The sequence below is a fragment of the Paraburkholderia sp. RL18-101-BIB-B genome, assembly GCF_046026985.1.
Classification (GTDB): Bacteria; Pseudomonadota; Gammaproteobacteria; order Burkholderiales; family Burkholderiaceae; genus Paraburkholderia.
On the sequence record NZ_JARESV010000008.1, the window covers coordinates 115,343 to 171,066 of the forward strand.

The 55,724-nt window shown below is 62.5% G+C and carries 56 protein-coding genes, 1 tRNA gene and 1 pseudogene (2 of these 58 running past the window's edge); 31 read left to right on the forward strand and 27 right to left on the reverse strand.

The genetic code is table 11. The features are described from left to right. The 12 genes from kdsD to P0D73_RS14940 all read left to right on the forward strand — a co-directional run. Positions 1-481: the 3' portion of an arabinose 5-phosphate isomerase KdsD gene (gene kdsD, locus P0D73_RS14885; protein ID WP_132376113.1), read on the forward strand. It extends 503 nt beyond the left edge of the window; 481 of the gene's 984 nt are visible here — the last part of the coding sequence; its start codon lies off the left edge, out of view; its stop codon occupies positions 479-481. Beyond that, entirely contained in the window at positions 481-1,041 is a 561-nt protein-coding gene (locus tag P0D73_RS14890; RefSeq protein WP_132376114.1) for a KdsC family phosphatase, read from the forward strand. The genes kdsD and P0D73_RS14890 overlap by 1 nt, the downstream gene beginning before the upstream one ends. Next, on the forward strand, positions 1,038-1,646 hold the full coding sequence (lptC, locus tag P0D73_RS14895) for an LPS export ABC transporter periplasmic protein LptC (RefSeq protein WP_012431662.1): 609 nt from the start codon (positions 1,038-1,040) through the stop codon (positions 1,644-1,646). The genes P0D73_RS14890 and lptC overlap by 4 nt, the downstream gene beginning before the upstream one ends. A gap of 20 nt (positions 1,647-1,666) precedes the next feature. Beyond that, on the forward strand, positions 1,667-2,338 hold the full coding sequence (lptA, locus tag P0D73_RS14900; RefSeq protein ID WP_132376115.1) for a lipopolysaccharide transport periplasmic protein LptA: 672 nt from the start codon (positions 1,667-1,669) through the stop codon (positions 2,336-2,338). Beyond that, a complete protein-coding gene (gene lptB, locus P0D73_RS14905) occupies positions 2,335-3,120 on the forward strand; it encodes an LPS export ABC transporter ATP-binding protein (protein WP_132376116.1) in 786 nt (261 codons plus the stop codon). The genes lptA and lptB overlap by 4 nt, the downstream gene beginning before the upstream one ends. A gap of 185 nt (positions 3,121-3,305) precedes the next feature. Continuing rightward, positions 3,306-4,823 (forward strand): RNA polymerase factor sigma-54, encoded by a 1,518-nt coding sequence (locus tag P0D73_RS14910; protein ID WP_132376117.1) that lies wholly within the window; start codon positions 3,306-3,308, stop codon positions 4,821-4,823. A gap of 170 nt (positions 4,824-4,993) precedes the next feature. Continuing rightward, positions 4,994-5,350: a ribosome hibernation-promoting factor, HPF/YfiA family gene (gene hpf, locus P0D73_RS14915; protein WP_106282113.1), complete on the forward strand. Its 357-nt coding sequence runs from the start codon at positions 4,994-4,996 to the stop codon at positions 5,348-5,350. Between the two features lie 1,194 nt (positions 5,351-6,544). Next, positions 6,545-8,245, forward strand: coding sequence for a group II intron reverse transcriptase/maturase (gene ltrA, locus P0D73_RS14920; RefSeq protein ID WP_408431793.1), 1,701 nt, complete (start codon positions 6,545-6,547; stop codon positions 8,243-8,245). Positions 8,246-8,434: 189 nt separating this feature from the next. Then, a complete protein-coding gene (locus tag P0D73_RS14925) occupies positions 8,435-8,950 on the forward strand; it encodes a PTS sugar transporter subunit IIA (RefSeq protein ID WP_132376118.1) in 516 nt (171 codons plus the stop codon). 127 nt (positions 8,951-9,077) lie between these two features. Next, positions 9,078-10,046, forward strand: a complete 969-nt coding sequence (gene hprK, locus P0D73_RS14930; RefSeq protein ID WP_012431656.1) for an HPr(Ser) kinase/phosphatase — start codon at positions 9,078-9,080, stop codon at positions 10,044-10,046. Positions 10,047-10,142: 96 nt separating this feature from the next. Beyond that, positions 10,143-11,036: an RNase adapter RapZ gene (gene rapZ, locus P0D73_RS14935; RefSeq protein ID WP_132376119.1), complete on the forward strand. Its 894-nt coding sequence runs from the start codon at positions 10,143-10,145 to the stop codon at positions 11,034-11,036. 39 nt (positions 11,037-11,075) lie between these two features. Next, positions 11,076-11,708: an LON peptidase substrate-binding domain-containing protein gene (locus P0D73_RS14940; RefSeq protein WP_408431794.1), complete on the forward strand. Its 633-nt coding sequence runs from the start codon at positions 11,076-11,078 to the stop codon at positions 11,706-11,708. A 26-nt stretch (positions 11,709-11,734) separates the two neighbouring features. On the opposite strand, the gene mutY is transcribed toward P0D73_RS14940, so the two are convergent. Further along, positions 11,735-12,862, reverse strand: a complete 1,128-nt coding sequence (gene mutY / locus P0D73_RS14945) for an A/G-specific adenine glycosylase (RefSeq protein ID WP_408431796.1) — start codon at positions 12,860-12,862, stop codon at positions 11,735-11,737. Between the two features lie 7 nt (positions 12,863-12,869). After that, positions 12,870-13,700 (reverse strand): bifunctional DNA-formamidopyrimidine glycosylase/DNA-(apurinic or apyrimidinic site) lyase, encoded by an 831-nt coding sequence (mutM, locus tag P0D73_RS14950; RefSeq protein ID WP_012431652.1) that lies wholly within the window; start codon positions 13,698-13,700, stop codon positions 12,870-12,872. Between the two features lie 87 nt (positions 13,701-13,787). On the opposite strand from mutM, the gene P0D73_RS14955 reads away from it, so the two are divergent. The 8 genes from P0D73_RS14955 (at position 13,788) to hisC (ending at position 21,081) form a co-directional block, all read left to right on the forward strand. Beyond that, on the forward strand, positions 13,788-15,629 hold the full coding sequence (locus P0D73_RS14955) for a tetratricopeptide repeat protein (RefSeq protein ID WP_408431798.1): 1,842 nt from the start codon (positions 13,788-13,790) through the stop codon (positions 15,627-15,629). After that, positions 15,629-16,261 (forward strand): lipoprotein insertase outer membrane protein LolB, encoded by a 633-nt coding sequence (gene lolB / locus P0D73_RS14960; RefSeq protein WP_132376123.1) that lies wholly within the window; start codon positions 15,629-15,631, stop codon positions 16,259-16,261. Before P0D73_RS14955 ends, lolB begins: the two co-directional genes overlap by 1 nt. An 81-nt stretch (positions 16,262-16,342) precedes the next feature. Further along, on the forward strand, positions 16,343-17,224 hold the full coding sequence (ispE, locus tag P0D73_RS14965) for a 4-(cytidine 5'-diphospho)-2-C-methyl-D-erythritol kinase (RefSeq protein ID WP_408431863.1): 882 nt from the start codon (positions 16,343-16,345) through the stop codon (positions 17,222-17,224). Between the two features lie 52 nt (positions 17,225-17,276). Further along, positions 17,277-17,353: transfer RNA gene (locus tag P0D73_RS14970), tRNA-Gln, on the forward strand. Positions 17,354-17,398: 45 nt separating this feature from the next. Beyond that, positions 17,399-18,355, forward strand: coding sequence for a ribose-phosphate pyrophosphokinase (locus P0D73_RS14975; protein WP_025597839.1), 957 nt, complete (start codon positions 17,399-17,401; stop codon positions 18,353-18,355). A gap of 163 nt (positions 18,356-18,518) precedes the next feature. Then, positions 18,519-19,142, forward strand: coding sequence for a 50S ribosomal protein L25/general stress protein Ctc (locus P0D73_RS14980; RefSeq protein WP_132376125.1), 624 nt, complete (start codon positions 18,519-18,521; stop codon positions 19,140-19,142). Positions 19,143-19,292: 150 nt separating this feature from the next. After that, on the forward strand, positions 19,293-19,895 hold the full coding sequence (gene pth / locus P0D73_RS14985) for an aminoacyl-tRNA hydrolase (RefSeq protein WP_132376126.1): 603 nt from the start codon (positions 19,293-19,295) through the stop codon (positions 19,893-19,895). Positions 19,896-20,001: 106 nt separating this feature from the next. Beyond that, complete coding sequence (hisC, locus tag P0D73_RS14990) at positions 20,002-21,081, forward strand: histidinol-phosphate transaminase (RefSeq protein ID WP_408284176.1); 1,080 nt, start codon at positions 20,002-20,004, stop codon at positions 21,079-21,081. Between the two features lie 69 nt (positions 21,082-21,150). Here the strand turns inward: hisC and P0D73_RS14995 are convergent, their stop codons facing one another. From P0D73_RS14995 to rsmD, 3 genes are all read right to left on the reverse strand, one after another. Further along, positions 21,151-21,408 carry a YfhL family 4Fe-4S dicluster ferredoxin gene (locus P0D73_RS14995; protein ID WP_012431644.1) on the reverse strand — a complete coding sequence of 86 codons (258 nt, stop codon included), beginning with the start codon at positions 21,406-21,408 and terminating at the stop codon, positions 21,151-21,153. Positions 21,409-21,471: 63 nt separating this feature from the next. Further along, positions 21,472-21,987 carry a pantetheine-phosphate adenylyltransferase gene (gene coaD, locus P0D73_RS15000; RefSeq protein ID WP_012431643.1) on the reverse strand — a complete coding sequence of 172 codons (516 nt, stop codon included), beginning with the start codon at positions 21,985-21,987 and terminating at the stop codon, positions 21,472-21,474. A gap of 112 nt (positions 21,988-22,099) precedes the next feature. Then, the gene (gene rsmD / locus P0D73_RS15005) at positions 22,100-22,714 is read right to left on the reverse strand and encodes a 16S rRNA (guanine(966)-N(2))-methyltransferase RsmD (protein WP_132376128.1); all 615 of its coding nucleotides are present in this window, start codon (positions 22,712-22,714) and stop codon (positions 22,100-22,102) included. Positions 22,715-22,955: 241 nt separating this feature from the next. On the opposite strand from rsmD, the gene ftsY reads away from it, so the two are divergent. Then, positions 22,956-24,131 (forward strand): signal recognition particle-docking protein FtsY, encoded by a 1,176-nt coding sequence (gene ftsY, locus P0D73_RS15010; RefSeq protein ID WP_408284173.1) that lies wholly within the window; start codon positions 22,956-22,958, stop codon positions 24,129-24,131. Between the two features lie 87 nt (positions 24,132-24,218). Here ftsY and maiA read toward each other — a convergent pair whose 3' ends face one another. Continuing rightward, positions 24,219-24,863, reverse strand: coding sequence for a maleylacetoacetate isomerase (maiA, locus tag P0D73_RS15015; protein ID WP_132376130.1), 645 nt, complete (start codon positions 24,861-24,863; stop codon positions 24,219-24,221). 25 nt (positions 24,864-24,888) lie between these two features. Continuing rightward, positions 24,889-25,587, reverse strand: coding sequence for a fumarylacetoacetate hydrolase family protein (locus tag P0D73_RS15020; protein WP_342960137.1), 699 nt, complete (start codon positions 25,585-25,587; stop codon positions 24,889-24,891). A gap of 228 nt (positions 25,588-25,815) precedes the next feature. On the opposite strand from P0D73_RS15020, the gene ybiB reads away from it, so the two are divergent. Next, complete coding sequence (gene ybiB / locus P0D73_RS15025) at positions 25,816-26,787, forward strand: DNA-binding protein YbiB (RefSeq protein ID WP_408431800.1); 972 nt, start codon at positions 25,816-25,818, stop codon at positions 26,785-26,787. 499 nt (positions 26,788-27,286) lie between these two features. Beyond that, positions 27,287-28,327: pseudogene (locus P0D73_RS15030) on the forward strand (2-isopropylmalate synthase); the annotation flags it as partial. 186 nt (positions 28,328-28,513) lie between these two features. On the opposite strand, the gene P0D73_RS15035 reads toward P0D73_RS15030, so the two are convergent. Together P0D73_RS15035 and P0D73_RS15040 are read right to left on the reverse strand one after the other, a co-directional pair. Next, positions 28,514-28,897, reverse strand: coding sequence for a nuclear transport factor 2 family protein (locus P0D73_RS15035; protein ID WP_132376133.1), 384 nt, complete (start codon positions 28,895-28,897; stop codon positions 28,514-28,516). A gap of 43 nt (positions 28,898-28,940) precedes the next feature. After that, positions 28,941-29,504, reverse strand: coding sequence for an acyloxyacyl hydrolase (locus P0D73_RS15040; protein ID WP_408431802.1), 564 nt, complete (start codon positions 29,502-29,504; stop codon positions 28,941-28,943). Positions 29,505-29,867: 363 nt separating this feature from the next. Between P0D73_RS15040 and rpoH the strand changes: the two genes are divergently transcribed. From rpoH to cydX, 5 genes are all read left to right on the forward strand, one after another. Then, complete coding sequence (gene rpoH, locus P0D73_RS15045) at positions 29,868-30,803, forward strand: RNA polymerase sigma factor RpoH (protein WP_007179432.1); 936 nt, start codon at positions 29,868-29,870, stop codon at positions 30,801-30,803. A 338-nt stretch (positions 30,804-31,141) separates the two neighbouring features. Next, positions 31,142-31,402 (forward strand): cytochrome oxidase putative small subunit CydP, encoded by a 261-nt coding sequence (cydP, locus tag P0D73_RS15050; RefSeq protein WP_408178270.1) that lies wholly within the window; start codon positions 31,142-31,144, stop codon positions 31,400-31,402. Continuing rightward, on the forward strand, positions 31,392-32,984 hold the full coding sequence (locus P0D73_RS15055; RefSeq protein ID WP_408178269.1) for a cytochrome ubiquinol oxidase subunit I: 1,593 nt from the start codon (positions 31,392-31,394) through the stop codon (positions 32,982-32,984). The genes cydP and P0D73_RS15055 overlap by 11 nt, the downstream gene beginning before the upstream one ends. Before the next feature lie 35 nt (positions 32,985-33,019). Further along, entirely contained in the window at positions 33,020-34,156 is a 1,137-nt protein-coding gene (cydB, locus tag P0D73_RS15060; protein ID WP_408284169.1) for a cytochrome d ubiquinol oxidase subunit II, read from the forward strand. Between the two features lie 28 nt (positions 34,157-34,184). After that, positions 34,185-34,301: a cytochrome bd-I oxidase subunit CydX gene (gene cydX / locus P0D73_RS15065; RefSeq protein ID WP_408284167.1), complete on the forward strand. Its 117-nt coding sequence runs from the start codon at positions 34,185-34,187 to the stop codon at positions 34,299-34,301. A 130-nt stretch (positions 34,302-34,431) separates the two neighbouring features. Here cydX and nagE read toward each other — a convergent pair whose 3' ends face one another. The 5 genes from nagE to P0D73_RS15090 all read right to left on the reverse strand — a co-directional run bounded on the left by nagE (position 34,432) and on the right by P0D73_RS15090 (position 41,861). Next, positions 34,432-36,207, reverse strand: a complete 1,776-nt coding sequence (gene nagE / locus P0D73_RS15070) for an N-acetylglucosamine-specific PTS transporter subunit IIBC (protein WP_408178266.1) — start codon at positions 36,205-36,207, stop codon at positions 34,432-34,434. 110 nt (positions 36,208-36,317) lie between these two features. Next, entirely contained in the window at positions 36,318-38,882 is a 2,565-nt protein-coding gene (gene ptsP / locus P0D73_RS15075; protein ID WP_408431804.1) for a phosphoenolpyruvate--protein phosphotransferase, read from the reverse strand. Between the two features lie 38 nt (positions 38,883-38,920). Then, on the reverse strand, positions 38,921-39,928 hold the full coding sequence (locus tag P0D73_RS15080; RefSeq protein ID WP_408284353.1) for an SIS domain-containing protein: 1,008 nt from the start codon (positions 39,926-39,928) through the stop codon (positions 38,921-38,923). Further along, positions 39,921-41,024: an N-acetylglucosamine-6-phosphate deacetylase gene (nagA, locus tag P0D73_RS15085; protein WP_132376141.1), complete on the reverse strand. Its 1,104-nt coding sequence runs from the start codon at positions 41,022-41,024 to the stop codon at positions 39,921-39,923. The genes P0D73_RS15080 and nagA overlap by 8 nt, the downstream gene beginning before the upstream one ends. A 102-nt stretch (positions 41,025-41,126) precedes the next feature. Then, the gene (locus P0D73_RS15090; protein ID WP_132376142.1) at positions 41,127-41,861 is read right to left on the reverse strand and encodes a GntR family transcriptional regulator; all 735 of its coding nucleotides are present in this window, start codon (positions 41,859-41,861) and stop codon (positions 41,127-41,129) included. Positions 41,862-42,231: 370 nt separating this feature from the next. Here P0D73_RS15090 and P0D73_RS15095 point away from each other — a divergent pair, with 370 nt between their 5' ends. Beyond that, positions 42,232-43,158 carry a bifunctional helix-turn-helix transcriptional regulator/GNAT family N-acetyltransferase gene (locus P0D73_RS15095; RefSeq protein ID WP_408178264.1) on the forward strand — a complete coding sequence of 309 codons (927 nt, stop codon included), beginning with the start codon at positions 42,232-42,234 and terminating at the stop codon, positions 43,156-43,158. A 13-nt stretch (positions 43,159-43,171) separates the two neighbouring features. Here the strand turns inward: P0D73_RS15095 and P0D73_RS15100 are convergent, their stop codons facing one another. Together P0D73_RS15100 and P0D73_RS15105 are read right to left on the reverse strand one after the other, a co-directional pair. After that, positions 43,172-43,984, reverse strand: a complete 813-nt coding sequence (locus P0D73_RS15100) for a MetQ/NlpA family ABC transporter substrate-binding protein (RefSeq protein WP_408431806.1) — start codon at positions 43,982-43,984, stop codon at positions 43,172-43,174. Positions 43,985-44,235: 251 nt separating this feature from the next. Next, on the reverse strand, positions 44,236-46,092 hold the full coding sequence (locus P0D73_RS15105) for a methyl-accepting chemotaxis protein (protein WP_408178263.1): 1,857 nt from the start codon (positions 46,090-46,092) through the stop codon (positions 44,236-44,238). A 256-nt stretch (positions 46,093-46,348) separates the two neighbouring features. Between P0D73_RS15105 and P0D73_RS15110 the strand changes: the two genes are divergently transcribed. Then, entirely contained in the window at positions 46,349-46,639 is a 291-nt protein-coding gene (locus P0D73_RS15110) for a YciI family protein (RefSeq protein ID WP_408178262.1), read from the forward strand. A gap of 68 nt (positions 46,640-46,707) precedes the next feature. Here the strand turns inward: P0D73_RS15110 and P0D73_RS15115 are convergent, their stop codons facing one another. From P0D73_RS15115 to P0D73_RS15135, 5 genes are all read right to left on the reverse strand, one after another. After that, complete coding sequence (locus P0D73_RS15115; RefSeq protein WP_408178261.1) at positions 46,708-47,325, reverse strand: SCO family protein; 618 nt, start codon at positions 47,323-47,325, stop codon at positions 46,708-46,710. A 4-nt stretch (positions 47,326-47,329) separates the two neighbouring features. Then, positions 47,330-48,235 (reverse strand): heme o synthase, encoded by a 906-nt coding sequence (gene cyoE, locus P0D73_RS15120; protein WP_132376148.1) that lies wholly within the window; start codon positions 48,233-48,235, stop codon positions 47,330-47,332. Between the two features lie 6 nt (positions 48,236-48,241). Continuing rightward, a complete protein-coding gene (locus P0D73_RS15125; RefSeq protein WP_408312875.1) occupies positions 48,242-49,351 on the reverse strand; it encodes a COX15/CtaA family protein in 1,110 nt (369 codons plus the stop codon). 22 nt (positions 49,352-49,373) lie between these two features. Beyond that, positions 49,374-50,036, reverse strand: a complete 663-nt coding sequence (locus tag P0D73_RS15130) for an SCO family protein (RefSeq protein ID WP_408431809.1) — start codon at positions 50,034-50,036, stop codon at positions 49,374-49,376. 69 nt (positions 50,037-50,105) lie between these two features. Beyond that, a complete protein-coding gene (locus P0D73_RS15135) occupies positions 50,106-50,822 on the reverse strand; it encodes an SURF1 family protein (protein ID WP_408312869.1) in 717 nt (238 codons plus the stop codon). 111 nt (positions 50,823-50,933) lie between these two features. Between P0D73_RS15135 and P0D73_RS15140 the strand changes: the two genes are divergently transcribed. Next, positions 50,934-51,143, forward strand: a complete 210-nt coding sequence (locus P0D73_RS15140; RefSeq protein WP_007179452.1) for a twin transmembrane helix small protein — start codon at positions 50,934-50,936, stop codon at positions 51,141-51,143. A 165-nt stretch (positions 51,144-51,308) separates the two neighbouring features. Here the strand turns inward: P0D73_RS15140 and P0D73_RS15145 are convergent, their stop codons facing one another. From P0D73_RS15145 to coxB, 6 genes are all read right to left on the reverse strand, one after another. After that, entirely contained in the window at positions 51,309-52,166 is an 858-nt protein-coding gene (locus P0D73_RS15145) for a cytochrome c oxidase subunit 3 (protein WP_132376152.1), read from the reverse strand. Positions 52,167-52,296: 130 nt separating this feature from the next. Then, positions 52,297-52,506: a DUF2970 domain-containing protein gene (locus P0D73_RS15150; RefSeq protein WP_132376153.1), complete on the reverse strand. Its 210-nt coding sequence runs from the start codon at positions 52,504-52,506 to the stop codon at positions 52,297-52,299. A 35-nt stretch (positions 52,507-52,541) separates the two neighbouring features. After that, the gene (locus P0D73_RS15155) at positions 52,542-53,168 is read right to left on the reverse strand and encodes a cytochrome c oxidase assembly protein (protein WP_408178257.1); all 627 of its coding nucleotides are present in this window, start codon (positions 53,166-53,168) and stop codon (positions 52,542-52,544) included. A gap of 42 nt (positions 53,169-53,210) precedes the next feature. Beyond that, positions 53,211-53,345, reverse strand: a complete 135-nt coding sequence (locus tag P0D73_RS15160) for a cytochrome oxidase small assembly protein (protein ID WP_243658215.1) — start codon at positions 53,343-53,345, stop codon at positions 53,211-53,213. 122 nt (positions 53,346-53,467) lie between these two features. Further along, on the reverse strand, positions 53,468-55,081 hold the full coding sequence (gene ctaD, locus P0D73_RS15165) for a cytochrome c oxidase subunit I (RefSeq protein ID WP_106282189.1): 1,614 nt from the start codon (positions 55,079-55,081) through the stop codon (positions 53,468-53,470). Between the two features lie 44 nt (positions 55,082-55,125). Next, positions 55,126-55,724, reverse strand: partial view of a cytochrome c oxidase subunit II gene (gene coxB / locus P0D73_RS15170; protein ID WP_408178256.1) — the final stretch only. 1,039 nt of this gene lie beyond the right edge of the window; only the last 599 of its 1,638 coding nucleotides appear in the window; its start codon lies off the right edge, out of view; its stop codon occupies positions 55,126-55,128.

Sequence of the window (55,724 nt, forward strand, 5' to 3'; positions counted from 1 at the left end):
CGGCGACGCGCTCGCGGTCGCGGTGCTCGACGCGCGTGGCTTCGGCCGCGACGACTTCGCGCGCTCGCATCCGGGCGGCGCGCTCGGCCGGCGCCTGCTCACTTATGTACGCGACGTAATGCGCACCGGCGACCAGGTCCCGAAGGTCACGCCCGACGCCACCGTGCGCGACGCGCTGTTCCAGTTGACCGCCAAGCGCATGGGCATGACCGCAATCGTCGATCACGACGACCGCGTGACCGGCATCTTCACCGACGGCGACCTGCGCCGCGTGCTCGAACGCGACGGCGATTTCCGCGAACTGTCGATCGCCTCGGTCATGACCGCCGGCCCGCGCACCATCGGTCCGGATCAACTCGCGGTCGAAGCCGTGGAACTGATGGAGCGCTACCGCATCAATCAGATGCTGGTCGTCGACGAAGCAGGCAAGCTGATCGGCGCACTCAACATGCACGACCTGTTCTCGAAGAAGGTGATCTGATGGCCATCGCTCCTCCCACCGCGACCGAACGCGCAAGCCGCGTCAAGCTGATGATTTTCGACGTCGACGGCGTGTTGACCGACGGCGGTCTGCTGTTCACGGCGGAAGGCGACACGATGAAGGGCTTCAATTCGATGGACGGCCACGGCATGAAGCTGCTGCGCCAGGCCGGCATCGAAACGGCGATCATCACCGGGCGCAAGTCGGGCATCGTGGCGGCGCGGGCGAAGGAAATGAACATCACGCACGTCTATCAGGGCGTGCAGGACAAACCTCAGGCGTTCGCGGACCTGTTGCAGCAAACCGGCATGACGGCCGAAGAGTGCGGCTACATGGGCGACGACTGGGTCGATCTCGGCGTGATGCTGAAAGTCGGCTTCGCGGCGGCGCCGGCCAATTCACATCCTGAAGTGATCGCGCGGGCCCACTGGGTCAGCGAGGCGCGCGGCGGCCACGGCGCGGCGCGCGAGGTCTGCGACACCCTGCTGCGCGCGCAGCACAAGTACGAGGCGCTGCTCGCGGCCGCCTGTAGCGGCGAACAGCGGGGCCTCGTCGGATGAATCAGTTTCGCCTGACGTCACTGATTCCGTTGGTCGCCATGGCGGCGCTCGCCGGTATCACGTGGTGGCTGCTGCAAGCCACCCTGCCCCGGCAGAATGAAGGCGTCGTGCGTCCCAAGGAGCACACGCCGGACTACTTCGCCGACAACTTCTCGGTTTCCGAACTCGATCAGTCGGGCTCCACGCAATACCGGCTGACCGCCCAGTCGCTGATCCATTACGAAGACGACGAGCTGAGCGACCTGGTCAAACCGGCCATGCGCGCGTTCCAGCCCGGCAAGCCTATCGTCACCGCAACCGGCGACACCGGCAAGGTGAACGGCGACGCGTCGATCGTCGATCTGTACGACAACGCGCGCATCGTGCGGGCGCCCGGCTACGGAGATCCGCAGATGCAAGCGGATTCGCAGCATTTTAGGGTGCTGGTCAACGACGATGTGATCGAGACAGAAAAGCCGGTTAAACTTCAGCGCGGCATGTCGGTGATGACTGCCAGCGGCATGAACTACAACAACGTCACCCGGGTGATGCAGCTGTTCGGTAACGTGAAAGGCAACATCGCCCCGTCCGAAGCAGGCGGCAGTTCGCCCAAGCAACCCGGGTAATCCATTCCAGGCGTGACTGCATGAACGAATCGTTCCCCCGTTTTGATACCGGCCGCACGCGCACCCTGTCCGCGTGCCGCGCCGGACTCGCTGCGCTGATCGTCGCGTTGCCGCTCGCCGGCTTCGCGCCGCTCGCGCACGCCGATCGTGCCGACAAGGACAAGCCGCTGAACATCGAAGCGGACAACATGACTTACGACGACCTCAAGCAGGTCAACATCTTTACCGGCCATGTGGTCGCCACTAAAGGCACGATCGTGATCAAGGCCGACCGTGTCGAAGTGACGCAAGACCCCCAAGGCTATCAGTACGCCACCGGCACCTCGAGCGGCGGCAATCTGTCGTATTTCCGCCAGAAACGCGAAGGGCTCGACGAATACATCGAAGGCACGGCCATCCGGATCGACTACGACGGCAAGCAGGATCTGACCACGCTCACCACCAACGCCACCGTGAAGCGCCTGCAAGGCCTCTCCACGGTGATGGACCAGGTGCACGGCAGCGTCATTACGTATGACGGCCAGAACGACTTCTACACCGCGAAGGCAGGCAAGGACGTCGCCGGCCCGGGTAACCCGACTGGCCGCGTGCGCGCCATGCTGTCGCCGCGCAACGGCGGCGCCGCGCCGCTGAACGGCGCATCGGCCACGCTCGCGCCGTCCACGACGATTCCCGGAGCGCCGAACCAGTGAGCACCTCAGCGTCCCTCCCCAATCGCAAGCCGGCCGGCACCAGCAGTTCGCTGGCGGTGCGCAACCTGAAAAAGCGTTACGGTTCGCGCACGGTCGTCAAAGACGTGTCGCTCGACGTGAAAAGCGGCGAAGTGGTCGGTCTGCTCGGCCCCAACGGCGCGGGCAAGACCACCTCGTTCTATATGATCGTCGGCCTCGTGCCGCTCGACGCGGGTGAAATCGACCTGGACGGCAAGTCGATCAGCCTGCTGCCGATCCACAAGCGCGCTTCGCTGGGTTTGTCGTATCTGCCGCAGGAAGCTTCGGTGTTCCGCAAGCTCAGCGTCGAAGAAAACATTCGTGCGGTACTGGAATTGCAGCACGAAGACAACGGCAAGCGGCTCAGCAAGGACACCATCACGAGCCGCACGGAAGCCCTGCTCGACGAGCTGCAGATTGCGCATTTGCGCGAAAACCCGGCGCTGTCGCTGTCGGGGGGCGAGCGCCGCCGGGTTGAAATCGCCCGGGCATTGGCCACCAATCCGAGCTTTATTCTGCTCGACGAACCGTTCGCCGGCGTCGATCCGATCGCCGTGCTGGAAATTCAGAAGATCGTTAAATTTCTGAAGCAGCGCAATATCGGCGTGCTGATCACCGACCACAACGTGCGTGAAACGCTCGGCATCTGCGATCACGCCTACATCATCAGCGACGGCAGCGTGCTGGCCGCCGGCGCGCCGAGCGAAATCATCGAAAACGAAAGCGTGCGGCGCGTCTATCTGGGCGAGCATTTCCGCATGTAAGCGCATGAGGGATTACCGGCAGTGCGAGCGCGCACCCGCCGGCCCCTATGCGGCAAGCGCACACCCGGTTTTTTGACCTGGGCCGTCTCGCGCCCATCGCCGCCTAAAACAGGCGCACACGTAATTGCGAATGTCGCAAGGTATCGCGGTCGTGGCAAACTCTCTACAATGAATCTCAACTTGCCATGAAAGCCAGCCTCCAACTCCGCCTATCGCAGCATCTTGCGCTGACGCCGCAACTGCAGCAGTCCATCCGGCTGCTTCAGTTGTCTACGCTCGAATTGCAGCAGGAAGTCGCAATGGCGATCTCGCAAAATCCGCTCCTCGAAAACGAGGACGACTGGATCGCGAGCCCGTTGCGCGTGGCGGCCGACGGCTCGCTGATCGCCCAGGCGCCCAATTCTTCCGCGCCGCCCGACCAGATGGGCGGCAATACGTCGTCCTCGTCCAGCAGCAGCAACGAGCGCGCCGAGAACGGCGAGCCGCAGGGCGTGGACGAATACAACGGCATGGCCGGCGACGGTAACGGCGACGCGTCGCAATGGAATCTCGACGATTACGGCCGCTCGGGCAACGCCTCGGACGACGACGACCTGCCGCCGCTGCAAATCCACGAATCGAGCACCTCGCTGCGCGACCACCTGATGGCGCAATTGCGCGTCACCCAGGCGGGCCAGCGCGACCGGGCGCTGATCACCTTCCTGATCGAATCGCTCGACGACGACGGCTACCTGGCCGCCACGCTCGAAGAAGTGCTGGCCGATCTGCCCGAAGAGCTCGAAGTGGACCTCGACGAAATGAACGCCGCGCTGGCGCTGCTGCATAGCTTCGACCCGGCCGGGGTCGGCGCGCGCTCCGCGTCGGAATGTCTCAAACTGCAATTGTTGCGGCTCGACGGATCGCCTACGCGCACGCTCGCCCTCGACATCGTCGCCCACCATCTGGAACTGCTCGCAGCGCGCGATTTCACGCGTCTGCGCAAGCATCTGAAGGCAAACGACGACGATCTGCGCGATGCTCATGTGCTGATCCGCTCGCTCGAACCGTTTCCGGGCGCCGCCTACGGCAAGGCCGAAGCGGACTACGTCGTGCCGGACATCATGGTGCGCAAAACGGCACAGGGCTGGCAGGCCGAACTGAACCCGGAAGTGGTGCCGAAGCTGCGGATTAACCATCTGTACGCGAATATTCTGCGCAATAACCGGGGCGATCCGGGCAGCGGTTCGTTGCGCCAGCAACTGCAGGAAGCGCGCTGGCTGATCAAAAATATCCAGCAACGTTTCGAGACGATTCTGCGCGTGGCGCAGGCAATTGTGGAACGTCAGAAGAGCTTTTTTGTCCACGGCGAAATTGCCATGCGCCCCTTGGTTTTGCGGGAAATTGCTGATACGCTGGGCCTACACGAGTCAACTGTCTCGCGTGTGACAACCGGTAAATACATGCTGACCCCATTCGGGACGCTTGAATTTAAGTACTTCTTCGGATCACACGTTTCGACTGACACGGGCGGCGCGGCGTCTTCAACGGCGATCCGTGCGCTCATCAAGCAACTGATAGGAGCGGAAAACCCGAAATCTCCTCTTTCAGACAGTCGCATAGCCGAACTGCTGGCGGAACAGGGCTTCGTGGTCGCACGACGTACCGTTGCGAAGTATCGCGAAGCGCTCAAGATCCCGGCAGTCAACCTGCGCAAGTCTCTGTAGCCCGTCGCCTTCCGTGGCGGGCATTTACCGGCCGCTCCGCAGTTGGCGGAAAGGCCGGCCGATGCGACCTGCCAGAAGTCAGTCACCGGGGGGCGACTCAGGCAAGCCGACAGATCGACCGGACCTTCGTCATCGTGCGGACCAAGCGGCCATTAGCTTGGAGAAGCACTATGAATCTGCAGATCAGTGGACACCACCTCGAAGTAACGCCTGCGTTGCGCGAATACGTGATCACCAAACTGGATAGGGTGCTAAGACATTTCGATCAGGTAATCGACGGCAGTGTGGTCCTCTCGGTCGACAACCACAAGGAAAAGGAAAAGCGTCAAAAGGTTGAAATCAACCTGCATCTCAAGGGCAAGGACATCTTTGTCGAGAGCTGTGACAGCGACCTGTACGCTGCGATCGATCTGATGATCGACAAGCTTGACCGGCAAGTCATCCGCCATAAGGACCGCCTGCAAGGCCATGCGCATGAGGCGATCAAGTATCAACCGGCGCCGCAGCTAGATGTGCCGCCGCAATAGGGGAAATTAGAGGGTTTTCTTCGATAGACCTTCGTTTTCTCTTACCAGCGAAACCGCCCGGAACCGGGCGGTTTTTTGTTTCCGGACACCGCTTCTCGCGCGGCGTCGCAGCAAGTGCCGGCGCTTCAAATGAACTCAATACGCATTGATGGCGCGCCGCACCATCCGTGGCTACCCTGTTCTATAATGTTCCGGTTAGTGCGACACGTCGCATCGACTTTAGGAGGGCGAAAGCTCTCCCATTTGGTGACACCTTGAGGTCACCCCTGTGTAGCGAAACGGCTGTCAGTGCTGTGAGACTGAGAGCCATTGCCGTAGACGCACATCGGTCTTCGTACCGTTGCGCGTAATTGCATTGGCCTGATTACCGTCAGGCTCCGCCCGGTTAGCGGCTTCAACTCCGCTAACCAAGCGGATTGGAGTATGTAATTCCCGCGCCCTTGGGCGCCGGTTCGTTACAAGGTCGAGCGTAAGCTCGGTTTGTCATTGTTCGGCTTCCGTTAGTTTGACGACGAGAGTAGTGAACCTGCTGTGCGACCAGCAGTAGCCTAGGAAGACATGCGTCACTGGCAACGGTGGGGTGTGAAGCTCTTCTGACAATGTAGCCCCCGGATTTTTTCGGGCAACTCGGTACCGCGAGGTAGCGATTTGGAGACTCCTAGCAGCGATGGGGTCGAGGAGCTAGGCTGGCTGATACGGTTAATGTAAGTGAACTGCTGATAAACCTCGTAAACATTGTGGTGCCCAAGCTGCTGTTGGCATCAACCAAAAGGTATGTGGTTAGTTATTCCGCTTAACTGTCGGGTTACGTCGCTGCTATACCACCGGGGAAGAGGCAGAACCTACGTCAGTCGTGTGACATGCCGGGAACGTGGTAAGCCTGTATGGTTGCCAGCGCAGTAAGGCTGGCAGGCGAACCGCAAGGGACGCTGTTGATTGTGCAGGTATGGGAGGACGGAAAAAGCGAAAGTCGAGCTGTAATGGTTCGGATAGGGGTTGGAACATCATCCCACTCGAAAGCGGGCAGACTTCCGTCTGGTCTACCGTCGCAAGACGGCTGACTACCCTCGGTAACTTGGTCAGATGCAGGCGCATGCGCCTGCATTGAATTTTGTTGTTCCCCAGCGGGGTGTATCTACCCCGCTGGGGAAGATGCGCCTTCTGTCTGGGGACTTTTCCAGGTAGGAGAGCAGCATGAAAGTATCTGGTCGAAAGACCGGATCTGCGCTTTCCCACGCGCCGGACAATTGGCACGCCATCGATTGGCGTCGAGTTGAGCGGAACGTGAGAGGGATGCAGATTCGAATTGCGAAGGCGACGCGGGAAGGTAACTGGCGCAGGGTGAAAGCCTTGCAACGGATGCTGACCCGCACGTTGTCCGCAAAGCTGTATGCGGTGCGACGTGTTACGCAGAACCAGGGTGCGCGAACGGCTGGAGTCGATCGCGAGCTATGGGATTCGCCTGAAAGCCGATGGCTTGCTGTCGGTAGGTTGAAGCGGCACGGATATAGGCCTCTGCCTTTACGAAGAGTCTTTATCCCCAAGGCCAATGGGAAGGAGCGCCCTCTGGGCATTCCGACCATGCAGGACAGGGCGATGCAAGCCCTGCATCTGCTGGCCTTGGAGCCGGTGTCGGAATCGACGAGCGACCCGAACTCGTATGGGTTCAGGTTAAATCGCTCGACGGCCGATGCCATGGCCCAGATACGCGTTTGCACGGCCCGGAAGACCTCGTCTCGATGGGTACTGGAAGCGGATATCAAGGGCTGTTTCGACCACATCAACCATGACTGGCTGGAGAACCATGTCCCGATGGACAAGGCCATCCTCCGGAAGTGGTTGAAAGCTGGCCTCGTTTATAAGGGGCAGCTACAGGCGACTGAGGCTGGTACGCCGCAGGGAGGCATCATCTCCCCGACGTTGGCAAATGTAACGCTGAATGGGCTGGAACAAGATCTAGCATTGCACCTCGGTGCCAAACTGGGTCTCGTGAAAGCTGAGAAGTCAAAAGTCAATGTGGTGCGATACGCGGATGACTTCGTAATCACCGGGATCTCGAAAGAGCTTCTAGAGAACGAAGTCAGGCCAAGGGTGGAAGCATTCCTTGCAGCTCGAGGTCTGCAACTGTCCGAGGAGAAAACGCGGGTCACCCATATTGATGACGGCTTCGACTTCCTTGGGTGGAATTTCCGGAAGTACTCGGGGAGGCTACTCATTAAGCCGAGCAAGAAGAACGCGCAAACGTTCTATCGCAAGGTGGCGGATGTGATCAGCGGCAACAAAACGGTGACGCAGGAGACTTTGATTCGCCTGCTCAACCCAATGTTGCGTGGATGGGCTCAGTATCACCATCCAGTTTCAGCCAAGCAAGCGTACAGCCGTATGGAGCACCTGATCTTTCAGAGGCTCTGGCGGTGGTCTCAGCGGCGACACCCGCAGAAGAGCGTCAACTGGGTGAGAAGGAAGTACTTTCACTCGGTGGGCGATCGGAACTGGGTATTTGCCGCTCCCGTGGTTCGGAACGATGGCAGCAAAGGTTTGGTTGAGCTGTACCAACTGAGCGGTACCGCAATTAAATACCACACTAAGATCAAAGGCGAATTCAACCCCTTTGATCCCACGTGGGAAGCATACGGCGAGCAGTTGCGGCAGCAGCGCATGTGGGAATCAATGCGCTACCGCAAGCAATGGGTGAGCTTGTACATGTCGCAACGGGGAGTTTGTGCCCACTGCGGCTGTGCACTGACGGATGAAACGGGCTGGCACGACCATCATCTAGAATACAAGATGCATGGTGGGACTGACGCTTTGTCTAATAGGGTGTTGCTTCATCCGCACTGCCATCAGCAAGTGCATACTGGTAATATTGCCGTAGCTAAGCCGGTTCTGCCATAGGTAGGACTTTGAATTGTAGGCTCGAGCTGTATGCGGGGAAACTCGCACGTACAGTTCCTAGGGGGCCCCTCTTCCACAAGGAAGGGGGGCTACCCTACCCATCGGGGTCAGGTAAGCTCAAGCGGAAATCGGTCGACCGGAGTCCTGCGCTTTCGGACTCCAACGCACGTCGCCGCGAGCATCAAACGAATGGAACGCCACTCAAACGCCCCAGCGAGGAGAACCCAGGCCACGTTTCCGCCTGTCAACATGAATCGTTTAGCCAAATTTCTTCCCCTCGAGAACGTCGTCGTCGGACTATCGGTCACCAGCAAGAAACGCGTGTTCGAGCAAGCGGGCCTGATCTTCGAGAACCAGAACGGCATCGCCCGTAGCACGGTCACTGACAATCTGTTCGCGCGCGAGCGCCTCGGATCGACTGGCCTTGGTGAAGGCGTGGCGATTCCGCATGGCCGGATCAAAGGCTTGAAGCAACCGCTCGCCGCGTTCGTCCGTCTTGCCGAACCCATCCCCTTCGAATCGCCCGACGGTCAGCCGGTCTCGCTGCTCATCTTCCTGCTCGTGCCCGAACAGGCCACTCAACAGCACCTCGAGATCCTTTCGGAAATCGCCCAGTTGCTGTCCGATCGCGAAGCCCGCGAGCGCCTGCATACGGAAGAAGACCGCGAATCATTGCATCGCCTGCTCACTCAGTGGCAACCTTGATGCATCGGCGGTTATCCGCACGCCGGTGATCCGCCCACGTGCGGATACAGTCTGGCAAGGTAAGCGGCCCGCGCTAGCGCGGCCGTTGCTTTGTCCGGCAAGCGGCCCACACTGGAGTCACTGACTCATGGATACGTCCAGCATCAACGCCCAAAGCATTTTCGACGACAACGCCGCCATGCTGAAGCTCAGCTGGCTGACGGGGCATGAAGGCTGGGAGCGCGGCTTTTCTTCGGAATCGGTCGCCAATGCCACGTCGAGCGCCGACCTCGTCGGCCACTTGAACCTGATCCACCCCAACCGGATCCAGGTGCTCGGCGACGCCGAAATCGACTACTACAAGCGCCAAACCGACGAAGACCGCTCGCGCCACATGGCCGAGCTAATCGCGTTGGAACCGCCGTTTCTGGTGGTGGCGGGCGGCGTCGCCGCGCCGCCGGAACTGGTCCTGCGCTGCACGCGCTCGTCCACACCGCTATTCACCACGCCGATGTCCGCCGCCGCGGTGATCGACAGCCTGCGCCTTTACATGTCGCGCATTCTGGCGCCGCGCGCCACGCTGCACGGCGTGTTTCTCGACATCCTCGGCATGGGTGTGCTGCTCACCGGCGACTCGGGCCTCGGCAAGAGTGAACTTGGGCTAGAACTGATCAGCCGCGGCCACGGTCTCGTCGCCGACGACGCGGTGGATTTCGTGCGCCTCGGTCCTGACTTCGTCGAAGGGCGTTGTCCGCCGCTGCTGCAAAATCTGCTGGAAGTGCGCGGCCTGGGCCTGCTCGATATCAAGACGATTTTCGGTGAAACCGCGGTGCGCCGGAAAATGAAGCTCAAGCTGATCGTGCAACTGGTCCGCCGTCCCGATGGCGAATTTCAGCGGCTGCCGCTGGAAAGCCAGACCGTCGACGTGCTCGGCCTGCCGATCAGCAAGGTCACGATTCAGGTGGCTGCCGGCCGAAATCTCGCGGTGCTGGTTGAAGCCGCCGTGCGCAACACGATCCTGCAACTGCGCGGCATCGACACGCTGCGCGACTTCATGGATCGCCAGCGCCTGGCGATGCAAGACCCCGACAGCCAGTTTCCCGGCAAACTGATCTGAGCCGCAAGACAATGCGGTGCCCGCAGCCGACGACAGGCCGCGGGTACACGCACGGAGACCAGATGCTATGATGAAATGTACGGTTTTGACGACTCCATGCGCATAATCCTGATCACCGGTATATCCGGCTCCGGCAAATCAGTTGCCCTGAACGCGCTTGAAGACGCAGGCTATTACTGCGTCGACAATCTGCCGCCGCGTTTCCTGCCGCAACTGGCCTCCTATCTCGCCGAAGACGGGCAAGACCGTCTCGCGGTCGCTATCGACGCGCGCTCGAGCGCCTCGCTCGACGAAATGCCCGCCATGATCCGCGACCTGTCGCGCGCCCACGACGTGCGTGTGCTGTTCCTGAACGCGAGCACGCAGTCGCTGATTCAACGCTTCTCCGAAACGCGCCGCCGCCATCCGCTCTCCGGTTCCACTTCGCACGACGCCGACGTCGGCCTGCTCACCTCGCTCGCCGAAGCGATCGAACGCGAACGTGAACTCGTGGCGGGTCTGGCCGAATTCGGCCATCAGATCGACACGAGCAATCTGCGCGCGAACGTGCTGCGTGCATGGGTCAAGCGTTTCATCGAGCAGAAAGATTCGGGACTCGTGCTGATGTTCGAGTCGTTCGGTTTCAAGCGCGGTGTGCCGCTCGACGCGGATTTCGTGTTCGACGTCCGCACCTTGCCGAACCCGTACTACGATCATGAATTGCGGCCGCTCACGGGCCTCGACAAACCGGTGATCGATTTTCTCGATGCACTGCCGGTCGTGCATGAAATGATCGACGACATCGAGAACTTTCTCGCCAAGTGGCTCCCGCATTTCCGCGACGACAACCGCAGTTATCTGACCGTCGCGATCGGTTGCACGGGAGGCCAGCACCGTTCAGTGTTCATTGCGGAGACGCTCGCCGCGCGTCTCGCATCGTCGGCGAATGTCATTGTGCGGCACCGCGATGCGCCGGTCGAAGCCGGCGAATCATCGAAGTTAGTGGCTTAACCGGCCGCATCGCGCGGCCTCAACTCGAAGCGTTGCGCCATGTCTTCTTCTACTGTGGTTGCCGATGTGCCGCTGTTTCCGCTGCATACGGTGCTGTTTCCCGATGGACTGCTGCCGCTGAAGATTTTCGAAGCGCGCTACCTCGACATGGCGCGCGACTGTCTGCGCGAAAAAACGCCGTTCGGCGTGTGCCTGCTGAAAAGCGGTGCGGAAGTGGCGCGCGAAGAAGAGCCTTCGGTGCCCGAAGCAATCGGCTGTCTCGCTGAAATCGACGAGTGCGATGTCGAAGCCTTCGGCATGCTGCTGATTCGCGCACGCGGCACGCGGCGTTTTCGTCTGCTGTCGCATCGCGTCGAGTCGAGTGGTTTGCTGGTCGGCATGGCGGAGCCGCTCGGCGAGGATATGCCGCTCGAAGGCAACGAGCAGTTGGCCAAGTTCGGCGCATGCGCGGAGGTGCTCGAACGGATCATCGCGACGATCCGCGAGCGCGATCCGGAAAGCCTGCCGTTCGCGGAACCGTTCAGGCTCGAAGATCCGTCATGGGTATCGAACCGTCTTGCCGAAGTGCTGCCGATTGCGCTGCGTGCTCGCCAGAAACTGATGGAGTTGCTGGACGCCGGCGCGCGGATCGACGTGGTTCATCACTACATGCAGCAGCATCAACTGCTGTGACGGCGGCCGCGTGGCCGCCGGATTGATCAGATCAGCGAGCCCTGCAAACTGTCTAGCAGCTTGCGCACCGGCGCGGGCACACCGAACGAATCGAGATCGCTGAGCGCGACCCACGCAGTGTCGGCGTCGCCCAGCGCAGCCAAGGCGCCCACGCCTCGATCCAGCTCCGCGAGCCGCGGCTCGATGTCCAGTTTGAAATGCGTGAACACATGCGTGAGCGGCGCAAGCGGCGAGACCGCACCGTCGCCACCGAAAGCGCGCGCGCGGTCGGCGAGCGCGGCTTCATCGGCGGCTTCGGGCAGGCTCCACAAGCCGCCCCAAATACCGGACGGCGGGCGCTTCTCCAGCATCACCGCGTTGCCGTCGCGCAGCACCAGCATCCACGTACGGCGCGTCGGCACGGTCTTCTTCGGACGCGCCGTGGGTAGCAACCGCTGGCGTCCCGTCACGTTGGCGACGCAGTCGGCGGCGAACGGGCAGCGCAGGCAGTCGGGCTTGCCGCGCACGCACAGCGTCGCGCCGAGATCCATCAAGCCTTGCGTGTACGCGCTGACTTCGGCGTCCGATGCGTTCGACGGAAGCAGCGACTCCGCCAGCGTCCACATCGCGTTTTCGACTTTCTTTTCGCCCGGGAAACCTTCCACGCCGAACACGCGCGCCAGCACGCGCTTCACGTTGCCGTCGAGAATCGTCGCGCGCGCGCCGAACGCGAAAGACGCGATCGCCGCCGCCGTCGAACGGCCGATGCCCGGCAACTCCGCCAGATCCTCGACCGATGCCGGAAACTCGCCGCCATGCTGCTCGACCACGACTTGCGCGCAGCGATGCAGATTGCGGGCACGCGTGTAGTAGCCAAGGCCGGCCCACAACGCCATCACGTCGTCAGACGGCGCGGCGGCGAGCGCGGCGACAGTCGGAAAACGCGCGAGAAATTTCGCGTAATACGGAATCACCGTCGACACCTGCGTCTGCTGCAGCATGATTTCCGACAACCAGATGCGGTACGGATCGCGCGTGTTCTGCCACGGCAAATCATGCCGGCCATGCTGACGCTGCCACGCGATCAGACGCGTGGAAAAATCAGACATGACCGGAAAAGCAGGCGCTCGAGGCGCGGCGGACGGGGTTGAACGGGGAGTTAAGCGAGAAGGCATTGGGGATTTAGCGCTGACAGGTGGGACAGAAATACGTTGAACGCTGCCCCTGCACGATCTGTTTGATCGGCGTTCCACACACACGGCATGGCAGGCCGGCGCGATCATAGACGAAATAGTCGAGCTGGAAGTAACCGCTTTCGCCATTGCTGCCGACGAAATCGCGCAACGTGCTGCCGCCCTTCTCGATGGCGGCGGCGAGCGTCACGCGCACGGCGTCCGCAAGCAACTCGTAGCGCACGAGCGAGACGCGCCCCGCCGCGGTGGTCGGCCGGATGCCGGCGCGAAACAGGCTCTCCGACGCGTAGATATTGCCCACGCCGACCACGATTTCACCGGCCAGCAGCGCCTGCTTCACCGAGACTTTGCGCCCGCGCGTGAGCCGGTGCATCAGCGCGCCGGAGAACGCGGGCGAAAACGGTTCGACGCCGAGGCTCGCGAGCAAGGGGTGCTCGAGCACGTCGCCGGCTTCGCGCGGGTGCCACAGCACCGCGCCGAAGCGCCGCGGGTCGCGATAGCGCAAAATGAACTCGTCGAAAATCCAGTCGATGTGATCGTGTTTCGCCGCGGCCGGCGGATGCGGCACATGGCGCAGCACCCGTAGCGTCCCAGTCATGCCAAGATGCACGATGAACCAGCCCGCGTCGATCTCGAACAATAGATACTTGCCGCGCCGCTCGACCTTGCGCACGACGTGGCCGCGCAAGGTTTTCGCAAGGTCGGCCGGAATCGGCCAGCGCAATGCGGGCGTGCGCACATCGACGCGTTCAACCTTGCGCCCGGACACATACGGTTCGATTCCCCGTCGGGTAACCTCAACTTCTGGCAACTCTGGCATGTCTAACTGGTCTGCAACTTGCGTGAGTGGTTGTGCGCGTATTGTAGCGAGCGCGTTACAATCGTCCGAAACATTGAACGGATTTCCATGAACTTGTCCTTCGTGAAGCTGTTTTTGAAGCGCCCGGCTAGCGCATTCCGCGTACCGCACGCCGTGTCCGCTCGCCGGATGCTCGGTGCGGCGGCGCTCGCCGTCTGGGCGCTGGCTGCCGTGCCCGCCCACGCGCAGGACCCATCGCCGGACTCGGATGACACTTCGGTCACCCTGCCGGATCCGCTCGGCCCGGCCTCGGCGGAAGACCAGAAGTCCCTGCCCGGCGTGCCGCTGACGAGCCAGATCGTATTCCAGGTGCTCGCAGCCGAAGTCGCGCTGCAGCGCGACCAGCCGGCGCCCGCCTATCAGACCTACCTCGCCCTCGCGCGCGACACGCATGATCCCCGCATGGCGCAGCGCGCCACCGAGATCGCGCTGGCCGCGCAGAGCCCGTCGGACGCTTTGGCCGCCGCGCAATTGTGGCAGCAGTATGCGCCCAACTCGGAACGCGCCGCGCAACTCGACGCGTCGCTGCTCGTGCTGTCCGGCAAACCTGATGACGCTTCGCCGATCCTCGCCCGCGAACTCGCACGGGTGCCCGCCGACAATCGCGGCAGCGCGATTCTGGCACTGCAACTGCTGCTGTCGCGCGGCCCGAACCGGATCGGCGGCCTGCACGTGCTGCAGGATCTGCTCAAGAACGACATGAACCGGCCCGAAGCGCAACTGGCGATCGCACGCCAGCAGCTCGTGTCGGACGACGCGCCGGGCGCGCGCAAGTCGCTCGAACAGGCGCTCACGCTCAAGCCCGACTATTTGCCGGCGGCGCTGATGCTGTCGCAAATGGGCCCGGAAGAGCGCAAGGAAGGTATCGCCTCGCTCGAAAAGTACGTGCAGCAGAATCCGAAATCGCATGACGCGCGTCTCGCGCTCGCGCAGATGTATCTCGCGAGCGACCGTCTGGACGACGCGCAGAAGCAGTTCGAGATGATGCACAAGAACAACGCGAACGAACTGACGCCGCTCATGGCGCTCGCGTTGATCAAGATCCAGCAGAAGAATTTCAACGACGCGCAAACGTACTTGACTCAGTACGCCCAGCAAGCGGAAAAAACGCCGGGCGCCGATCCGGGCCAGGCGTATATCTACCTTGCGCAGTTGTCGCTCGAACAGAAGAACGAAGCGGCCGCGAGCGATTGGCTGAACAAGATCTCGCCGTCGAGCCAGCAATATGTGCCCGCGCAGATCACGCGTGCGCAATTGCTCGCCAAGCAGGGCAAGACCGATGACGCGCGCAAGCTGCTGGCTAACCTGCCCGCGTCGGACCCGCGCGACCAGGCGCTGATCGCCCGCACCGACGCGGCGATCCTGTTCGACGCGAAGCGCTACCCGGAGGCGGAAACACGTCTGCAGCAAGCCACGGCGCAATTCCCCGACGACCCCGATCTGACCTACGACTACGCGATGTCCGCTGAAAAAACCGGCCATTACGACGTCATGGAAGCGCAGTTGCGCAAGCTGATCCAGACGCAGCCCGACAATCCGCAAGCGTACAACGCGCTAGGCTACTCGCTGGCTGATCGCAATCAGCGCCTCGCCGAAGCGGACAAGCTGGTCGAGAAGGCATCCTCGTTGGCGCCGAACGACGCGTTCATCATGGACAGCGTCGGCTGGGTCAAATACCGGATGGGCGACACGTCGGACGCGATCAAGCTGCTGCGCAAAGCGTACGACATGCAGCCGAACGCCGAAATCGGCGCGCACCTCGGCGAAGTGCTGTGGAAAACCGGCAATCAGGATCAGGCACGCGCCGCTTTCCGCGATGCGCGCAAGCTCGAACCGGACAACGACACGCTTGTCAAAACGCTCCAACGTCTTCAGGTGAACGATCTTTGATGCGTCTTTCCCGTCTGATTTTCTTTCCCCGGGCGCCGCGTGGCGCGGCGCTCGGGTTCGCAGCGGCAGCGGTCGTCGTATTGGCCGGTTGTGCGTCAGTCAAACCGCAGGGTCCGTCCACGTCGAATGCCGCGACTTCCGTCACCGCGCAAACGAGCCGTGCTTACCAAGGCCGCTTCGCGGTCCAGTACAACGATCAGAACGGCCAGCAGCGCAACGCTTACGGCAACTTCACGTGGCAGGAAACCGGCGACACCGTGACCCTGCAGTTGCGCAATCCGCTCGGCCAGACGCTGGCGGTGGTGACTTCGTCGCCGGCTTCGGCCACGCTGGAATTGCCGAATCGCCAGCCGCTCACCGCGGATAACGTCTCCACGCTGATGCAGAATGCGCTCGGCTTCGCGCTGCCGGTCGAAGGGCTGCGCTATTGGCTGCAACCGTCGCCGGCGCCCACCTCGCGCGCCAAGACCGAGAAGGATCCGGAGCAACCGTCGCGGCTGAAGCAAATCACGCAGGACGGCTGGACGATCGACTATCTGGCTTATGCCGACGCGCCGGCCACCGGCGTGAAGCGCATCAACCTGACCCGCTCGGATCCACCGCTCGACATCAAGCTCGTGCTGGACCAGTAACCCGCGCCGCTTCACGCACTTTTTCGCGCGCGACCTTGCCGCTTCTTTGGCGCCATGTGGCGCATGTAGCCTCGACTCATGATTGTTGAAACGACCGATTCGCTGCGCGATTGCCTCGCGCCAGCGAAACTCAACCTCTTCCTGCACATTACCGGCCGTCGGCCGGATGGCTATCACACGCTGCAAACGGTCTTCCAGTTGCTCGACTGGGGCGACACGCTGCACTTCACGCGACGCAACGACGGGCTCATCACGCGCAGCACCGAGATCGCCGACGTGCCGCCGGAACATGACCTGACCGTGCGCGCCGCGACGCTGCTCAAAACGCATACGGGCTCGCCTGAAGGCGTCGATATCGAAATCGACAAGCGTCTGCCGATGGGCGCGGGCCTCGGCGGCGGCAGCTCCGATGCAGCGACGACACTGCTCGCACTGAACCGTCTGTGGAAGCTCAACTTGCCGCGCCTCGAATTGCAGGCGCTGGCATTGAAACTCGGCGCGGATGTGCCATTTTTTGTGTTTGGGAAAAATGCGTTCGCGCAGGGTGTCGGAGAAGCACTAGACGTTGTACAATTGCCGCCGCGCCATTTCCTAGTAGTGACGCCGAGGGTTCATGTTCCGACTGCAGCGATTTTTTCTGAAAAAGCGTTGACAAGAGATTCAAAACCCCTCACAATTACGGACTTTCCTGCAGAACTTAGCTGCAACACTGAATGGCCAGAAAGTTTCGGCCGGAATGACATGCAGCAGGTTGTCGTAGGGAAATACGCGGAAGTAGCGCAAGTGTTGCGATGGTTTGAAAACATCGCGCCAGCGCGGATGTCTGGATCAGGTGCAAGTGTTTTTGCAGCGTTCCGTAGTAGAGCTGATGCAGAAGCGGTGCAAGCCAAACTGCCAGCCGAATGGAACAGCGCAGTGGCCGCAAGTCTCGATCAGCATCCACTCTTTACTTTCGCGTCATAAGTTTTGCATCGTCGAACGAAACTCCACGTTCGGCGAAGCTCAGAGTTAGTGTAGGGGAGTCGCCAAGCTGGTTAAGGCACCGGATTTTGATTCCGGCATGCAAAGGTTCGAATCCTTTCTCCCCTGCCAAAATTTCTCGCATTTCCCTCGCCCCCAGCCTGAAGTAGGTGCACGATGAGCAGCCATGACGGCCTGATGGTTTTTACTGGCAACGCAAATCCCGCGCTTGCACAGGAAGTCGTCAAAATCCTCGGTATTCCCCTCGGCAAAGCAATGGTTAGCCGTTTCTCGGACGGTGAAATCCAGGTCGAGATTCAGGAAAACGTGCGTGGCAAGGATGTCTTCGTCCTGCAGTCCACGTGCGCACCGGCGAACGACAATCTGATGGAACTGATGATCATGGTCGATGCGCTCAAGCGCGCATCCGCCGGCCGGATCACCGCAGCCATCCCCTACTTCGGTTATGCCCGTCAAGATCGTCGCCCGCGTTCCGCGCGCGTCGCCATCTCGGCGAAGATCGTGGCGAACATGCTGGAAATCGCCGGCGTCGAGCGGATCATTACGATGGATCTGCACGCCGACCAGATTCAAGGCTTCTTCGACATTCCGGTCGACAACATCTACGCGACGCCCGTGCTGCTCGGCGATCTGCGCAAGCAGAACTACGAGAACCTGCTGGTCGTTTCGCCGGACGTCGGCGGCGTGGTGCGCGCGCGGGCATTGGCCAAGCAACTGAATTGCGATCTCGCGATCATCGACAAACGCCGCCCGAAGGCGAACGTTGCCGAAGTGATGAACATCATCGGTGAAGTCGAAGGCCGTACCTGCGTGATCATGGACGACATGGTCGACACCGCCGGCACGCTCTGCAAGGCAGCACAAGTTTTGAAGGAACGCGGCGCGAAGCAGGTGTTCGCTTACGCTACGCACCCGGTTCTGTCAGGTGGCGCAGGCGAGCGTATCGCCGCTTCCGCACTCGACGAACTCGTTGTGACGGACACGATCCCGCTCGGCGACGAAGCCCGCTCGTGCGCGAAGATCCGTTCGTTGACCAGCGCCGGCCTGCTTGCCGAAACGTTCTCGCGGATTCGCCGCGGCGATTCGGTGATGTCGCTGTTCGCTGAAAGTTAAGTATTTGCGAAGGCGCAGCGCGCCGCACCATGCGGTACGCTGCGCTTTTGCACAATCGGCATGAACGAACGAAGGTTCGTGCCGCAGCTCTGGGGCCTCAGCCATCTGGCTTGGAGGCCCCGTTTTTACTGCCTGGTCGCGGGCAGTGCATTGGAGATTCAAAATGAAAGTAGTCGCTTTCGAGCGTTCTTTGCAAGGTACGGGTGCGAGCCGCCGCCTGCGTAACTCGGGCAAGACCCCGGGCATCGTATATGGCGCTGGTGCTGAAACGCAATTGGTCGAACTGGACCACAACGCGCTGTGGCACGCGCTGAAGAAAGAAGTTTTCCACTCGTCGATCCTCGATCTGGAAGTGGCAGGCAAGTCGCAACAGGTTCTGCTGCGCGACGTGCAATACCACCCGTTCCGTCAGCTCGTGCTGCACGTGGACTTCCAACGTGTCGACGCGAAGAAGAAGCTGCACACCAAGGTGCCGCTGCACTTCATGAACCAGGAATCGAACCCGGCAGTGAAGCTGTCGAGCGCGGTGATCTCGCACGTTATCAACGAAATCGAAATCGAGTGCCTGCCGTCGGCACTGCCGGAATTCCTCGAAGTTGATCTGGCGACGATCGAAGCGGGTCACTCGGTTCACGCCAAGGACATCAAGCTGCCGGCAGGTGTGTCGCTGGTTGCTCACGTCGAAGCAGAAAACCCGGTGGTCGCAGCTGCAACGATCCCCGCTGGCGCAATCGCTGAAGGCGAAGCCGCCGCCGCTGAAGGCGAAGGCGAAACGCCGGCTGCTTAAGGGCGCCTCACGCGAAGAGCAAGAAATCCTCTCGATCCGTTTCAATGAAACGGTCGACGTGACCCGCCGAGGTTCGCCCCGGCGGGTTTTTTTTCGGTTTTTTTCGGCTCGGCTACGTTCGGCTGCTGAGCCAGATGGACGTACGCAATCATGATCAAGCTGATCGTCGGCCTCGGCAATCCGGGCGCCGAATACACCGCGACGCGCCACAACGCCGGCTTCTGGCTGGTCGATCAACTGGCGCGCGAAGCAGGCGCGACGCTGCGCGACGAGCGGCGTTTCCACGGTTTCTATGCCAAGGCGCGGCTTCACGGCGAAGAAGTGCATCTGCTGGAACCGCAGACGTATATGAACCGTTCGGGCCAATCGGTCGTGGCGGTCGCGCAGTTCTTCAAGATTCTCCCCGACGAAATCCTGGTCGCGCACGACGAACTCGACATGCCGCCCGGCAGCGTCAAGCTGAAGCTCGGTGGCGGCAGCGGCGGCCACAACGGGCTCAAGGACATCACCGCGCATTTGTCGTCGCAACAGTATTGGCGGCTGCGGATCGGCATTGGTCATCCGCGAGACCTGATTCCCGAGAGCGCGCGCGCCGGCGCCAAGCCCGACGTCGCCAATTACGTGCTGAAGCCGCCGCGGCGCGAAGAGCAAGACGTGATCGATGCGTCGATCGAGCGCGGGCTCGCCGTCATGCCGCAAATCATCAAGGGCGAGTTGGAACGCGCGATGATGCAACTGCATCGCAATCCGTAGAATGCCCGCTGGAATCGGTATTCGCTGTACCGTCTTCGCGCAACTATGTTGCATGGGACCGGACTAAGCGCTAAAGCGCTAACTCCGGTCGACACAGGAGAATCGCTTGAGCCGCTATTGGAGTGACATCGTTCACCGTCTGACGCCATATGTGCCGGGCGAACAGCCCGCGGTCGCGCATCCGGTGAAGCTGAATACCAACGAGAATCCGTATCCGCCGTCGCCGCGCGTACTCGAGGCGATCCGGCAGGAACTGGGCGACGCCGCCGAATCGCTGCGTCGCTATCCTGATCCGACCGCGCAAAAGCTCCGCGAAACGGTTGCCGCGTACCACGGCATCCGCGCTGAACAGGTGTTCGCGGGCAACGGCTCGGACGAAGTGCTCGCGCTCACGTTCCAGGCATTGCTCAAGCACGACAAACCGTTGCTGTTCCCGGACATCACCTACAGCTTCTACCCGACGTATGCGCGACTTTTCGAAGTCGACTACCGGACCATCCCGCTCGATGACAGCTTTGCGATCAACGTCGACGATTACGTGTCGCCGAATGGCGGCATCCTGTTTCCGAACCCGAACGCGCCGACCGGACGTCCGCTGCCGCTCGCCGATATCGAGCGCCTGGTGGCGAGCAATCCCGATTCCGTGGTGGTGATCGACGAGGCCTACGTGGATTTCGGCGCCGAATCGGCTATCGGTCTGATCGACCGCTATCCGAATCTGCTGGTCGTTCAGACTGTGTCGAAATCCCGTTCTCTGGCGGGAATGCGCATCGGCTTTGCGTTCGGCAACCCGGAATTGATCGGCGCGCTGAACCGCGTGAAGGACAGTTTCAACTCCTATCCGCTGGACCGCCTGGCGCAAGTCGCGGCCACGGCGGCATACGAAGACGACGCGTGGTTTCGCGACACCCGCGCCAAGGTCATTGCAAGCCGCGAGCGACTGGCCGCGGGGTTGACGGCGCTGGGCTTCGAGGTGGTGCCGTCGGCGGCAAATCTGCTGTTCGCTCGTCACGAAGGCTACGACGCCGCAACGCTCGTGCTGCGACTGAGGGAAAAGGAGATTTTCGTGCGCCATTTCAAGGCGCCGCGCATCGACCAGCATCTGCGCATCTCGGTCGGCACCGACGCCGAATGCGACATTCTGCTGGACGCATTGCGCGAGATCTTCAGCGCATACGTCGGATAGCACGGCGCAAAGCGTTGCCGCCAAAAAACGGCGAGGCCAAAAGCCTCGCCGTTTTTTAGACTCCGTACTTCACGCGCCCTTCGCAGCCTGCAGCGCGTGGTACTTCGCCATCAAGCCATCGGGCGTCTCCAGATGGTCCGGGTCGCGTGGAATGCACTCGACCGGACACACCTGAATACACTGCGGCTCGTCGAAATGCCCGACACACTCGGTACATTTCTTCGGGTCGATCACGTAGATTTCCGGGCCCATCGAAATTGCGTCGTTCGGGCACTCGGGCTCGCACACGTCGCAATTGATGCACTCGTCGGTAATCATCAAGGCCATACTTCTCTCACTTCACGCCGGCCGCAGCCAGCTTTGATCCGTCAAACCGACAGTTTACGCCGGTTACGGCTGTCCCGCCGACGCGCCGCTAGCCGGATCCATCGCGGCGACCTTTTCGGTCAGCCATTTTTCGACCGACGGGAACACGAACTTGCTGACATCGCCGCCGAGTTGCGCGATTTCACGCACGATCGTGCCGGAGATGAACTGGTATTGATCGGACGGCGTCATGAACATGGTTTCGACGTCGGGCAGCAAATAGCGATTCATGCCGGCCATCTGGAACTCATATTCGAAGTCCGATACGGCGCGCAGCCCGCGCACGATCACCCGCGCGTTATTGGTGCGCACGAAATCCTTCAGCAGCCCCTTGAAGCTCATCACCTGAACGTTCGGATAGTGCCCAAGCACTTCGTGAGCGATGTCGAGGCGCTCTTCGAGGGTGAAAAACGGCTTCTTGTTGCGGCTGTCGGCAACGCCGACCACCAGCGTGTCGAAAATGCTCGACGCGCGCCGAACGAGGTCTTCGTGACCGCGCGTCAGCGGGTCGAACGTGCCCGGGTACACGGCGACTACCATGAGACTTCTCCTCTCTTCAGACAAAGGGGCACGTCAAAGCGTCCACGCGACGCATTTGGCACCGACCGCGCCCGTGACGGCAAACCGCCCGGCGCTTGTTTTGGAACGCGCATTATTCCTTATTTTCGCGCTGCAGCAAATGAAAGTGGACAGCGCCCGCTTTACCTTGCCGCACGATTTCCCACCCGGCGAGCGTCTCGTTCTCATCGAGTTCGAGCGCCTCGCCCGCTTCAACATACAGAAATCCGTCCGCGCTCACGAGCGGCACCGCCAGCGCGAGCGCTTTGCCGAGCAGATCGTCGCCGAACGGCGGGTCGAGAAATACGACGTCGAACGAACCGGGCGCGAGACTCGCGGCGAGGCGCAAACCGTCAGCTTCAGCGATTTCGATCGTGCGCGCCGACAGGCGTTCCTGATTCGCGCGCAACTGGCTGGCGGCCCGCGCATTGCGCTCCACCATCAAGACTCGTGCCGCGCCGCGCGACGCCGCCTCGAAGCCCAGCGCGCCGCTGCCGGCGAACAGATCGAGGCAGCGCTGGCCGTCCAGATTCTGGCCGAGCCAGTTGAACAGCGTCTCGCGCACGCGATCGGGCGTGGGGCGCAGGCCGTCGAGGTCGAGCACGGGCAAAGGCGTGCGCTTCCAGTCGCCGCCGATGATACGGATGGCGTGCGGCTTGCCGCCTTTGGACGAAGCGCCGTGGGCGCGTGAAGGTGCTGAACGGGGCATGCAGTTTCGATTACGTGATGAAGGCGCCCGCAATGTCGACACGTGCGGGCCGGAGCGCCAACGTTACCACAGCGACGCCCCGCGTCCAGCCTGGCCTTTCGGCCGATACGACGGGCGGCGGCGCGCCTGATAAAATGTGCGGCTTCCAGCGCCTTGCATCCCGCATCGCAACGCTGCCTGCCGCTCCCGCCGGTCTTATGCCGGCTGCGCGCATCGGCGCGCGCTCTCACCACGCCAGATCATGTTCAGCTTTTTCAAACGATTCAAGGGTTCGAAAGAGTCCGATAACGCGCCAGAAGAGTCGCAAACAGCGCCAGAAGGCTCGACGCTTGACGCCGCCGTGGAGGCGCCTGCGCCCGTCGCGCCGGCTGCCCCGCGCCCAGCCGATGCGCCGGTTCGCGTCGAGACGCCACCCGTGGCCGCTCCGTCCGCGATCGAGCCCGAACCCGAGCCGGAAGCATTCGCCTTCGAGGAAACCGTCGAAATCGTGCCGCCGCCGCTGCCGGACGCAGGCGCGAAACGCTCCTGGCTGACGCGTCTAAAGACCGGCTTGTCGAAGACGAGTTCGAATCTGACCGGCATTTTCGTCGGCACGAAGATCGACGAAGACCTGTACGAAGAACTCGAAACCGCGCTGCTGATGTCGGACGCGGGCGTCGACGCCACCGAGTTCCTGCTCGAAGCGCTGCGCGAAAAAGTGCGCACCGAGCGCCTCGCCGATCCCCAGCAGGTCAAAGCGGCGCTGCGCACGCTGCTGGTCGACCTGCTCAAGCCGCTGGAAAAATCGCTCATGCTCGGCCGCGCGCAGCCGCTCGTGATGATGATCGCCGGCGTCAACGGCGCGGGCAAAACCACCAGCATCGGCAAGCTCGCCAAGCATCTGCAGAGTTTCGACCAGTCGGTGCTGCTGGCCGCGGGCGACACGTTCCGCGCCGCCGCGCGCGAGCAACTGGCCATCTGGGGTCAGCGCAACAACGTGACCGTGGTGTCGCAGGAAAGCGGCGACCCGGCGGCGGTGATCTTCGACGCGGTCGGCGCCGCGCGCGCGCGCAAGATCGACGTGATGATGGCGGACACGGCCGGCCGCCTGCCGACCCAACTGCATCTGATGGAAGAACTGCGCAAGGTGAAGCGCGTGATCGGCAAGGCGCAAGACGGCGCGCCGCACGAACTGCTGCTGGTGATCGACGCCAACACCGGCCAGAACGCGCTCGCACAAGTGAAGGCTTTCGACGACGCGCTCGGCCTCACCGGCCTGATCGTCACCAAACTCGACGGCACGGCGAAGGGCGGCATTCTGGCCGCGATCGCGCGGCAGCGTCCGATTCCCGTGTATTTCATCGGTGTCGGTGAGAAGGTCGAGGACTTGCAGCCGTTCAGCGCGGAAGAGTTTTCCGACGCACTGCTGGGCGGCTGAACGCGAAACAGCGTCCGCGGCTAAAGCAGCAAAAAGGGCACTCCGAGGAGTGCCCTTTTTTCATCCCGCCTGCCGGATCAGGACAGGTCACTCAGCGTCCGGTTGCGCGCCGGGTGCCGCGCGGGCAAACGCGTCGAGTTGCATCGCGTGATCATAGATGCGCTGGATGGTCGGAAACTTCGCAGTGTCGACCTTGAAGCGCTGCGCGTTGAACACCTGCGGAATCAGACAGGTGTCGGCGACGGTCGGCGTATCGCCGAAGCACAGCTTGCCGGTGCGCGAATCGCCCGCCAGATGCGTTTCGAACGTCGCGAAACCCGCTTCCACCCAGTGACGGTACCAGGCGTCCTTGGCATCGTCGTCGAGACACAAGGTGTGCTTCAGATACTTCAGCACGCGCAGATTGTTCAGTGGATGGATCTCACATGCCACCTGCAACGCCAGCGCACGCACATATGCGCGATCGGCCGGCGTCGCGGGCAGGAGCGGCGGCTCGGGATGCGTCTCTTCCAGATACTCGATGATCGCGAGCGACTGCGGCATCACGTCATTGCCGTCGACGAAGGTCGGCACGATCCCGTCCGCATTCACCTTGCGGTATTCGGGCTTCAACTGCTCGCCGCCGTCGCGCACAAGGTGCACCGGCACGTAGTCGTACGGCAGATTCTTCACGTTCAGCGCGATGCGCACGCGATAGGACGCCGAGCTACGGAAATAGCTGTAGAGCTTCATGTTGTCTGTCTCCCCCAACTGGCCGTCAGACGACGCGCACGCTGAGCTCGCCGAGCCCGTCCACGCCACCCTTCATCAGATCGCCCTGCACCACTGCGCCGACGCCTTCCGGCGTGCCGGTGAAAATCAGATCGCCGGGTTGCAGTTCGAACAGCGTCGACAGATAAGCGATCGTCTCGGCCACCGACCAGATCAGTTGCGACACGTCCGAGTTTTGCTTTTCGTCGCCGTTCACCGACAACCAGATCGCGCCCTTGTCGACATGGCCGACGGTCGTGACCGGATGAATCGGACCAAGCGGCGCCGAGTGATCGAAGCCCTTCGCGGTATCCCAGGGACGGCCCAGCTTCTTCGCTTCGGCCTGCAGATCGCGGCGCGTCATGTCGAGACCGAGCGCGTAACCGTAGACGTGGTCGAGCGCGCTCTCGGCCGGAATGTTCTTGCCGCCCTTGCCGATCGCCGCGACCATTTCCATCTCGAAGTGGACATTTTTCGACTGCGACGGATAGGGAAACTCGCCGGTGGCGCCGGGCGCGACGTACAACACGGCATCGGCCGGCTTGGCGAAGAAGAACGGCGGTTCGCGGTCGGGATCGTGTCCCATCTCGCGCGCATGCGCCTCGTAGTTGCGGCCCACACAGTAGATGCGACGCACCGCGAACTGCTCGCTGGACCCCACAACCGGCACCGCGACCACCGGTGCGGGTGCAAATACGTAACTCATCCCGTTCTCCGTTTCTTGATGTGTGCCGCCAGCGCGACAATAAAACATCGAGTGTAACGCGCGACAAAGCGCCGCGCGCGCCCGTTCGGCATGAACCGGCGCGGCCGGCATCGCGGGCGCGCTGTCTCGCGGGATCGCCATAGATGCGATACTCACACTCAATAGCGTCTCCTGAATACCGTGGCCGACCGCTCCGAGGCGGCACGCCAACACGTCCCACTGCGCCCGATGACCGACTCCGCCGACACCGCCAATCCCTTCCCCTGCGCCCGCTTCATCAAGGAAATCGGCCGCGGCCCGAACGGCGCCCGCGCGCTGACTGCCGACGATACACGCACGCTCTACACCGCCATGCTCGACGGCCGCGTGGCCGAGCTCGAACTCGGCGCGGTGCTGCTCGCGTACCGCGTGAAGGGCGAAACCGCCGACGAACTCGCCGCGATGCTGGCCGGCGCGCATGCGTCGTTCGAGCCGGTTCATCTGCCGCACGGCACGTTCCGGCCCGTCTCGATTCCCAGCTACAACGGCGCGCGCAAGCAGCCGAATCTGGTGCCGCTGCTCGCCCTGCTGCTGGCGCGCGAAGGCGTGCCGGTGCTGGTGCATGGCGTCACCGAAGATCCGGGCCGCGTGACGAGCGCGGAGATCTTCACGCATCTGCAAATTCCGCACGCGCGATCGCACGCCGATATCGAAGACGGTCTCGCTGAGCACCGCCTTGCGTTTGCTCCGATCGGCGTGCTCGCGCCGAAGCTCGCGCGCCTGCTTGCGCTGCGCCGGCGCATGGGCGTGCGTAATTCGACGCACACGCTGGTGAAAATCCTGCAGCCGTTCGCGCCCGCGGGTTTGCGCCTCGTCAACTACACCCACCCGCCGTATCGCGACAGCCTCACGCAACTGTTCAACACGCATCCGGACGCGGCCGCCGGCGGCGCGCTGCTTGCGCGCGGCACAGAAGGCGAAGCGGTGGCCGATACGCGGCGCCAGGTGCAAGTCGACTGGTTGCACGACGGCGTCTGCGAAACGCGCGTGCCGCATGAACGCTCGTCGCCGGATGCGCCGGAAGTGGACTTGCCCGACGCTAAAGACGCGCCGACGACAGCGGCCTGGATCAGCGCCGTATTGCGTGGCGAAGCGCCCGTGCCGAGCGCGATCGAACGGCAGGTCGAACTGATCGTGGACGTCGCGAGAATGCCGGCGTAACCGCCTCGGCGTAAGCGCTGCGGTGCGCTTGCCGTCGCCCGCTGCGACCTGCGCGGGTTGACACGCCGCGACGCGCCGTCATACATTAGACCCATGCGTTCCCTTCCGAACACCCTCCGAATTACCTCCGGCCGCCTAGCGCGGCCCCTATCGCTACGCCTAGCGTAAGTCAGGCGTAGCGCCGCGCGTTGGCAGCTCAGGTTGCTCAAAGCGCGGTCTCTCCAGCAGTTCCGTTGTTCCGTTTCACCCCCTAAGCGTAGTTCTTCACAACCTGTAGTCGTTTGCATTCGTCCGTTTACCGCGCGGACGAAGCGCGAGGATCAAATGCACGCCGCATGGGCTTTATCCACGTCCGTTTTCGCCGCCACGATGACGCTGTTCGTTCGCGCCCGTTCGTTGTTGCCGCTAGCCCCCGGCTGGCGGCCCGTGCACCCGTGGCAGTCCGCCAACCGCTCGACGCCACATCCTTTCGCATACGACACAACGAACGAGGCTCACCATGTTGCAAAATCCAGCTGAAAAATATCGCCCCTTCCCCACCGTGCGGCTGACCGGCCGCAAATGGCCGAGCCGCACGATCGACCAGGCGCCGGTCTGGATGAGCACCGATCTGCGCGACGGCAATCAGGCGCTGATCGAGCCGATGAACGCGGCGCAAAAGCTCGAGTTCTTCGAGATGCTGGTCGCGATCGGCTTCAAGGAAATCGAAGTCGGCTATCCGTCGGCGTCGCAAACGGATTTCGATTTCGTCCGCAAGCTGATCGAAGAAAAGCGCATTCCCCACGACGCGACCATCGAGGTATTCATGCCGTCGCGCGCGGAACTGATCGCGCGCACGTTCGAGGCGCTGGAAGGCGCGCCGCGCGCCATCGTGCACTTGTACAACGCGATCTGCCCGTCGTTTCGCCGGATCGTGTTCAACCAGTCGAAGGCCGAAATCAAAGCGCTGGCCGTGGCAGGCACGCAGATCATCAAGGAGCATGCGCAGGCGCGGCCGGACACGCATTGGACCTTCCAGTACTCGCCGGAAACGTTCAACGCGGCCGAACTGCCATTTGCACGCGAGGTGTGCGACGCAGTGGCGCAGACGTGGCGGCCCACGCGCGATCACAAAATGATCATCAACCTGCCCGCGAGCGTGGAAGCGGCGACACCGAACGTATTCGCCGACCAGATCGAATGGATGCACCGCAATCTCGGCTATCGCGACAGCATCGTGCTGTCGGTGCATCCGCATAACGATCGCGGCACCGCGGTGGCCGCCGCGGAACTGGCGCTGCTGGCGGGCGCGGACCGCGTCGAGGGCTGTCTGTTCGGCAATGGCGAGCGGACCGGCAACGTCGATCTCGTGACGCTGGCGATGAATCTGGCTGCGCAAGGCGTCGATACCGGGCTCGATTTCTCGGATATCGAGGCGGTCCGGCGCGTCGTGGAGCGCTGCAATCAGTTGCCGGTGCATCCGCGGCATCCGTATGCGGGCGATGCGGTGATTCGAGCGAAAAGCGGGGAGCGACAAGGCGTCGCGGCGCATGAGCCGGAAGTGGCCGAAGCCGGTGCGGCCGATCGTCGCGAGTGGAGCGGTGTGGATGAGGAAAGCGTCGCTGCCTGAGAATCAGGGCGAGTGACGCAAAAACCGACGCACAAGCGCGCTACCCGCGTGCCCGCGTCAGCCGGAGCAACCCGCTCACAAGGCGCGGCCAGCCCGGAAACAGTAAGCTCAAAAGGCTCACTCGATTGCGCAACGCGTTGCCTGCCAGGCAATCAGGCGCCATCGCCCGTCTTCCTGCGTATGGATCGCCGTGTAGGCGATCGGAAACAGCAGCGCTCCGTTATTGGCTTCCATTTCGATCAGCGCCCGGCCGGTCACGACGCAGGTCTCGCGCCCGACCGGCAGCACCTCTTGCGACTGAATCTCGATCTGCCGATAGCGGCGGCGGCCCGCGGTAATCCCGTCGATGAACTGCCGTTTCGTTTCCCGCTTGCCGTTCGTGTGAACGTAGCTCACGTTGTCCGCGAGCAGCGTGTCGAGCGATTGCCCGTCGCCGTCGACCATCGCGCGAAAACGCTCTCGCTCGAGCTCGCGAACCGCTTCGATTATCTTTGCCGCCATCGCTCAGCCCCTCGCACCGGTGAGCCGAACGTGGCCACGGTCGTCAGAAGTTATATTGCAGATATAGCTGGTGGAAATTTATACCAGGATTCGGCTCTTTGATACCGCCGTTGGAAATATGCTGGAAGCGATAGCCTGCCTGGTACTGCTGGTGGCTGCCGAACTGCATGCCCACGCCGGCCATGTCGGCGAACTGGAACGCAGTGCCCAATGTGAAGGTCGAAGAAATCCGGGGACTCGACAGCAGCCGGATGCCCGCGCCCAGTTCGGCGTACGGGCGGATCGAGCCCGATCCCTTGATGAAGCGGATGATCGGCGTCACGCCGATTTCGCCGATGTTGTCGTGCACATTGCCTTCGTTGGTGTGCCACCAGGCCACGTGCGCTTCGCCGATCAGCGAGAAATGCCAATCACCGATCTGCCACCAGGTCAGATCCGGGTCCCAGACGAAACCGAGGTCGAGTTTCTTGACGTGGCGATCGCCAAGGCCGCCGGCCACCTGCACGCCAAACTGGTCCGCCGAAGCCCATCCTGAAGTTCCCACCAGCACGGCACCAGCCGTGATATTTAGAGCCAGACCACGCAAAGCATTCTTCTTGTTGTTCATCTAACACCCGAGCTCCGCCGAACGTTGAACAATCCTTAACCGTTTTGCGTATTGTAAAGACAATCTCAATTGAGTGGATCGTATGAAGAAACCCATCTTTCCGCAATTAGTCACCTCAAAACTAGCAAAAGTCGGTCACTTATAACAATGAAGGCGATCTGTTAGGTAAGTTCTACGCTCCGAGCAAAGAAGCCGAGGGAGGCGTACCATGGCTATTGAATCGTGAATTTCAATAGGAATTTACGGAACTTGGATGCCCCTACAGCCTCTAAGTATTAGCACTCGGCAATTCAGAGTGCTAACATCCAACGCTGGAGTCGTTACCTGAATAAGCTTTTGTCTGATTCCAAAGGAGTTTCCTACGTGAGCCATGCAATGACCCTTCCGAGTACTTTGAGCCCGTCGTCGGCTAAGGCCGCTTCGGCAGGTGCACTGGCGCTCTCGCATTCCTCGCTGCTGCCCGGTCAACTGGGCAATATCGACGCCTACATCCAGGCCGTAAATCGGATTCCGATGCTGACGCCGGCGGAAGAACGCCAGTTCGCCACCGAATTTCGCGAGCAGGACAACCTAGAGTCCGCGCGCCGTCTCGTCCTGTCGCACCTGCGGCTGGTCGTATCGATCGCGCGCAACTATCTGGGCTATGGACTGCCGCACGCCGACCTGATCCAGGAAGGCAATATCGGCCTGATGAAGGCCGTGAAGCGCTTCGACCCGGAGCAGAACGTGCGCCTCGTGTCGTACGCCATGCACTGGATCAAGGCTGAGATCCACGAATACATTCTGCGCAACTGGCGGATGGTGAAAGTCGCCACGACCAAGGCGCAGCGCAAGCTGTTCTTCAACCTGCGCAGCCACAAGCAAGGGCTGGGCGCGTTCACGCCGGACGAGATCGAAGGTCTCGCCAAAGAGCTGAATGTGAAGCGCGAAGAAGTGTCCGAAATGGAAACGCGCCTCTCGGGCGGCGATATCGCGCTGGAAGGGCAGGTCGAGGACGGCGAAGAGTCGTACGCGCCGATCGCCTATCTGGCCGACTCCCATAGCGAGCCGACCGCCGTGCTGGCTTCGCGTCAGCGCGACAAGCTGCAAAGCGACGGTATCGCGAGCGCGCTGGACGCACTGGACGCCCGCAGCCGCCGCATCATCGAGGCACGCTGGCTGAAAGTGGAAGACGACGGTTCGGGCGGTTCGACGCTGCACGAACTGGCCGACGAATTCGGTGTGTCCGCCGAACGTATTCGCCAGATCGAGGCAAGCGCAATGAAGAAGATGCGCGGTGCACTGACCGAATACGCGTAAAGCTTGAAGATTGTCTGCATGCCGGTTCGTCCGGCGCGCGGTATTCAGCCGCCAAGCCCAGCCCTCGCAAGACGGCGGGGCTTTTTTTCGCCCACGCCGCGGTGTTTTCGCGCACGCGCACACTGACGCAAGAACATCACCGAGCAACACGCGTTTCTTGACGTATCACAAACCAGATAGCAATACTGCTTGAACGGGGCAAGTCTCGCGACCCAATGCCGCAGCGCCGAACTGTTGCGCGCGAGGTTCTACTCCTAGAATCGGGATGCACTCGCCAAACCGCCCAAGCGGCCTGGCGCCAGCCGGATTCACCGGTGTGAAGTTGCCTTCTACCGATCATGACCACAGCCCTCAATCGCAGCACCACCCGCCGCCCGAGCCTGCGCAAACGGTTCCACGGCTGGGTGCGCGGTCCGACGCTGGCGCGGGATATCGCCATCGTCCTCGCTATCAAATTCGTACTGCTGATGGCGCTCAAGTACACGTTCTTCAATCATCCACAGGCGGAGCACATGTCGCTGCCGCCTGAGCAAGTCGCGCAGGCGCTGTTGTCCGTGCCTGCCTCGCATCCGTCCCAAGGTGATCAACATGCCCGTTAGCGAAGTCGTAGAACTGTCGCGCCTCCAGTTCGCCATCACCGCGCTTTACCACTTTCTGTTCGTCCCGCTCACGCTCGGCCTGTCCTGGTTGCTCGTCATCATGGAGTCGGTCTATGTGATGACCGGCAAGCAGATCTACAAGGACATGACCCAGTTCTGGGGCAAGCTGTTCGGCATCAACTTTGCGATGGGTGTCACCACCGGCCTCACGCTGGAATTTCAGTTCGGCACAAACTGGTCGTATTACTCGCACTATGTCGGCGATATTTTCGGCGTGCCGCTCGCGGTTGAAGGGTTGATGGCGTTCTTCCTCGAATCGACCTTCGTCGGCCTGTTCTTCTTCGGCTGGAACCGGCTCTCGAAGACCCAGCATGTGTTCGTCACGTTCCTCGTGGCGCTCGGCTCGAACCTGTCGGCGCTGTGGATTCTGGTGGCCAATGGCTGGATGAACAATCCGGTCGGCGCTACCTTCAACTATCAGACCATGCGCATGGAGCTCGACAGCATCTTCTCCGTGCTGTTCAATCCGGTCGCGCAAGTCAAGTTCGTGCATACCGTGTCGGCCGGTTATGTGACGGCGTCGATGTTCGTGCTTGGCGTGTCGTCGTGGTATCTGCTGAAGCGCCGCGACACTGAATTCGCATTGCGCTCGTTCGCGATTGCCGCCGGCTTCGGTTTGGCGTCTACGTTATGCGTGATCGTGCTCGGCGACGAATCCGGCTACCGCACCGGCGAAGTCCAACAGGTCAAACTGGCCGCGATCGAATCCGAATGGGAAACCGCGCCCGCGCCGGCTCCGTTCACGATCATCGGGATTCCGAATCAGAAGGAAGAGCGCACTGATTACGCTATCCGGATTCCCTACGCGCTAGGCCTCATCGCCACGCGTTCGCTCGATGAACCCGTGGTCGGCCTGAAGGATTTGATGGCGCGCAACGAAGAGCGCATCAAAAACGGCATGCTCGCCTACGCCGCGCTACAGAAACTGAAGCAAGGCGATATCACCGACGAAGCCAAAGCCGACTTCGACGCGCACAAGCAGGATCTCGGCTACGGCCTGATGCTCAAGCAGTTCACCGCGAACGTCACCGACGCCACGCCGGATCAGATCGCCCAGGCCGCGAAGAAAACGATCCCGCCTGTGGCACCCGTGTTCTTCTCGTTCCGCTTGATGGTGGGCCTCGGCATTCTGTTCCTCGCCACCTTCGTGCTGGCGTTCTGGTTCTGCGCGCAGCGCTCGTTGTTGCTGGAGAAGCGCCGCTGGTTCCTGCGCTGGGCCGTGTGGGCGATTCCGCTGCCCTGGCTCGCGGCCGAGTTCGGCTGGATTGTCGCTGAAGTGGGCCGTCAACCGTGGACCATCGCGGGCATTCTGCCGACCAACCTGTCGGCCTCGAGCCTGACACCGAATGACCTGTATCTGAGTATCGCGGGCTTCGTGGTGTTCTACACGGTGCTGTTCATCATCGAAATCATGCTGATGTTCAAGTACGCGCGGCTCGGTCCCTCGTCGCTGCATACGGGCCGCTATCACCACGAACAACAGCCGCTGAATCAGCCGCTGCCGACCAACACGGCCGCATGATTCGCCGCCACTGAGCCTCAAGGGAAAAGATCATCATGGATTACGCAACCCTCAAACTGATCTGGTGGGTGCTGATCGGCGTGCTGCTGATCGGCTTCGCGCTCACCGACGGCTTCGACATGGGCGCGGCGATTCTGCTGCCGTTCATCGGCAAGACCGACGCCGAGCGGCGCATCGTCGTGAACACGGTCGGCGCGACGTGGGAAGGCAATCAGGTCTGGCTCATCACGGCGGGCGGCGCGATGTTCGCCGCGTGGCCGCTGGTGTACGCGGCGTCGTTCTCCGGTTTCTATTTCGCGATGCTGCTGGTGTTGTTCTCGCTGTTCTTCCGGCCGGTCGGCTTCGACTACCGCAGCAAACGCGAAGACCCGCGCTGGCGCACGGCGTGGGACTGGGCGCTATTCGTCGGCGGCTTCGTGCCGGCGCTGGTGTTCGGCGTCGCGTTCGGCAACCTGCTGCAAGGCGTGCCGTTCTCGTTCGACACCGACCTGCGCGTCACCTATCACGGCGGCTTCTTCGCGCTGCTCAACCCATTCGCCGTGTTGTGCGGCCTCGTCAGCGTCTCGATGCTGACCGCGCACGGCGCCGCCTTCGTCAAGATGAAAGCGGACGACATCGTCGCCGAGCGCGCTTCGCTGGCGCTGCGGATCGCTGCGCTCTCTTGCGTGGTGCTGTTCCTGATCGCCGGCGCGCTGATCTCCACGATGATCGGCGGCTATCAGGTGATCGACGCCCCGCCGCTCGACACGGTCGCCAATCCGTTGATGAAGAACGTAATTGGGGCACCCGGCCTGTGGCTCACCAACTACGCGAACTATCCGTGGATGGTGAGCGCGCCGGTGGCCGGTCTCGTAGGCGGCGTGCTGGCCACGTTGCTCGCGCGCTCGCGCTTCGAAAAGAGCGCCTTCCTGTCGACTTCGCTGATGATCATCGGCGTGATTCTGACGGCGGGCTTCTCGATGTTCCCGTTCATCATGCCCTCCTCGCTCGACGGCCGCAGCAGTCTCACCGTGTGGGATTCGACCTCGAGCCGCATGACGCTGCAGATCATGCTGATCGCCGTGATCATTTTCCTACCGATCATCCTGATCTATACGAGCTGGGTGTATCGCGTGATGCGCGGCAAGGTGACCGCCGCCGCGCTCGAAGAAAATCACCATACGATGTATTGATCCGCAACACGCTCAACAGGAGTTTGCGATGTGGTATTTCAGTTGGATTCTCGGGATCGGCGTGGCGTTGGCGTTCGGCATCATCAATGTGATGTGGCTGGAATCGCATCGGCCGTCGAAAGCCGGCGCACAGAAGAGACGCTAAAACAGCCTGTGCCGGCCACGGGCCGGTAAACGGAAAAGCGGCACCTTGAATGATTCAAAGTGCCGCTTTTTTATTGCTGCATGACTACTGGAGGTGAAGCAGCGCGAGCCGCTCCTGCTTCAGCACTGCGTCATGCCGGCAAAGGCGTTGCACCGCCGCTTTGCGTCGTGCGCGTTGCCAGCTTTTCAGCGTAGCGCTGCGCGGCGTCGCCGACGACGATATGGAACGTGTCCGCAGAAATCCACGCCGTATCGAGCGTCGCCAGACGTTGACGATCAACCGCCGACGGATCCCGCACGACGATACGCAGACGCGTGGCCGCCACCGCATCAAGCGACACCACGTTGCCCGCGCCGCCGAACACGGCGAGCCAGCGCAGCGGATCGGGATCGAGCGGACCGCTACCTTGAGCACCCGAAGCTGCAACCCGCGTAGCCGCCACAGCCGGAGCCGCAGCAGCAGCCACCGGCTTCACCACCTCACCACCACCCTGCGCGATCACCGTGCGGATTTCGTCCGCGATGATGTCCGCTTCCGGTCCAATGATCACCTGCACGTTGGTCGACCCGCGCTTGAGCACACCACGCGCACCGATCGTCTTCAGTTCGTTTTCAGAGACCTTGTTCGAATCGACCACCGACAGACGCAGTCGTGTCGTGCAAGCATCAACCACCGACAGATTCGACGCACCACCGAGAGCAGCGATATAACGCTGCGCACGCGGCACAGCCGCACCGGCGACCGGCGAAACGAAACCACCAGCAGCAAACGAGTCGACTTGCTCATCGGCTGCAGCGGGTTCACGGCCCGGCGTCGCCATGTTGAATTTGCGGATAAAGAAGCGGAACAGCCCGTAGTACACCACCATGTAGACGAGACCGATCGGAATCGCCCACCAGCCACGAGTCGACAGGCCGTAGTTCAACACGTAATCGATCGCGCCAGCGGAGAACGTGAAGCCGAGGTGAATGCCGAGCGCCGAACAGATGGCGAGCGAGAGGCCCGTCAACAGCGCGTGGATCACGTACAGCACCGGTGCGAGGAACATGAAGCTGAATTCGATCGGCTCGGTCACGCCCGTCAGGAACGACGTGAGCGCCATCGAGAACAGCAGGCCGCCGACCAGCGCGCGGCGCTCCTTCGGCGCTTCATGGAACATTGCCAGACAGGCAGCCGGCAGGCCGAACATCATGACCGGGAAGAAGCCCGTCATGAAAGTGCCCGCAGTCGGATCGCCCGCGAAGAAGCGATGCAGGTCGCCCGTCACGGCGGCGCCGCCCGGCGGCGTGAACGTGCCGAACACGAACCACGTCAGCGAATTGAGGATGTGATGCAAACCCGTGACGAGCAGCAAGCGGTTCAGCACGCCGAACACGAACGCGCCGAGCGCGCCCGCGGTGGTCAGCCAGTGGCCGGCCGTATCGATCACGGCTTGCACCGGTTGCCACACGTAGCCGAACGCTATGCCGAGCACGAGGCAGACCACCCCTGTGACAATCGGCACGAAGCGTTTCCCTCCGAAGAACGCGAGGTAATCGGGCAGCTTGATGTCTTTGTATCTGTTGTACAGCAAGCCCGCGACGATACCCGCCACGATCCCGGACAACACGCCCATGTTGAGCTTGTCGTTGATGTCCTTCATCACCGCGACTTCGACCAGATAACCGATCGCGCCGGCCAGACCCGCCACGCCGTTATTGTCTTTCGCGAAGCCGACCGCCACGCCGATCGCGAACAAGAGCGGCAGGTTGTCGAAGATCGCGCCGCCGGCGTCGGCGATCATCTTGATGTTGAACACATCGGGTTGACCGAGGCGCAGCAGCAGGCCGGCAACCGGCAGCACCGCAATCGGCAGCATCAGCGCGCGTCCCAGCCGCTGAATCTTCAGAAACGGATTCCCATCCATTGACACCTCCAATCCTTGTCTCTTTGTTGAACGCCGTGATTAAACGGCGTCGTTGAGTTTTGTAGCTACGAGTAATGACTGAGCGAAGCTGGCTGCGGACCGTATGGGGTTCAGTCCAAAGGCCAGGTTTCGCGGCTTGCTGCTCTTACCGCCTGCGCCGATTCGAGCGCCAGGGCATCCTGGGCGCGTTGACGGCACAGCTGATAATCGAGGTTGCGCACCCGCGCTTTGATGCCCGGCACCGACACCGGATCCACCGAAAGCTCGGTCACGCCAAGGCCGACCAGCAGCGGCACGGCGAGCGGGTCGCCCGCCAGCGCGCCGCACACGCCGACCCATTTGCCGTGCTTGTTCGCGCCTTGCACGGTGGCCGCGATCAACCGCAGCACAGCCGGATGCAAGCCGTCCGCCTGGGCGGCGAGGTCGGCCTGGCAACGGTCCATGGCGAGCGTGTATTGCGTCAGATCGTTGGTGCCGATCGAGAGGAAATCCGCGTGTTGCGACAGTTGATCGGCAAGCAGCGCCGCCGACGGCACTTCGATCATCACGCCGACTTCGATCGGCTCCGTGCGGCCCGACTCGCGCGCGAATTCGTCGATACGCTTGCGGATACGGATCAATTCGCCGACGTCGGTCACCATCGGCAGCAGGATGCGCACGGCGCCGAGCGGCTGCACCGCCAACAGGCCGCGCAACTGATCGTCGAGCAGATCCGGACGCACTTGCGCGAGTCGGATGCCGCGCAATCCGAGCGCGGGATTCGGTTCGGGCGGCAGCGTCAGATAGTCGACTTCCTTGTCCGCGCCGACATCCAGCGTGCGGATGATCGCGGTGCGGCCGCTCAATGCGTCGACGATTCCCTGGTAGCTCTGACGATGTTCGTCCGTGGTCGGCGCAGCGGCGCGGTGAATGAACAGCAGTTCGGTGCGCAACAGGCCGACGGAATCGGCGCCGTTTTCAACGGCGGTCTTCGCGTCGTCGAGCGTGGCGATGTTCGCGGCCACTTCGATCGCGCGGCCATCGGACGTGGCCGCCGCTTGCTGCGAGGTGCGGCGATTCGCTTCGCGCACATCGGCGAGGCGAGTGCGCTCGGTGCGTGCGCGTTCGACATCGAGTTCGGTCGGCGCGAATTCGAGGCGGCCGGTCGTGGCGTTCACTACCACTTGCGTGCCTTCGGGAATCGCATGCAACGCGTCGCCGACTGCCACCAGCGCGGGAATGCCGGCCTGACGCGCGAGAATCGCCGCGTGCGAGGTCGCGCCACCGCGCGCCATCACCAAGGCGGTGACACGTGAGCGATCCAGCGTGGACAGATCGGACGGCGTGAACTCTTCAGCCGCTAGCACGGCTTCTTCCGGCAACGTGCGCGCCGCGGCGTTCGTGTAACCCAGCGCGCGCAGCACGCGCTTCTCGATGTCGCGCAGATCGGCGGCGCGTTCCGCGAGCAACGCGTCTTCGATATTCGTCAGGATGGCGATCTGTGCGCGGATCGCTTCGCGCCACGCAAAACCGGCGCTCTTGCCGAGGCTGATCAGATCACGCGCGGCGTCGAGCAGCGTCGGATCTTCGAGCAGCACGCGATGCACCGCGAAAATGCCCGCTTCGCCAACCGCGCCGCGTTGCGAGGCGTCACGGACGGTCGTGCCGAGGTCCGCATCGACGGTGGCAATCGCCTTGTCGAGCAAGCGGCTCTCCGCAGCCGACGTGCCGTTCGCTTTTTCGGGCGGATCGATGTCCGCGTCGTCCCAGCGCACCAGCTTGCCGACCGCGACGCCCGGCGCCGCGCAGACGCCGGCGAGTGTATTCGGCGCGAGCGGTTCGCCCGCCGGACGCGCAACGGCTTGCGGCGCCGGCGAGCTTTGGCGCGCCGGTTTTTCTTCGACTTCGCCGTGCGCTTCGCGCGTCAATTCATGCGCGATCGCTTCGATCGCAGCTTTTGCTTGCGGACCGACGCCGAGCAACTCGATGGTCGCGCCTTCGCCTGCACCGAGGCCCAGCAAACCGACCACGCTTTCGATCGCCGCCTTGCGTCCTTCGTAACGCACTTCGACGCGTGCGTCGAAGCCGCGTGCCGCTTCACGTGCACGCGCCGCCGGGCGTGCATGTAGACCGCCTGCGTGAACCAGCGTGACCTGCTGACGCGCTTCCTCCGTCACGTTCGTTGCACTCGCCTGCCGCGAGGCCTCGGCCGCCGCGCCGCCGCGCGCACGCAGCACCAGCAGCGGCGTTTCACCCGCCTTCAGCAAGCCGCCTTGCACACGTTCGACGATCTCGAACGCATCCGAATTGGCGATCGCGATTACCGACACGAGGCTCGGCGCATTCAGCGCGACCTGATCCTGATCGAATTCGATCAGCACATCGCCAGCGCGCACGTGAGCGCCTTGAGCGACCATCGGCGCAAAGCCCTTGCCGTTCAGTTCGACCGTATCGATACCGATATGCAGCAAAATTTCGGCGCCTTCGGCCGTGGCCAGCGTCACGGCGTGACCGGTGCGCGCGAGATGGGTGACGGTACCGTCGCACGGCGCGACGAGTCGGCCCTCGAGCGGATCGATGCCGATGCCGTCGCCGAACATGCCGCCCGAAAACACAGGGTCGGGCACGTTCGCGAGCGGCACGACCGGACCGGTCATGGGCGCGAGTAAAACAATATGGCCTTCAGAATGGCTCATCAAGCGGGACTCCTCGACACGTCGCATCTGATTTCTCGTCAGTGAGTTTCGGTGACTTTGTTGAGATGGCGCGGCGCATCGGGATTGCGCCCGCGCGCGGCGGCAAGACCGGCGGCCATCACGTAAAAGGACAGGATTGCAGCGATCGGATCGAGCGCCGCATGGGCGGTGGGTGCAAGCGGCAACGTGGCTTCCGGCACGTCAGCCGGCGCCGCGAGCAGAACGCGGGCGCCGCGCGCCTTCATATCGCGCGCGAGTTGCAGCAAGCCGGCCTGCTCGGGCCCGCGCGGTGCGAAGACCAGCAGCGGGTAGTCGCGATCGATCAATTCCATCGGACCGTGACGCACTTCCGCGCTCGAAAACGCTTCGGCCTGAATGCCGGAGGTTTCCTTCAGTTTCAGCGCGGCTTCCTGCGCGATGGCAAGACCCAAACCGCGGCCGATCACGATCATGCGCTCGACGCCGCGCAATTCCTCCACGGCTGCCGACCAGTCGAGTTCACCGGCGGCACGCAGTGCTTCGGGCAGCGTCTTCAACGCAGCGAGCAATTCGGCGTCCTGCTGCCAATGCGCGACGAGCTGCGCGGAAATCGACAGCATCGCGATATAGCTCTTGGTGGCCGCGACGCTCAATTCCGGACCGGCTTCGAGCGGCAACTCGAATTCGCACGCGTCGGCCAAGGGTGAGCCCGACACGTTCACGGCGGCAACGGTCAGCGCGCCGGCTTGGCGCAATGCCTCCATGGTGCCGACCAGGTCAGGGCTCTTACCCGACTGCGAGAACGCCAGCGCGAGTTGATCGCGCACCTGCAGCGGCGCCTGTTGCAGCGTGGCGACCGACATCGGCAGCGAGGCGACCGGCACGCCAAGGCGGCTCATCGTCAGGCTGGCGAAGTAGCTCGCCGCATGGTCGGAGCTGCCGCGCGCGACCGTCAGCGCGACATGGCGCGGCTGCTGGGCGAGCTTCGCCGCCAGCGCCTCGACGCGCGAGGTGTCCGTGAGTTGCGCGGCGACCGTATCAGCGGACGCCAGCGCCTCTTTAAGCATATTCGACAATTGCTTCTCCTTCGACGTAAGTCGCGGTCAACGCCAATTCACGATCGAACACGACCACATCGGCCCATGCACCGCGCGCGATGCGGCCGCGGTCTTCAATGCCCAGGTAGTCGGCGGCGTAGCGCGACAAACGGTTCGATACATCGGCTATCGGCAAGCCGATCGACACAAGATTGCGCAGCGCCTGATCCATGGTCAGGGTGCTGCCGGCGAGCGTGCCGTCGGCGAGACGCACGCCGCCGAGACACTTCGTCACATGCTGGCTGCCGAGGCGGTATTCGCCGTCGGGCATGCCGGTGGCCGAGGTGCTGTCCGTGACCACATAGAGACGCGGAATCGCGCGCAAGGCCGCGCGGATCGCCCCAGGATGGACGTGCAGCAGATCGGGAATGATTTCGGCGAACTCGGCGTGCGCGAGCGCCGCGCCGACGAGGCCTGGATTGCGATGGTGCAGCGGCGACATGGCGTTGAACAGATGCGTGAAGCCGCAGGCGCCGTGCTTGAGCGCGGCGACGGCATCGTCGTAAGTGCCGAGCGAATGGCCCAGTTGCACGCGCACGCCGCGCGCCGCCATTTCGGAGATGATCTCCATATGGCCGGCAATTTCCGGCGCCAGCGTCACCACGCGAATCGGCGCGATGGACAGATACTTCAGCACTTCGTCCATCACCGCGGAGACCGCCGCATCCGGTTGCGCGCCGAGCTTGCCGGGGTTGATGTACGGCCCTTCCAGATGCACGCCGAGCACGCGCGCGCCGCCTGGCGTGCGAATCCGCGCGTTGTTGCCCAACTCAGCGACGACGCTCATCAGTTCGTCGCGCGGCGCGGTCATGGTGGTGGCGAGCAGGCTGGTCGTGCCGTAACGCGCATGCGTGCGCGTGATGGTTTCGATCGCGTTGCCGCCTTCCATCACGTCGGACCCGCCGCCGCCATGCACGTGCAGATCGATGAAGCCGGGCAGGATGTACGGCGCGTCGTTCGTCGACGGATCGACGCGTTCGCCGGTGAGCGCCGTGATGCGGCCGTTTTCGTATTCGAGCGTGCCGTGAATCCACCCATCGGTGGTGAGTATGTTTCCGGTCAGCATGAGTCTCTCTGGTGAGGCGTGATACGGGGCGTGACTGAATGGCGCCTGACGGCGGCGCCGCACCTGAACTTGCGGGCTTCGCGCTCTGCTCGGTCGAGCAGTTCAGGTGCGCAATTCAGCGACAAAGTCGTAGTAATCGTCGCGGCAATAGGTGTCGGTCAGTTCGATTGCGCGCTGGTCGGCGCTATAGCCGATACGGGTAATGACCAGCAGCGCCGAGCGCGGTTCGATGTCCATCAACGAAGCGATCTCGCTCGAAGCGTTGACCGCGCGGAAGTGTTGCAAGGCACGCACGACGGCGGCGCCACGGCGTTCGAGATAGCTGTAAAGCGAGTCGCCGATGGCATGCGGATCGGGCACGATCGCCGCCGGCAACGCCGAATGCTCGACCGCCATGACGATGCCGTCCGCGCGCCGCAGGCGCCGCAGACTCGTCACCGCCGCGCCGGGCGACAGCCCGAGGTGCACCAGCTCGTCACGGTTGGCGGCGCGGATATCGCGCTCGAGCCACACCGAATCCGGCCGGAAACCGCGCTGCTGCATCTTCTTCGTGAAGCCGGTGAGCCGCGAAAGCGGGTCTTCGACGCGCGGCGTAATGAAGCTGCCTGCGCCGCGAGCGCGCCGGATCAACCCTTGCTCGACCAGCAACTCGATCGCCTTGCGCGCCGTGATGCGCGACACGCCGATCGCGTCCGAGAGCGTGCGCTCCGAGGGCAGCGCCTCACCGGCCGACCACACGCCGCAGTGGATCGCTGTCGCAAGATTGCGCGCGAGCTGCAAATAGAGCGGCGTGACGTTGCGGGCGTCAGGCATCAGTGCGGACCAGCGAGTTTCCATGGGGCTCCGGCGGCCTTCGCGAAAAGGTAGGCCTACGAAAAATGAGAGCCCATTATATAACCAACATAATACCAGTCAATCAACTGGTTCCATGCTGGTATGATTTGGCGCAAAGCCTTGCTGAATAAGGCTTAGAGGGGCATTCGGAGGCGCTGGAGAGGGTTTTTGGAGCCCAGGATTTACCCGTATTGGGCTTTGGGAAGGCATCTGGCCGGCTTTAAGCAGGGTTTCAGTACACTGACACTCTGCCGTGATCGATACCTTTTTAATACCAGTGCCGATCAAGCCTTTGCCGGCGTGGCTTTTGTAATGGGGTGCGTTCCAATATAGTGCTGAGTAGCAAGCTATAAAAATCCCCTGGGAGCAGCATTTGACAGATTCCGAGGCGCTGAGGCGCGCTCAGGCCGTCCGCCATTTCAACCGCTTCTATACCCGACACATTGGCGCACTGCATGAGCATTTGGCAAAGAGCGCGTTCTCATTGACCGAGGTGCGCGTACTGCACGAGCTCTCCCGCGGACGTCCTCAAACGGCCTCGGTGCTCGGGCGTTCCCTCGGTCTCGACAGCGGTTATCTCAGCCGTCTGCTGACCAGCTTCGAACGACGCGATCTGATCACGCGCCGCCCGTCCGAGACGGACGCGCGCCAGTCGCTGATCGCGCTCACGGACAGCGGCCACGCCGCGTACGCACCGCTCGATAACGCGGCGATCGAAGAAGTGTCGATACTGCTTTCCGGCCTCACGGCCCTCTCTCAGGATCAGTTGATCACCGCGATGAAGACCATCGAGCGGCTGCTCGGTGACAAGCCGCGGCACGAACTCGTGGTGCTCCGCCAGCCGCGCCCAGGTGAATGCGGCTGGCTCGTGCATCGGCAGGCGCAATGGTTCGCCGCGCAATACGACTGGGATCCATCGTTCGAGGGATTGCTCGCGCGGGTCGTCGCCGATTACACACAACGCAACGATCCGGTGCGGGAGATGTGCTGGGTCGCCGATCAGGAAGGCATGGTGGTCGGCTCGGTCTGCATCGTCGGCGTGTCGACGACGGTGGCCGGCGTGCGGCTGCTGTGGGTCGAGCCGGACGTGCAGCGGCTGGGCATCGGCACGCAGTTGCTGAGCGAATGCGTGCGCTTTGCGAGGCGCGCGGGCTATACGAAGCTCACGCTGACAACGGCCGCCTCGCTCGAACAACCACGGCGCCTGTGCGAGCGCACCGGGTTCAGGCTCGCCGGCACGGCGGCTGAGCGCCGTTTCGGCAAGGACCTGATGATCGAGCGATGGGAATTAGGCTTGTAGCAAGCGTCGCCGCTTAGAACGACGGCACCACCGAACCCTTGAACTGTGTCTTGATGAACTGGCGCACGTCTTCCGACTGGTAAGCGGCAACCAGCTTCTTGACCCACGGCTTGTCCTTGTCCTGCGTGCGCACGGCGATCCGGTTCGCGTACGGGCTGTGCACGTCTTCGAGCGCGATCGCATCTTTGGTCGGCTGCAGGCCGGCGGCCAACGCGAAGTTCGTGTTGATCGCGGCGGCGTCGACGTCCGACAGTGAGCGCGGCAGTTGTGCGGCGTCGAGTTCGACCAGTTTGATTTTCTTCGGATTGTCGGCGACATCGAGCGGCGTCGCGTTATTGCCGTTCGTGCCCGCGCCAGTCTTCAGCTTGAGCACGCCTTGCGCTTGCAGCAACAGCAACGCGCGGTTTTCGTTCGACGGATCGTTCGGCACCGCGACCTTCGCACCTTGCGGCAGATCCTTCAGCGACTTCAGCTTCTTCGAGTAGATGCCGAGCGGCGAGATGTACGTGAGACCGGCATTGACGATCTTGTAGCCGCGCTGCTTGATCTGGCTATCGAGGTACGGCTGATGCTGGAAGCTGTTTGCGTCGAGGTCGCCGGCGTCGAGCGCGGCGTTCGGCTGCACGTAGTCGTTGAATTCGACGACCTTCACGTTCAGGCCTTCGCGCTTCGCCACTTTGGTGACGACTTCCCAGATCTGCGCGTCCGGGCCGCCGATGGTGCCGACCTTGATGACTTTGTCGTCGGCGTGCGCGCCGAAGCTGGTGAAGATCGCCGTGCTGGCGACGACTGCCGAGAGGGCTTTGAGGATGTTTCTGCGCTGCATGTGATTCTCGCTTGTTTCTAATCGATGGCTGGATCGGTGACTTGATCGACCGCTCATCGACTTCTGATCGGTGTCAGATTCGGGTGGAAGCCGACGGCGGACATTGCTTTTGACAATGCGCAGCCGACTGGACCTGAAATGGTCTCATAGTCCCGGCGAGATGGGAAATATCACGATCGCATATGGTTATGCGCGTTGAACGGCGCGGGACCGCGTGCTCATGAGAGGCACGCGGGCGCTGCAGCGGAGAATCAGAAGGTGGTCCAGTCGTCGCCGGGCGGGGTGGCTTTCACTGCCACGGTTGATGCGCGTGGCGCGGTCGAGGCGGCAGGCTTGGCGCTCGTCACATGCGCGGGCGATGCCGAGGTCGGCGCGGCGGACGCTCTGGCGGGAGCCGACAGCTTCGGCTCCGCGCGCGACGATGCCGACGCAGAGTGCAGTGCCGTGCCGATTTCGCGCATTGCCGCCGCCGTTGCGGCTGCTTGCGGCGCCGCAGCCGTCGCCGTAGCCGTCACTCTCCGCGCCGCCACCGCAGCCGAATTCTGCACGGCAACGTCCGAACTATTCACGCGAAACGCGCTCACTGTGTCACGCAGACGCCCCGCCTGATCCTGCAACGAAGCCGCCGCGGCGGCCGCCTGCTCGACCAGCGCCGCGTTCTGCTGCGTCACCTCATCCATTTGCGTGACGGCGCGCCCGACTTGCGAAATGCCGCTGCTCTGCTCTTCGGATGCCGCCGCGATCTCGCCCATGATGTCGGTGACACGCTGCACGGCTTGCAAAATCTCGCCCATCGTCGTGCCGGCCTGCTGCACCAGCGTCGAGCCGTTATGCACGCGTTCCACCGACGCGCTGATCAACTGCTTGATCTCCTTCGCCGCCGTTCCCGAGCGCTGCGCGAGGCTGCGCACCTCGCCCGCGACGACCGCGAAACCGCGGCCCTGCTCACCGGCGCGCGCCGCTTCCACGGCCGCGTTCAACGCAAGAATGTTGGTCTGAAAAGCAATGCCTTCGATCACGCCGATGATGTCCGCGATCTGCCGCGAGCTGTCGTTGATCTCGCCCATCGTACCGATCACGCGGCTGACCACGTCGTTGCCGCGCGTCGCGATTTCGGACGCGTTATGTGCGAGTCCGCTCGCCTGCCGCGCGTTGTCGGCGTTCTGCTTGACCGTCGCGGTGAGTTCTTCCATGCTCGCTGCGGTCTCCTGCAACGAAGCCGCCTGCTGTTCGGTGCGCTGCGACAGATCGCCATTGCCGGCGGCAATCTGCTGCGTCGCCGACGCAATGGATTCGGCCGAGCGACGAATCTCGCCGATGGTCCGCTGCAAACGGTTCTGCATTTCATGCATGGCCGCCATCATGCTGGTCTTGTCCTGCGGACGAACCTCGACCACCTGCGTCAGATCGCCTTGCGCGATACTTGCCGCAAGCCGCGCCGCCTGGTCAGGTTCGCCGCCGAGGCTCGCACGTACGTTGCGGATGATCAGCACCATCGCCAGCGAGATGATCGCGCCGATCACCAGCACCACAGCCAGGTGGCCGAGCAGCGTCTCGTAGTACACCGTGTCGATGTCCTTGATGAACACGCCGCTCGTGATGTTCCAGTCCCACGGCGCGAAACGCACCACGTAGCTGATCTTCGGCACGGCCGTTTCGCTGTGCGGCAGGCGTCCGCGATACTCCGCGAAACCACGGCCGCTTGCCTTGGCCGCGTCGACGATCGCCACGTAGAGGAGCTTGCCGTCCGGGTCCTTGAAGTCGCCGACCGGCTTGCCGGTCATTTGCGGCAACGTGGGATGCATCAGCACGACGGGCTTCGAATCCATCACGAACAGGTAGCCGGATTCCCCATAGCGCATGGTCGAGAGACGGGCGAGCGCTTCGCGCTGCGCATCGGCCTCGCTCAGCTTGCCGCTTTGCGAGAGCGCGTAATAACCGCTCACGATGCCCTGCGCGGCATCGACCAGATTCACCATGCCCGCCTTGCGCTCGGCCAGCATCGTGCTGCGCGTTTCGACCGCGCTCCACAGCCCAACGCCCAGCAGCCCCAGCCAGACGAGCGCGAGCGACAGCCATAGTTTGCGATTCAAACTCATCCTGCTCATTGTTGTGGTCTCTCTCGTGTGATTCGTGTTCCGTTCGCAGTCGCAGGCACGCGACTGCGTATCGCGCGCAAACGATTGCTATAGATATAACGGCAAGACAAACGGGCAACTTGAGAGACGCTGCAAGGAAACCAGCCGCCTGGCGAGGGCGGCGTGCGTGCAGGCAGATCACACGCGCTGAATCGTTCTCTGACCGATAATCCGAGGCTGCGGCCGCACCTTTTAGCGGCACATTCCATTGCCAGAGAGAACGCCCATGTACGTCATCGACCTTACCTACACCGCACCGCTCGAACGCGTCGACGACGCGCTGGAAGCCCATCGCGCGTTTCTGACGCAGCAGTTCGAAGCAGGCGTGTTCGTCGCCGCCGGGCCGAAAGTGCCGCGCGACGGCGGCATCATTCTGGCGGTGCGCATCGAGCGCGACAGGCTGGACGAGATTCTCGCCAGCGACCCGTTCGCGCAGCAGAACCTTGCGCGTTACGAGGTGACGGAGTTCAAGGCGACGCGGCTAGCGCCCGGATTGAATTTGCCGATGCCAGCTTGAGTCTTGAAGCGCAGAGGAATCTGAAAAACGGACGCGTGATATGACACGCGTCCTTACGGCTGCAGGCGTCAGTCGAGCAGCAGCTTGATGTCGTGCACCCACGGCGTTGCGCCCTGGCCGTCGCGCGCGAACAGACGCAGCTTGCCGTCCGTATCGAACACATAGCTCGCTGCTGTGTGATCCATCGTGTAGTTGTCAGGCGTCTTGCCCGGCACCTTCGCGTAGTAGACGCGGAAGTCCTTCGTGATCTTGGTGAGCTGCGCCTGATCGGCCGGACGCAAGCCGACGAACGTCGGGTTGAACGCCGGCACGTATTGCGCGAGCAACGCCGGCGTATCACGATCCGGATCGACGGTGACGAAAAGCACCTGCACGCGCTTCGCGTCTTCCGGGCCGAGTTGCTGCAACGCCTGCGAGAGCTCGGCCATCGTGGTCGGGCAAACGTCCGGGCAATGCGTGTAGCCGAAGAACAGCACCACGACCTTGCCCTTGTAGTCCGCCATGCTGCGGAGGTGGCCGGCCGTGTCGGGCAGCGAGAAGTTGCTGCCGAACTGGGTATTGCCCGTGATGTCGAGATTCTGGAACGCCGGCGGCTGCTTGCCGCAGCCTGCGACCAGCGAGGCGCCACCGAGCGCGCAAGCGATCACGGCAGCACGCGCCATGCGCGCGAAGCGGTTATTGAGCATGGTATTACGCGCCGATCAGGACGCGCGCATAGTGGTCGATCAGCAGCGCAGCGAATAGCAGCGAGAGATAGACGATCGAATAACGAAAGGTCTTGCGCGCCAGATCGTCCGAGTACTCGCGATAGATCTTCCACGCATAGGCAAGGAACACGGCGCCCAGCAGCACGGCCGACGCGAGGTACACCACGCCGCTCATGCCGGAGATGAAGGGCATCATGGTGACCGCGAACAGGATCACCGTGTACAGCAGAATATGCAGGCGCGTGTATTTCTCGCCGTGCGTGTTCGGCAGCATCGGCAGGCCGGCGTTTTCGTAGTCTTTGCGGCGATACAGCGCGAGCGCCCAGAAATGCGGCGGCGTCCACACAAAGATGATCAGCACCAGGATCCAGGCGTCGCCGGGCACGTGGCCGGTGACCGCGGCCCAGCCGAGCGCCGGGGGCATGGCGCCCGAGGCGCCGCCGATCACGATGTTCTGCGGCGTGGCAGGCTTGAGCAGCAGCGTATAGATAACGGCATAGCCGACGAACGTGGCCAGCGTGAGCCACATGGTGAGCGGATTGGCGAACGTGTAGAGCGTCCACATGCCGAGGCCGCCGAGCACGGCCGAGAACAGCAGAATCTGCGTGGTGGTGATTTCGCCGCGCGCGGACGGGCGCCACGAGGTGCGGCGCATCTTGGCGTCGATTTTCTGCTCGACGAGGCAATTGATGGCGAACGCCGCGCCGGCCAGCAACCAGATGCCGACGGTGCCGCCGATCAGGGGAGTCCACGGCACCATGCCAGGCGTCGACAGAAACATGCCGATGACGGCGCAGAACACGGCGAGTTGCGTGACGCGCGGCTTCGTCAGGGCGATGTACTGGGAGACCCGGCTACCGGGCGTTTGGGAGAGTGTTGTGCTGTCCATGTGGAGTCACGCTGGCGCGGCATCGCGCGCAGGGAGCACGGCGCGGCCGGGACGGCTATAAGCGATCCGAAAGTTTAACATAACGAGCAGAAGCAGCAGGATCGCGGCCCCGCCGTTATGCGCGACCGCAATGGGCAACGGCCATTGCAGAACGATGTTCGACAGCCCGGTGATGAACTGGATCAGCACGACCAGCAGCACGCCGTTTGCGGGCCGCCGCAGCGACTCGAAGCGGCGCAGTTTGAGCGCGAACCACGCCAGATAGGCGACCACGACGATGGCGAATGTGCGGTGCGTCCAGTGGATCGCCACCAGCGCATCCTGCGTGATCATGTCGCCGTCGCCGGTCATGCCGAGCGCGCGCCACAGGTGGAAGCCGTGCGCGAAATCCATCGGCGGGACCCATTGGCCGTTGCAGGTCGGGAAATCCGTGCACGCGAGCACCGCGTAGTTCGTGCTGACCCAGCCGCCCAGCGCGATCTGCGCGATCAGCAGCACGAGACCCGCGATCGCCGCCGCACGCCAGCGCGCGGCCTCGGGCTCGTAAGCGGGCAACGGCGTTTGCCGCGCGGCCAGCCAGCCGAGGGTGCCCAATAGCGCGAGCCCGAGCAGCAAGTGTGTCGTCACGATGATCGGTTGCAGCTTCATCGTCACGGTCCAGGCGCCGAACGCGCCTTGCACCAGAATCAGCAGCAACAGCGAGGTCGGCCACCACGGCGATACATGCAGCGGGCGTCGCTTGATACGCGCCGTCCACGCGATGAGGGTCTGCGCGATGATCAGCACGCCGATCGCCATCGCGAAGTAACGGTGGATCATTTCGATCCAGGCCTTCGTCATGCTGACCGGTCCGGTGGGCATCGCCTGATGTGCGGCCGCGATCGCCGCATGCGCGATGAACGGCGATGATGTGCCGTAACAGCCCGGCCAGTCCGGACAGCCAAGCCCGGAATCGGTGAGCCGCGTGAAGCCGCCGAACATCACCAGATCGAGCGTGAGGAAGGTGGTGAGCCAGACCAGCTTGCGGAATTTGTTGTCGTCGGCCTTGACCCACACGTAGGACAGCGGCAACAACGCGATACACAAGCCGATCAGAGCCAGTTGCAGTACGAACATCTCTCTTACCTATATTGCGGCGTCAGCCGATGCGCGACCATTTGAGCAGCTTGGTCAGGTCGCCTTTGATCTTGCCGGGGTTCGGATCTTTCGGGAAACGCATCATCAGATTGCCGTTCGGATCGACCAGGTAAATGTGGTCAGTGACTTTGGTGCCGCTATCCGTTGGCAGCCACGCGGACACCTGCGCCAGATCGGCGATCATCATGTCGGTGTCGGGGTAGGCCTTTTGTATCACGTCCGCGACGTTGCCTGCATCGGTGCGCAGCCATACTTCCACGACGCGCTCGCGTTCCGGGCCCTGAGCTGCGCGGATTTGTCGCATGAAGTAGAGCTTGGTGACGCACGCTTTGTCGCACGCGCTGTTGTCGACGGAAATCATCAGCCAGTGGCCGCGCAGCGTGGCGAACTTGACGGGCTTGCCATCCTCGCCGGTGACCGTGAGCGAATCGGGAATCGGGCGTTGCGGTTCGACCAGCGTGCCGTAGCTCGTGGTGCCGCCGGTCGGCCGGATCACGTAGTACGTGAAATACGACACGGCGATCGGCGCGGCGCAGATGATCGCCACCAGCAGCAGCATCCAGCGGCCGCGTTGCCACGAGCCTTTGCCGTTGGGTTGGCCGGGCGTGGCTTGAGACGTTGAGGGTTTGCCGGCTTGCGGCGAACGGGGAGATTGCGTCGACACTACTGGACCTCTATCAATGATTTGCGCGGCTAGTGACTCGAACCCTGGCCACAGACCGCATGTGCTGCGTTACACGCCCGGCGCGTGCTCTTTCTTCGCGGCGCGGCGCGCGGCATACAGGCCGAAGACCAGCGCCGCGGCCGCCATGCCCCACCACTGGAACATGTAGCCATAGTTGCGTTCGACGCCGCTAGTCGGCGCGGGCCAATCGCGCACCAGCTTGTCGCCGTCGTCGCTCAATTGCTGAATCACGAACGATTGCAGCGGCAAGCCGGTTTCCGCGGCGTACGCGGCGACATCCAGATTCTGACGGATTAGTTGATGCTCGGCCGAACCGCCCTGCCCCAACTCGTAAGCGCGCGACGCGTCGGCCCGCGCAATGCCTTCGATTTCGATGTCGCCTTGCGGCGTGGTGTACGGCGCGATGGTCTCGCGGTTGTTCATATTGCGTGGCAACCAGCCGCGATTGACCAGCACGTAACCACCGTCGGCCAGTTTAAAAGGCATCACGACGTAAAAGCCCGGCTGATCGTTATATGGACGATTATCGAGGTAGACGACCTTGTTCGCGACGAAACTGCCACGCGCTTTCACGCGATGAAACTCGATGTCCTTCAACTGAACCGGCGCGGCGCTCACCGGTTGCGCGGGCGCATTCTCGAACTGCGTGATGTGCGCTTCGAGCGCTTCCTTCTGATGCGCGCGGTCGCGCTGCCAGAAACCCAGCCGCACCGTCACCACGATCACCAGCAGAATCAACAGCGCGGGAACGAGGCGGAACTTCATCGCGCACGCTCCAACGTCGCCCGCGACGTCACGGGGAACGCACGGCAAACGCAGGCTCGCGGTGCGATAATAAACGTCTTGCCTCTGCGCTTCCTGGTTTCAGCCGGTTCCATGCACATTCTCGTTCCCATCGCCTTCGTCCTGATCATCGCCAGCATGGTGTCGGCGCTGTACTTCATGATGCATGACAAGGGAAAAACCAAGCGGATGGTCTGGTCGCTCGCCACGCGGGTGGGCCTGTCGATCTCGCTGTTCCTGTTCATCCTGTTCGCTCACTGGATGGGCTGGATTCAGTCGACCGGTATTCCTTACGGGCGTTGAGCCCGGCGGAAAAATCTCCACGCCGCCAAACAAAACGCCGCCCTGACAGGGTCGAGGGCGGCGCTGCATTGGTCTTGCATACTGCTCGCGCGCTGCGCCCCGAAGGACTTGGCGCACACGGCCTGCACACATTCCGGCTTGCCGGTCGGTGCAGGCGGGACTGCGTTACAGCCAGTACACGACGACGTACAGCCCGAGCCACACGACGTCCACAAAGTGCCAATACCAGGCCGCGCCTTCGAACGCGAAGTGATGCTCCGCCGTGAAGTGACCGCGAATCATACGCGCCAGCACGACCGCCAGCATCGTGCCGCCGAGGAACACGTGGAAGCCGTGGAAGCCGGTCAGCAGGAAGAACGTCGAACCATACACGCCCGACGACAGCGTGAGATTCAGTTCGTTGTACGCGTGGAAATATTCGAAGCCTTGCAGGAACAGGAAGCAGACGCCGAGCACGAGCGTTGCAGCCAGCCAGATGATCGCTTTCTTGCGATGATCTTCACGCAGCGCGTGGTGCGAGACCGTCAGCGTCGCGCCCGAGGACAGCAGCAGCGCCGTGTTGATGGTCGGCACCGGCCACGGCTGCATCGACTTGAAGGTCGAAACCAGCGCTGCCGGACCGTTGTTCGGCCACACCGCCGAGAAATCCGGCCAGATCAGCTTGTAATCGAGGCTGCCCAATTGATGCAGCGCGATCTCACGCGCATAGAACAGCGCGCCGAAGAACGCACCGAAGAACATCACTTCGGAGAAGATGAACCAGCTCATGCTCCAGCGGTACGACTTGTCGACGTTCTTGCCGTACATGCCGCCTTCCGACTCGGCGATCGCGTCGCCGAACCAGTGCCACAGCGTGAAGAGCAGCCACAACAAACCGGCGACGACGCCGATCGGCGCCCAGTCATGTTCGTTGATCCAGGCCGCAAGCGATCCGAGCATGACCAGCAACCCAACGGCGGCGCTAATCGGATGCCGCGACGGATGCGGTACGAAATAGTACGGGCTCTCGTTTTGACCGCTCATTCTTGATTCTCCACTTCAGTCCAGTTGTTCCGGAATCTCCGGCTGTATCTTCGGCGGCGCGTCGATACCGCACCGCTTCGCTCTAATTCGTGGGCGCTGTTCGCCCGATTCTACGTGTGCGCCTGGCACTTCACCCTACTACGGCCCGTACGATCAGAATCAGCACCACGATAAAAATTGCCGCGCAGATCAACGCTGCCGCGATCACGTGCAGCGGGTTCAACTGCGTGGCGTCCGCCTCCAGATCGCGACGCTTGCGCACCCCGAAAAACGACCAGAGCACCGCACGCATCGACTGACCAAAACTGCTCTTGCGCGGGCTGCCGCCGTTATCGCTCATCTCTTTTCTTCTTCCTTCGCCTGCGGCGCGAGCCGTCAGGCGGGATTGGCGGCGGTGGCCGCCGCGCGTGTATCCGTATTGGCCGTGGGTGCTGCGCTTCCGGCCGTCGCCGCTGCCGGCGTACTCAATTCAAAGAACGTGTACGACAACGTGATCGTTTTCACGTCTTTCGGCAACTTCGGATCGACCACGAACACCACAGGCAGGCGCTTCGTCTGATTCGCCGCCAACGTCTGCTGCGTAAAGCAAAAACACTCGATCTTCTTGAAGTACTCGGTGGCCTGCTTCGGCGCGTAGCTTGGAATGGCTTGCGCCTGAATCGTGCGCGCCTGTTCGTTGCTCACCTCGTACATCACCGTCGTCACTTCGCCCGGATGCACGTCGAGACTGCGCTGCTCCGGCTTGAAACCCAGCGGGCCGCGAGCGTTCGCATCGAATTCGATCGAAATCGTGCGGCTCATGTCGACCTGCGTATTCTTCGCCTCGCGCACCGTGGCGTCACGCTGTACGAGGTTGTTGATGCCGGTGATCTGGCAGATTGCGCGGTACATCGGCACCAGCGCGAAACCGAAACCGAACATCATCAACGCGACGATGAACAGCTTGATCAGCATCGAACGGTTAAAAGAGCGGTCGGCCTGAGCCGGCGGTTGCGTCGACATCTCAATCCTCAACAAACCTGCACACAGACTTGGATCAGTCCGTCAGGAAAACCACTTCTGATGGATGATGACGCTCGCGAAAAAGACCGCGGCGATCACGAACATCACAAAACCGATACGCCGGTTGCCTGCGCGAATCTGTTCCGGCGTACGTCTTTCCAGTGAATTGCGCGTCATGCTCGACTTTCTGAATACCTGCTTTCGTGACTACCGGTCGACAGCCACCGCTTAGGCGGCTGTCAGGTTCTGATGGCGATATAACTTGCGGCACCAGAACCCGCTACCTCACCAACTACCGATTATTCGACGGTCGGCGGGTTTTCGAACGTGTGGAACGGAGCCGGGCTCGGCACGGTCCATTCGAGGCCCGTTGCGCCGTCCCACGGCTTGTCGCCAGCCTTTTCGAGTTCGCCGCCGCCACGGTAGGCCGGCAGTGCAACCGCGAACAGGAAGTAGACCTGCGCCAGACCGAAGCCGAACGCGCCGATCGAGATGACCTGGTTCCAGTCCGTGAACTGTGCCGGGTAGTCAGCATAACGACGCGGCATACCTGCGAGGCCAACGAAGTGCATCGGCAGGAACGCGAGGTTGAAGAAGAACAGCGACGCCCAGAAGTGGATCTTGCCGCGCGTTTCGTTGTACATCCAGCCGGTCCACTTCGGCGCCCAGTAGTACCAGCCGGAGAACAGCGCGAAGAGCGAGCCCGCCACCAGCACGTAGTGGAAGTGCGCGACGACGAAATAAGTACCGTGATACTGGATGTCGAGCGGGGCCATCGCCAGCATGAGACCCGACAGACCGCCGAACGTGAACACGATCAGGAAGCCGACCGCGAACAACATCGGCGTTTCGAAGCTCAGCGAACCGCGCCACATCGTCGCGACCCAGTTGAACACCTTCACGCCTGTCGGCACGGCGATCAGCATGGTCGCGTACATGAAGAACAGCTGGCCTGTCACCGGCATGCCGGTCGCGAACATGTGGTGCGCCCAAACCATGAACGACAGAATCGCGATCGACGAGGTTGCGTACACCATCGAGCTATAGCCAAACAGCGGCTTGCGCGAGAATGCCGGAATCACCTGCGAGACGATCCCGAACGCCGGCAAGATCATGATGTACACCTCGGGGTGCCCGAAGAACCAGAAGATGTGCTGGTACATAACCGGGTCGCCGCCGCCTGCCGCGTTGAAGAACGACGTGCCGAAGTGGCGGTCGAACAGCACCATGGTGATCGCGCCTGCCAGAACCGGCATCACGGCGATCAGCAGGTAGGCGGTGATCAGCCAGGTCCACACGAACATCGGCATCTTCATCAGCGTGAGGCCGGGTGCGCGCATGTTCAGGATCGTCACGACGATGTTGATCCCGCCCATGATCGACGAAGCACCCATCAAGTGGACCGCGAAAATCGCGAAGTCCATGCCCGGGCCCATCTGCGTGGAAAGCGGCGCGTAGAGCGTCCAGCCCGCGGCGGTCGCGCCGCCCGGCGAGAAGAACGAGCCGACCAGCAGGACAGCCGCCACCGGCAGAAGCCAGAAGCTGAAATTGTTCATGCGGGCAAAAGCCATGTCCGATGCGCCGATCTGCAGCGGCACCATCCAGTTCGCGAAGCCGACGAAAGCCGGCATGATCGCGCCGAACACCATGATCAGGCCGTGCATGGTGGTCAACTGGTTGAAGAACTCGGGACGCATGATCTGCAGGCCCGGTTCGAACAGTTCGGCACGGATCATCAGCGCCATCACGCCCCCGGAGAGGAACATGGTGAACGAGAAGATCAGGTACAGCGTACCGATGTCCTTGTGATTGGTTGCGAACAGCCAACGACGCCAGCCATGTGGCGTTTCGTGAGCATGGTCGCCGTGCACGTGTTCGTGGCCTGCGACTACATCGTGTCCGATGCTAGACATGACAATCTCCTAAAGCGAATACTGCGGTGCTGACCATGAACACGTCAGGCAGCCGGGCTGATCTGAACACGCCGGGCTTCTTTCGCGTCGCTGCCGCCCGTGATCGTTTCCGGCTTCTTCAAAATAATATGGTCTTCGGCAATGCCGGCTGCTTTCAACGCGTCGCGCACGGCTTCGGCGCGGCTCTTCGCGAGCTTCGCGTTGAGGTCGGCGGAGCCGGTGGCGTCGGTGAAGCCCGACAGCGTGAATTTCGCGTCCGGATGCGCCTTCGCGTAGGCCGCGGCTGCGTCGACTGCGGCTTTCGCGTCGGCCGGCAACGTGCTCTTGCCGGTTTCGAAGTAGATGCTCGCCGGCAATGCTGCTTGCGTTGCCGCGCTGTCCGAAGCTGCCGGTGCCGCCGCTGCCGCGCCCGAGGCGCCGGATGCTGCCGCCGCCCCCGAAGCCGCTTCTGCGCCGCTCGCCGCTGCGCCTGCATCGGCCAGATGGTTGCCGCCTTCCGGCAGCTTGCCGTTACGGGCGTCCGCAACCTGCTTCGGCTGGAGAATGTCGCCGGTGTGGTTGCCCCACGCGTTACGTTCGTACGTGACCACCGAAGCGATTTCGACGTCGTTCAGCGTAGGCGCCCACGACGGCATCGCGTTCT

What these genes read in the sequence shown, in the direction of transcription:
- P0D73_RS15055 (WP_408178269.1), top strand. Translation starts at nt 31,392, where the DNA reads ATGCCCGTTAGCGAAGTCGTAGAACTGTCGCGCCTCCAGTTCGCCATC.
- P0D73_RS14995 (WP_012431644.1), bottom strand. Translation starts at nt 21,408, where the DNA reads ATGGCCTTGATGATTACCGACGAGTGCATCAATTGCGACGTGTGCGAG.
- hprK (WP_012431656.1), top strand. Translation starts at nt 9,078, where the DNA reads ATGGATACGTCCAGCATCAACGCCCAAAGCATTTTCGACGACAACGCC.
- P0D73_RS15135 (WP_408312869.1), bottom strand. Translation starts at nt 50,822, where the DNA reads ATGAAGTTCCGCCTCGTTCCCGCGCTGTTGATTCTGCTGGTGATCGTG.
- mutM (WP_012431652.1), bottom strand. Translation starts at nt 13,700, where the DNA reads ATGCCAGAGTTGCCAGAAGTTGAGGTTACCCGACGGGGAATCGAACCG.
- P0D73_RS14890 (WP_132376114.1), top strand. Translation starts at nt 481, where the DNA reads ATGGCCATCGCTCCTCCCACCGCGACCGAACGCGCAAGCCGCGTCAAG.
- ftsY (WP_408284173.1), top strand. Translation starts at nt 22,956, where the DNA reads ATGTTCAGCTTTTTCAAACGATTCAAGGGTTCGAAAGAGTCCGATAAC.
- nagE (WP_408178266.1), bottom strand. Translation starts at nt 36,207, where the DNA reads ATGGATGGGAATCCGTTTCTGAAGATTCAGCGGCTGGGACGCGCGCTG.
- ltrA (WP_408431793.1), top strand. Translation starts at nt 6,545, where the DNA reads ATGAAAGTATCTGGTCGAAAGACCGGATCTGCGCTTTCCCACGCGCCG.
- P0D73_RS15150 (WP_132376153.1), bottom strand. Translation starts at nt 52,506, where the DNA reads ATGAGCGATAACGGCGGCAGCCCGCGCAAGAGCAGTTTTGGTCAGTCG.
- P0D73_RS15125 (WP_408312875.1), bottom strand. Translation starts at nt 49,351, where the DNA reads ATGTTCGTACTGCAACTGGCTCTGATCGGCTTGTGTATCGCGTTGTTG.
- P0D73_RS15110 (WP_408178262.1), top strand. Translation starts at nt 46,349, where the DNA reads ATGTACGTCATCGACCTTACCTACACCGCACCGCTCGAACGCGTCGAC.
- rsmD (WP_132376128.1), bottom strand. Translation starts at nt 22,714, where the DNA reads ATGCCCCGTTCAGCACCTTCACGCGCCCACGGCGCTTCGTCCAAAGGC.
- P0D73_RS14910 (WP_132376117.1), top strand. Translation starts at nt 3,306, where the DNA reads ATGAAAGCCAGCCTCCAACTCCGCCTATCGCAGCATCTTGCGCTGACG.
- maiA (WP_132376130.1), bottom strand. Translation starts at nt 24,863, where the DNA reads ATGAAGCTCTACAGCTATTTCCGTAGCTCGGCGTCCTATCGCGTGCGC.
- ybiB (WP_408431800.1), top strand. Translation starts at nt 25,816, where the DNA reads ATGACCGACTCCGCCGACACCGCCAATCCCTTCCCCTGCGCCCGCTTC.
- cydX (WP_408284167.1), top strand. Translation starts at nt 34,185, where the DNA reads ATGTGGTATTTCAGTTGGATTCTCGGGATCGGCGTGGCGTTGGCGTTC.
- P0D73_RS15105 (WP_408178263.1), bottom strand. Translation starts at nt 46,092, where the DNA reads ATGAGCAGGATGAGTTTGAATCGCAAACTATGGCTGTCGCTCGCGCTC.
- P0D73_RS14925 (WP_132376118.1), top strand. Translation starts at nt 8,435, where the DNA reads ATGGAACGCCACTCAAACGCCCCAGCGAGGAGAACCCAGGCCACGTTT.
- cydB (WP_408284169.1), top strand. Translation starts at nt 33,020, where the DNA reads ATGGATTACGCAACCCTCAAACTGATCTGGTGGGTGCTGATCGGCGTG.
- nagA (WP_132376141.1), bottom strand. Translation starts at nt 41,024, where the DNA reads ATGCTGACCGGAAACATACTCACCACCGATGGGTGGATTCACGGCACG.
- P0D73_RS15160 (WP_243658215.1), bottom strand. Translation starts at nt 53,345, where the DNA reads ATGACGCGCAATTCACTGGAAAGACGTACGCCGGAACAGATTCGCGCA.
- P0D73_RS15040 (WP_408431802.1), bottom strand. Translation starts at nt 29,504, where the DNA reads ATGAACAACAAGAAGAATGCTTTGCGTGGTCTGGCTCTAAATATCACG.
- ctaD (WP_106282189.1), bottom strand. Translation starts at nt 55,081, where the DNA reads ATGTCTAGCATCGGACACGATGTAGTCGCAGGCCACGAACACGTGCAC.
- lolB (WP_132376123.1), top strand. Translation starts at nt 15,629, where the DNA reads ATGCGTCTTTCCCGTCTGATTTTCTTTCCCCGGGCGCCGCGTGGCGCG.
- P0D73_RS15140 (WP_007179452.1), top strand. Translation starts at nt 50,934, where the DNA reads ATGCACATTCTCGTTCCCATCGCCTTCGTCCTGATCATCGCCAGCATG.
- P0D73_RS15145 (WP_132376152.1), bottom strand. Translation starts at nt 52,166, where the DNA reads ATGAGCGGTCAAAACGAGAGCCCGTACTATTTCGTACCGCATCCGTCG.
- cydP (WP_408178270.1), top strand. Translation starts at nt 31,142, where the DNA reads ATGACCACAGCCCTCAATCGCAGCACCACCCGCCGCCCGAGCCTGCGC.
- ptsP (WP_408431804.1), bottom strand. Translation starts at nt 38,882, where the DNA reads ATGAGCCATTCTGAAGGCCATATTGTTTTACTCGCGCCCATGACCGGT.
- P0D73_RS15115 (WP_408178261.1), bottom strand. Translation starts at nt 47,325, where the DNA reads ATGCTCAATAACCGCTTCGCGCGCATGGCGCGTGCTGCCGTGATCGCT.
- P0D73_RS14955 (WP_408431798.1), top strand. Translation starts at nt 13,788, where the DNA reads ATGAACTTGTCCTTCGTGAAGCTGTTTTTGAAGCGCCCGGCTAGCGCA.
- P0D73_RS15020 (WP_342960137.1), bottom strand. Translation starts at nt 25,587, where the DNA reads ATGAGTTACGTATTTGCACCCGCACCGGTGGTCGCGGTGCCGGTTGTG.
- pth (WP_132376126.1), top strand. Translation starts at nt 19,293, where the DNA reads ATGATCAAGCTGATCGTCGGCCTCGGCAATCCGGGCGCCGAATACACC.
- P0D73_RS15100 (WP_408431806.1), bottom strand. Translation starts at nt 43,984, where the DNA reads ATGCAGCGCAGAAACATCCTCAAAGCCCTCTCGGCAGTCGTCGCCAGC.
- P0D73_RS15155 (WP_408178257.1), bottom strand. Translation starts at nt 53,168, where the DNA reads ATGTCGACGCAACCGCCGGCTCAGGCCGACCGCTCTTTTAACCGTTCG.
- hpf (WP_106282113.1), top strand. Translation starts at nt 4,994, where the DNA reads ATGAATCTGCAGATCAGTGGACACCACCTCGAAGTAACGCCTGCGTTG.
- coaD (WP_012431643.1), bottom strand. Translation starts at nt 21,987, where the DNA reads ATGGTAGTCGCCGTGTACCCGGGCACGTTCGACCCGCTGACGCGCGGT.
- P0D73_RS15090 (WP_132376142.1), bottom strand. Translation starts at nt 41,861, where the DNA reads ATGGAAACTCGCTGGTCCGCACTGATGCCTGACGCCCGCAACGTCACG.
- P0D73_RS14940 (WP_408431794.1), top strand. Translation starts at nt 11,076, where the DNA reads ATGTCTTCTTCTACTGTGGTTGCCGATGTGCCGCTGTTTCCGCTGCAT.
- cyoE (WP_132376148.1), bottom strand. Translation starts at nt 48,235, where the DNA reads ATGGACAGCACAACACTCTCCCAAACGCCCGGTAGCCGGGTCTCCCAG.
- P0D73_RS15035 (WP_132376133.1), bottom strand. Translation starts at nt 28,897, where the DNA reads ATGGCGGCAAAGATAATCGAAGCGGTTCGCGAGCTCGAGCGAGAGCGT.
- mutY (WP_408431796.1), bottom strand. Translation starts at nt 12,862, where the DNA reads ATGCCTTCTCGCTTAACTCCCCGTTCAACCCCGTCCGCCGCGCCTCGA.
- P0D73_RS14975 (WP_025597839.1), top strand. Translation starts at nt 17,399, where the DNA reads ATGAGCAGCCATGACGGCCTGATGGTTTTTACTGGCAACGCAAATCCC.
- P0D73_RS14980 (WP_132376125.1), top strand. Translation starts at nt 18,519, where the DNA reads ATGAAAGTAGTCGCTTTCGAGCGTTCTTTGCAAGGTACGGGTGCGAGC.
- lptA (WP_132376115.1), top strand. Translation starts at nt 1,667, where the DNA reads ATGAACGAATCGTTCCCCCGTTTTGATACCGGCCGCACGCGCACCCTG.
- lptC (WP_012431662.1), top strand. Translation starts at nt 1,038, where the DNA reads ATGAATCAGTTTCGCCTGACGTCACTGATTCCGTTGGTCGCCATGGCG.
- rapZ (WP_132376119.1), top strand. Translation starts at nt 10,143, where the DNA reads ATGCGCATAATCCTGATCACCGGTATATCCGGCTCCGGCAAATCAGTT.
- P0D73_RS15080 (WP_408284353.1), bottom strand. Translation starts at nt 39,928, where the DNA reads ATGCTTAAAGAGGCGCTGGCGTCCGCTGATACGGTCGCCGCGCAACTC.